Annotated in this window: 35 protein-coding genes, 1 other RNA gene and 1 pseudogene; 23 read left to right on the top strand and 14 right to left on the bottom strand. The window is 65.9% G+C overall.

Annotated elements, in window-relative coordinates:
• Positions 1 to 215: 215 nt before the first annotated feature.
• Together M3I56_RS34130 and clpB are read left to right on the top strand one after the other, a co-directional pair.
• The gene (locus M3I56_RS34130; RefSeq protein ID WP_254357748.1) at positions 216 to 716 is read left to right on the top strand and encodes an Rrf2 family transcriptional regulator; all 501 of its coding nucleotides are present in this window, start codon (positions 216 to 218) and stop codon (positions 714 to 716) included.
• A 233-nt stretch (positions 717 to 949) separates the two neighbouring features.
• A complete protein-coding gene (gene clpB / locus M3I56_RS34125; RefSeq protein WP_254357747.1) occupies positions 950 to 3,547 on the top strand; it encodes an ATP-dependent chaperone ClpB in 2,598 nt (865 codons plus the stop codon).
• Positions 3,548 to 3,658: 111 nt separating this feature from the next.
• Here the strand turns inward: clpB and M3I56_RS34120 are convergent, their stop codons facing one another.
• The 3 genes from M3I56_RS34120 to M3I56_RS34110 all read right to left on the bottom strand — a co-directional run bounded on the left by M3I56_RS34120 (position 3,659) and on the right by M3I56_RS34110 (position 7,043).
• Positions 3,659 to 4,099: a YidB family protein gene (locus M3I56_RS34120; RefSeq protein ID WP_069267517.1), complete on the bottom strand. Its 441-nt coding sequence runs from the start codon at positions 4,097 to 4,099 to the stop codon at positions 3,659 to 3,661.
• Between the two features lie 125 nt (positions 4,100 to 4,224).
• On the bottom strand, positions 4,225 to 4,815 hold the full coding sequence (locus M3I56_RS34115; RefSeq protein ID WP_254357746.1) for a helix-hairpin-helix domain-containing protein: 591 nt from the start codon (positions 4,813 to 4,815) through the stop codon (positions 4,225 to 4,227).
• Between the two features lie 218 nt (positions 4,816 to 5,033).
• The gene (locus M3I56_RS34110) at positions 5,034 to 7,043 is read right to left on the bottom strand and encodes a sigma-54-dependent Fis family transcriptional regulator (RefSeq protein WP_254357745.1); all 2,010 of its coding nucleotides are present in this window, start codon (positions 7,041 to 7,043) and stop codon (positions 5,034 to 5,036) included.
• Between the two features lie 476 nt (positions 7,044 to 7,519).
• Between M3I56_RS34110 and M3I56_RS34105 the strand changes: the two genes are divergently transcribed.
• The 6 genes from M3I56_RS34105 to lipA all read left to right on the top strand — a co-directional run bounded on the left by M3I56_RS34105 (position 7,520) and on the right by lipA (position 13,635).
• Positions 7,520 to 8,587: an NAD(+)/NADH kinase gene (locus tag M3I56_RS34105; protein ID WP_254357744.1), complete on the top strand. Its 1,068-nt coding sequence runs from the start codon at positions 7,520 to 7,522 to the stop codon at positions 8,585 to 8,587.
• Positions 8,588 to 8,636: 49 nt separating this feature from the next.
• A complete protein-coding gene (locus M3I56_RS34100) occupies positions 8,637 to 9,413 on the top strand; it encodes an SDR family NAD(P)-dependent oxidoreductase (protein WP_254357743.1) in 777 nt (258 codons plus the stop codon).
• 66 nt (positions 9,414 to 9,479) lie between these two features.
• Positions 9,480 to 10,457, top strand: coding sequence for a thiamine pyrophosphate-dependent dehydrogenase E1 component subunit alpha (locus tag M3I56_RS34095; protein ID WP_254357742.1), 978 nt, complete (start codon positions 9,480 to 9,482; stop codon positions 10,455 to 10,457).
• Positions 10,458 to 10,503: 46 nt separating this feature from the next.
• Positions 10,504 to 11,508 (top strand): alpha-ketoacid dehydrogenase subunit beta, encoded by a 1,005-nt coding sequence (locus tag M3I56_RS34090; protein WP_254357740.1) that lies wholly within the window; start codon positions 10,504 to 10,506, stop codon positions 11,506 to 11,508.
• 4 nt (positions 11,509 to 11,512) lie between these two features.
• On the top strand, positions 11,513 to 12,634 hold the full coding sequence (locus tag M3I56_RS34085; protein WP_254357739.1) for an acetoin dehydrogenase dihydrolipoyllysine-residue acetyltransferase subunit: 1,122 nt from the start codon (positions 11,513 to 11,515) through the stop codon (positions 12,632 to 12,634).
• 2 nt (positions 12,635 to 12,636) lie between these two features.
• Positions 12,637 to 13,635 carry a lipoyl synthase gene (gene lipA, locus M3I56_RS34080; protein ID WP_254357738.1) on the top strand — a complete coding sequence of 333 codons (999 nt, stop codon included), beginning with the start codon at positions 12,637 to 12,639 and terminating at the stop codon, positions 13,633 to 13,635.
• 44 nt (positions 13,636 to 13,679) lie between these two features.
• On the opposite strand, the gene M3I56_RS34075 is transcribed toward lipA, so the two are convergent.
• The 8 genes from M3I56_RS34075 to trxA all read right to left on the bottom strand — a co-directional run bounded on the left by M3I56_RS34075 (position 13,680) and on the right by trxA (position 22,567).
• Positions 13,680 to 15,047 (bottom strand): MATE family efflux transporter, encoded by a 1,368-nt coding sequence (locus M3I56_RS34075; protein ID WP_254357735.1) that lies wholly within the window; start codon positions 15,045 to 15,047, stop codon positions 13,680 to 13,682.
• Positions 15,048 to 15,054: 7 nt separating this feature from the next.
• Entirely contained in the window at positions 15,055 to 16,809 is a 1,755-nt protein-coding gene (locus tag M3I56_RS34070; protein WP_254357734.1) for a glycosyltransferase family 39 protein, read from the bottom strand.
• A gap of 321 nt (positions 16,810 to 17,130) precedes the next feature.
• The gene (locus M3I56_RS34065; RefSeq protein WP_133184305.1) at positions 17,131 to 17,394 is read right to left on the bottom strand and encodes a type B 50S ribosomal protein L31; all 264 of its coding nucleotides are present in this window, start codon (positions 17,392 to 17,394) and stop codon (positions 17,131 to 17,133) included.
• Positions 17,395 to 17,552: 158 nt separating this feature from the next.
• Positions 17,553 to 18,389 (bottom strand): M90 family metallopeptidase, encoded by an 837-nt coding sequence (locus M3I56_RS34060; protein ID WP_254357733.1) that lies wholly within the window; start codon positions 18,387 to 18,389, stop codon positions 17,553 to 17,555.
• Between the two features lie 35 nt (positions 18,390 to 18,424).
• Positions 18,425 to 19,981 carry an MFS transporter gene (locus M3I56_RS34055; RefSeq protein WP_254357732.1) on the bottom strand — a complete coding sequence of 519 codons (1,557 nt, stop codon included), beginning with the start codon at positions 19,979 to 19,981 and terminating at the stop codon, positions 18,425 to 18,427.
• The gene (locus M3I56_RS34050; RefSeq protein WP_254357731.1) at positions 19,978 to 20,511 is read right to left on the bottom strand and encodes a MerR family transcriptional regulator; all 534 of its coding nucleotides are present in this window, start codon (positions 20,509 to 20,511) and stop codon (positions 19,978 to 19,980) included. Before M3I56_RS34050 ends, M3I56_RS34055 begins: the two co-directional genes overlap by 4 nt.
• A 162-nt stretch (positions 20,512 to 20,673) precedes the next feature.
• A complete protein-coding gene (rho, locus tag M3I56_RS34045; RefSeq protein ID WP_027818379.1) occupies positions 20,674 to 21,936 on the bottom strand; it encodes a transcription termination factor Rho in 1,263 nt (420 codons plus the stop codon).
• Positions 21,937 to 22,240: 304 nt separating this feature from the next.
• Positions 22,241 to 22,567 (bottom strand): thioredoxin TrxA, encoded by a 327-nt coding sequence (gene trxA, locus M3I56_RS34040; RefSeq protein ID WP_027797264.1) that lies wholly within the window; start codon positions 22,565 to 22,567, stop codon positions 22,241 to 22,243.
• Between the two features lie 455 nt (positions 22,568 to 23,022).
• On the opposite strand from trxA, the gene ffs reads away from it, so the two are divergent.
• The 5 genes from ffs (at position 23,023) to M3I56_RS34015 (ending at position 28,249) form a co-directional block, all read left to right on the top strand.
• An RNA gene (ffs, locus tag M3I56_RS34035) (signal recognition particle sRNA small type) lies at positions 23,023 to 23,121 on the top strand.
• Positions 23,122 to 23,341: 220 nt separating this feature from the next.
• On the top strand, positions 23,342 to 25,720 hold the full coding sequence (gene dnaX, locus M3I56_RS34030) for a DNA polymerase III subunit gamma/tau (RefSeq protein ID WP_254357730.1): 2,379 nt from the start codon (positions 23,342 to 23,344) through the stop codon (positions 25,718 to 25,720).
• 82 nt (positions 25,721 to 25,802) lie between these two features.
• Positions 25,803 to 26,129, top strand: coding sequence for a YbaB/EbfC family nucleoid-associated protein (locus M3I56_RS34025; protein WP_028204938.1), 327 nt, complete (start codon positions 25,803 to 25,805; stop codon positions 26,127 to 26,129).
• Positions 26,130 to 26,310: 181 nt separating this feature from the next.
• Positions 26,311 to 26,907 (top strand): recombination mediator RecR, encoded by a 597-nt coding sequence (gene recR / locus M3I56_RS34020; RefSeq protein WP_028204939.1) that lies wholly within the window; start codon positions 26,311 to 26,313, stop codon positions 26,905 to 26,907.
• A 70-nt stretch (positions 26,908 to 26,977) separates the two neighbouring features.
• A complete protein-coding gene (locus M3I56_RS34015) occupies positions 26,978 to 28,249 on the top strand; it encodes a CaiB/BaiF CoA-transferase family protein (RefSeq protein WP_254357729.1) in 1,272 nt (423 codons plus the stop codon).
• An 86-nt stretch (positions 28,250 to 28,335) separates the two neighbouring features.
• Here the strand turns inward: M3I56_RS34015 and M3I56_RS34010 are convergent, their stop codons facing one another.
• Positions 28,336 to 29,307 carry an NADPH:quinone oxidoreductase family protein gene (locus M3I56_RS34010; RefSeq protein ID WP_254357728.1) on the bottom strand — a complete coding sequence of 324 codons (972 nt, stop codon included), beginning with the start codon at positions 29,305 to 29,307 and terminating at the stop codon, positions 28,336 to 28,338.
• A gap of 269 nt (positions 29,308 to 29,576) precedes the next feature.
• Between M3I56_RS34010 and surE the strand changes: the two genes are divergently transcribed.
• The 5 genes from surE to M3I56_RS33985 are packed head-to-tail and all read left to right on the top strand — an operon-like array spanning position 29,577 to position 34,259.
• Positions 29,577 to 30,338 (top strand): 5'/3'-nucleotidase SurE, encoded by a 762-nt coding sequence (gene surE, locus M3I56_RS34005; protein ID WP_028204942.1) that lies wholly within the window; start codon positions 29,577 to 29,579, stop codon positions 30,336 to 30,338.
• Positions 30,335 to 31,411 (top strand): protein-L-isoaspartate(D-aspartate) O-methyltransferase, encoded by a 1,077-nt coding sequence (locus tag M3I56_RS34000; RefSeq protein ID WP_254357727.1) that lies wholly within the window; start codon positions 30,335 to 30,337, stop codon positions 31,409 to 31,411. The genes surE and M3I56_RS34000 overlap by 4 nt, the downstream gene beginning before the upstream one ends.
• Before the next feature lie 5 nt (positions 31,412 to 31,416).
• Positions 31,417 to 32,340 (top strand): peptidoglycan DD-metalloendopeptidase family protein, encoded by a 924-nt coding sequence (locus tag M3I56_RS33995; RefSeq protein ID WP_254342091.1) that lies wholly within the window; start codon positions 31,417 to 31,419, stop codon positions 32,338 to 32,340.
• 13 nt (positions 32,341 to 32,353) lie between these two features.
• Positions 32,354 to 33,460 carry an RNA polymerase sigma factor RpoS gene (rpoS, locus tag M3I56_RS33990; RefSeq protein WP_254342090.1) on the top strand — a complete coding sequence of 369 codons (1,107 nt, stop codon included), beginning with the start codon at positions 32,354 to 32,356 and terminating at the stop codon, positions 33,458 to 33,460.
• A 19-nt stretch (positions 33,461 to 33,479) separates the two neighbouring features.
• A complete protein-coding gene (locus tag M3I56_RS33985) occupies positions 33,480 to 34,259 on the top strand; it encodes a 3'-5' exonuclease (protein ID WP_254357726.1) in 780 nt (259 codons plus the stop codon).
• A 15-nt stretch (positions 34,260 to 34,274) separates the two neighbouring features.
• Here M3I56_RS33985 and M3I56_RS33980 read toward each other — a convergent pair whose 3' ends face one another.
• Positions 34,275 to 35,156 (bottom strand): endonuclease/exonuclease/phosphatase family protein, encoded by an 882-nt coding sequence (locus M3I56_RS33980; RefSeq protein WP_254357725.1) that lies wholly within the window; start codon positions 35,154 to 35,156, stop codon positions 34,275 to 34,277.
• A 278-nt stretch (positions 35,157 to 35,434) separates the two neighbouring features.
• On the opposite strand from M3I56_RS33980, the gene rlmD reads away from it, so the two are divergent.
• Positions 35,435 to 36,853, top strand: a complete 1,419-nt coding sequence (gene rlmD / locus M3I56_RS33975; RefSeq protein WP_302057112.1) for a 23S rRNA (uracil(1939)-C(5))-methyltransferase RlmD — start codon at positions 35,435 to 35,437, stop codon at positions 36,851 to 36,853.
• A 115-nt stretch (positions 36,854 to 36,968) separates the two neighbouring features.
• On the opposite strand, the gene M3I56_RS33970 is transcribed toward rlmD, so the two are convergent.
• Positions 36,969 to 37,808, bottom strand: coding sequence for an outer membrane protein assembly factor BamD (locus M3I56_RS33970; RefSeq protein WP_375541839.1), 840 nt, complete (start codon positions 37,806 to 37,808; stop codon positions 36,969 to 36,971).
• Between the two features lie 98 nt (positions 37,809 to 37,906).
• Between M3I56_RS33970 and M3I56_RS33965 the strand changes: the two genes are divergently transcribed.
• The 4 genes and pseudogenes from M3I56_RS33965 to M3I56_RS33950 form a co-directional block, all read left to right on the top strand.
• On the top strand, positions 37,907 to 39,154 hold the full coding sequence (locus M3I56_RS33965) for an RluA family pseudouridine synthase (RefSeq protein WP_254357723.1): 1,248 nt from the start codon (positions 37,907 to 37,909) through the stop codon (positions 39,152 to 39,154).
• Positions 39,154 to 40,020 carry a peptidoglycan editing factor PgeF gene (gene pgeF / locus M3I56_RS33960; protein ID WP_254357749.1) on the top strand — a complete coding sequence of 289 codons (867 nt, stop codon included), beginning with the start codon at positions 39,154 to 39,156 and terminating at the stop codon, positions 40,018 to 40,020. The genes M3I56_RS33965 and pgeF overlap by 1 nt, the downstream gene beginning before the upstream one ends.
• A 510-nt stretch (positions 40,021 to 40,530) precedes the next feature.
• Positions 40,531 to 42,429 carry a class I poly(R)-hydroxyalkanoic acid synthase gene (phaC, locus tag M3I56_RS33955; RefSeq protein WP_254357722.1) on the top strand — a complete coding sequence of 633 codons (1,899 nt, stop codon included), beginning with the start codon at positions 40,531 to 40,533 and terminating at the stop codon, positions 42,427 to 42,429.
• 90 nt (positions 42,430 to 42,519) lie between these two features.
• A pseudogene (locus M3I56_RS33950) lies at positions 42,520 to 42,768 on the top strand (acetyl-CoA C-acetyltransferase); the annotation flags it as partial.

Raw genomic sequence — 42,768 nt, 5'->3', positions numbered from 1 at the left:
GTCATTGGGGGCCTGGGTGATACCTGGAGTGCCTGGAGTGTAGTCGGCGGCGGGGCGCCGGCCCGATGCGGCAATGGGCCGCATGCAAGCTGCCAGGCACTGCGAAGCGTCCATCGAAGTGCCAATCATACCCAGTCCGGGAAAAACCTGCATGCTACCTGCATGTTATTGTATGGGTTTCTGTCACCCGCACCACCTCTGTCATTGCGACCGCCATGAGACTGACCGACTACACCGACTATTCGTTGCGCGTGATGCTGTATCTCGCGCTGCGTCGCGACAGCCTGGCCACGATCCAGGAGATTTCGGACGCCTACGGCGTGTCGAAGAATCATCTGATGAAAGTCGTGCAGCGCCTTGGCGAGCTTGGCTGGGTCGACACTGTTCGCGGGCGCAATGGGGGCTTGCGGCTCGCGCCGGCTTCACTCGATCTGAGCGTTGGCGCAGTGGTCCGTGAGACCGAGAGCGACTTTTCGCTCGTCGGCTGCTTTCCGGACGAGCATGGCGACCGGCGTAGCTGCGTCATCGAGCCGCAGTGCCGGCTCAAGCACGCACTGGCCGCGGCGCGCGATGCGTTTCTCGCGGAACTCGACCGCCATACCATCGGCGAGCTGGCGCAGCCGGCAGACGAACTGACCGGGCTGCTTGGCCTCGCGCCGATCCAGTTCATGCCGCACGCGCAGGCGGCTCGACTCGCGCCTTCGCGCGAGCATTGAAGGGCGCGTCAGCGTCATCTTCGTTTTTTCTTCTCTTTCGTGCTGCGGCACGCTGCCTCGTGCGGCTGCCTCGCATTCTTTCCCCGTTTTGTCACGCCTCGGCAGGGCTTGCCGACGGCCGCTGCCCGTGCTCGAATCCAAAAAATCGGAAAAAATGACGCCAGAGCGCTTGAAACCGGCGTGTCCCCCCTCAAATTTGGTGACAGTCTAGAAATCTGGAGGTCTCGCATCCAATGAGAATCGACAAACTCACCACCAAGTTCCAGGAAGCCATCGCCGACGCGCAAAGCCTCGCGGTGGGCCACGATAACCAGTACATCGAACCCGTTCACCTGCTGGCTGCGCTCGTCGCGCAGCAGGACGGCTCCGCGCGCTCGCTCATGTCGCGTGCGGGCGTGCAGGTCCAGGCGCTGCAGAACACGCTGAACGACGCCATCAATCGCTTGCCGCAGGTGCGGGGCACCGACGGCAACGTGCAGATCGGCCGCGAGCTCACGGGTCTGCTCAATCAGGCCGACAAGGAAGCGCAGAAGCTCAACGACACGTATATCGCGAGCGAGATGTTCCTGCTCGCCGTTTCCGAAGACAAGGGCGAAGCGGGTCGCCTCGCGCGCCAGCACGGCTTGACGCGCAAGGCGCTCGAAGCCGCGATCGTCGCGGTGCGCGGCGGCGCGCAGGTGCACAGCCAGGACGCCGAGAGCCAGCGTGAAGCGCTCAAGAAGTACACCGTCGATCTGACCGAGCGCGCGCGCTCGGGCAAGCTCGACCCCGTGATCGGCCGCGATGACGAAATCCGCCGCTCGATCCAGATCCTGCAACGCCGCACCAAGAACAATCCGGTGCTGATCGGCGAGCCGGGCGTGGGCAAGACGGCCATCGTCGAAGGCCTCGCGCAGCGCATCGTCAACGGCGAAGTGCCCGAGACGCTCAAGGGCAAGCGTGTGCTCTCGCTCGACATGGCCGCACTGCTCGCGGGCGCGAAATATCGCGGCGAGTTCGAGGAGCGCCTGAAGGCCGTGCTCAGCGACATCGCCAAGGACGAAGGGCAGACCATCGTCTTCATCGACGAAATTCACACGATGGTCGGCGCGGGCAAGGCCGAAGGCGCGATGGACGCGGGCAACATGCTCAAGCCGGCGCTTTCGCGCGGCGAGCTGCACTGCATCGGCGCGACCACGCTCGACGAATATCGCAAGTACATCGAAAAGGACGCCGCGCTCGAACGCCGCTTCCAGAAGGTGCTCGTCGATGAACCGTCGGTCGAGGCGACCATCGCGATCCTGCGCGGCCTGAAGGAGAAGTACGAGCTGCACCACGGCGTGGAAATCACCGACCCGGCGATCGTCGCGGCGGCGGAGCTGTCGCATCGCTACATCACCGACCGTTTCCTGCCGGACAAGGCCATCGACCTGATCGACGAAGCGGCTTCGAAGATCAAGATGGAAATCGATTCGAAGCCCGAAGCAATGGACAAGCTCGATCGCCGCTTGATCCAGCTGAAGATCGAGCGCGAGGCCGTCAAGAAGGAGAAGGACGAAGCGTCGCAAAAGCGTCTGCAGTTGATCGAGGAAGAGATCGACCGGCTGAGCCTCGAATATAAGGACCTCGAAGAAATCTGGACCACCGAGAAAGCCGCAGTGCAGGGCGGCGCGCAGATCAAGGAAGAGATCGACCGCGTGCGCGCGGACATCAATCGCTTCCAGCGCGAAGGCAAGCTCGAGAAGGTTGCGGAACTCCAGTACGGCAAGTTGCCGGAACTCGAAGCGCAGCTCAAGCAGGTGACGCTAGCCGAGGCGAACGAGCAGAACAACCCCACACGTTTGCGCTTGCTGCGCACGCTCGTGGGCGCCGAAGAAATCGCGGAAGTCGTGTCGCGTTCGACCGGCATTCCCGTTTCGCGCATGATGCAGGGCGAGCGCGAAAAGCTGCTGCAGATCGAAGATAAGCTGCATGAGCGCGTGGTGGGCCAGGACGAGGCCATTACCGCTGTTGCCGACGCGATTCGCCGCTCGCGTGCCGGTCTCTCGGACCCGAACCGGCCGTATGGCTCGTTCCTGTTCCTCGGGCCGACGGGTGTGGGCAAGACCGAGCTGTGCAAGGCGCTGGCGGGCTTCCTGTTCGATTCGGAAGATCATCTCATCCGCATCGACATGAGCGAGTTCATGGAGAAGCACAGCGTGGCGCGTTTGATCGGCGCGCCGCCGGGATACGTGGGCTATGAAGAGGGCGGCTATCTGACCGAGGCCGTGCGTCGCAAGCCGTATAGCGTGATCCTGCTCGACGAAGTCGAAAAGGCGCACCCGGACGTGTTCAACGTGCTGCTGCAGGTGCTCGACGACGGCCGCATGACCGATGGCCAGGGCCGCACCGTCGACTTCAAGAACACCGTGATCGTGATGACGTCGAACCTCGGTTCGCACCTCATTCAGGCGATGGCGGGCGAGCCGCAGGAAGCGGTGAAGGACGCCGTGTGGAACGAAGTGAAGCAGCAGTTCCGCCCCGAGTTCCTGAACCGGATCGACGAGGTCGTGGTGTTCCATGCGCTTGATCGCTCGAATATCGAGTCGATTGCGAAGATCCAGCTGCAGCGTCTGCGCGAGCGTCTGGAGAAGCTCGAGATGGAACTCATGGTGTCGGACGAGGCGCTGGGCCAGATCGCCGAGGTCGGTTACGACCCGCTGTTCGGTGCACGGCCGCTCAAGCGCGCGATTCAGCAGGAGATCGAGAACCCGGTCGCCAAGCTGATCCTCGCGGGCAAGTTCGGACCGAAGGATGTGATTCCGGTCGGCGTGCACGACGGCAAGTTCGTGTTCGAGCGCGTGGTGCACTAAGGCGAGCAGCGAGCCTCGGATGAGACACGTGCCGGCAGGCGCGCGCTAAGCCGAAACGAAAAGGGCAGCGGAGTGATCCGATGCCCTTTTTTCATTCCCGCAACGAAGCGCTTATGCCTGCTTGTTGCCGCCGCCGAGCAGCGACGCAAGTCCGCCAAGCGTGCCGAGCACACTCTCGGTGTTGATCTGTCCGCCTTGCGGCACTTCGCCAGTCGGCGTGCCTGCGTTGACCACGTGCGGCAGCACCTGGGCGAGCAGCCCGCTCACCTGGTCGGGCTGCATGCCGACCTTCTGGGCGAGACCCGAGACGACGTCCGAGCCGAGCACGTTGTGCAGTTGATCCGCCGAAACAGGCTGGTTCTCGCCGTTGCCGACCCACGACTGCACGATGTCGCCGAGGCCGCCTTGCTGGAACTTCTCGATAAGGCCGTTCAGCCCGCCGGGCTGGTTGTTGACGAACTCCATCGCCGCGGCGAGGAGCTGGGCCTGGCCGCCGCCTTGCTGTTGCGACTGCGAACCGAGCAGGGAACCGAGGGTATCTAGCAGACTCATGACGATCTCTCTGAGTGATGGCCGCGTCGGAAGACGCGACCGGTAAGTCGGACGGCGCACGCGAAGGCGGCGCCGCGTTTTCGAGGTCCGGTGCCCGGCTTGCGCGCGCCGGACGATGGCGGCAATCAGGCGCCGGAAGCGGCCGAGGCGGGAGCCGCCTTGTCCTTCTTCGACTTCCTGGGCTTTTTCGCCTTCGTATCGGATGCCGTGGCCGGCGCAGCCGCTGCGGAGCCCGCTTCGGGCGCGCTTGCAGCCGCGGCTGCCTTGTCCTTCTTGCTCTTGTGCTTCGACTTGCCCGCGGCCGTCTCCGACGCGGCTTGCGCGGTGGTCGCGGCCGCCGGCGTCTGCGCCGTCATCGGATTGGCCGTGGTCGCAGCGGGCGCGGCGCTCGTGGCAGCGGCGTTCTTGCCGCTCTTCGCGCTAGCCGCCTTGCCCGCCGGCGGCGCCGAGGAGCCGTTGATCGTGAGCCCCGCCGCCTCGAGGTTCTGCACCGACTTCGGGCCAATGCCCTTGACGCGGCTCGCAAGGTCGTCGGCGTCCTTGAACGGGCCGTTCTTCGTGCGTTCGTCGATGATCGCCTTGGCGTGGACGGGGCCGATGCCCTTGACCGATTCGAGCGCGGTTTCGTCGGCGGTGTTCACTTCCACGGCTGCGGCGAGCACGGCGGACAGCGACAGGCCGATGGCGAGGAACAGCATCAGCAGCTTCTTGAGCATGGCAATCACTCCATTGAGGGCATTTCAGTTAGCCGGGAACGGACGACGCATCCAGCGGAGGGGGCTGCGGTACAAGAATAGGCCAGATGGCGTATCCGTGGATCGCGAGCGCTCGATTTATACCGGTCGATGTGTGGCAAGTAAATCGCGCCGCACAATATTTAATACTTCTGTGCAATCTGGCGACGCGAAACGCGCGGCTGTCGGCGCAATCCGGCTCAAGCGCGATGCGGCCCGACGATGCCGAGCTTTGCAATGCGCCGGTAGAGCGTCGCGCGCGAGACGCCTAGCGCCTGCGCGGCGGCGTTCGGACGCCAGCGGTGCGCCGTGAGCGCGGCGACGATGCGTGCGCGCTCATCTTCGTCGCAGAGTGGCGACGTTGGCGGGATGCCGGCTGGGGAGCCGGACGCGGCAGGCGGTGCGAGTTGCGGCAGGCTCGCCGCGAGGTCGGCGCTCAGGTGCCGCGCTTCGACCCGCACGGTGTCGCATACGGCGCATGCGTAGCGCATCGCATTGCGCAGCTGCCGCAGGTTGCCGGGCCACGCAAACGCCGCGAGCCGCTGCGCGAGCGTGGCGTCGAGCGCGAGCGGGCGGCCTGCGGCTTGCGCTTCTTCCGCGAATACCATGTCGATGAGCATCGCGATGTCGCGCCGCTCGCGCAGCGGCGGCAACGTGAGTACCGCACCGCTCAAGCGATAGTAGAGATCGTCGCGGAATGCTCCCGCGCTGGCCATTTGCGCGAGGTCCCGGTGCGTTGCGCAGACCACGTCGATGTCGACGCGCACCGGCGTTTCGCTCCCAAGCGGCAGGACTTCGCCCTCGGCCAGCACGCGCAAAAGGCGGGTCTGCAGCGCGAGCGGCATGTCGCCGATCTCGTCGAGAAAGAGCGTGCCGCCGTCGGCCATTGCGAGCTTGCCGCGCGCGCCGTGGCGGCGCGCGCCCGTGAATGCGCCCGGCGCATAGCCGAACAGTTCGCTCTCGATCAGCGACTCGGGCAGCGCCCCGCAATTCACCGCGATGAATGGGCGATTGCGTCGCGCGCTGGCGTCGTGAATGGCGCGCGCGAACACTTCCTTGCCGGCGCCGGTTTCGCCGAGCAGCAGGATCGGCAGGCGCTTGCCCGCCACACGCTGCGCGATGCGCGCGTTCTCGGCCACTCGCGCGTCGGCGCTGCGCAGGAAGGGGCCGAGCGCGCTGCGATCGTATTCGTGCGCGTCGGCGGCGTCGCGCCGCAGCGGCATGGCGCCAGGCGCCGCGCGGCCGCCGCTGTGGCCGCTCCGTACGCTGTGTCCGCAGTAACCGTTCGCCCCGAGCGGCGCGCGAATGCGCGCATACAGCATCGCGCCGTTCGCACGCAGGCGCAGCGCCGCGATGGTTTCGATGCGCCCGATGTCACGCAACTGCACGTGCGACGAATCGAAGATCTCGTCGATATGACGCGGGCCGTCCAGGCACGGCATGCATTCGCGCGCGCGCCGGTTCGCGGCGACCACGTTGCCGTTCTCGTCGAAGGCGATCAGCAGTTCGGGCTGCGCTTCCACGTAATTGCGATTCTGGTGACCGAAGAGTATCCAGCACGACGCGAGGCGATGCAGGAAATAGCCGTCTTCAATCAGCGTGGCGCTCTGGCGCACGAGCTGGTTCACGATGCGCTGGCTCTCGCGATTGTCGGGCGACTGCACGGCCGACGCATCGAGTACGCCGATCAGCTCGCCGCCCGGCGCGAAGATCGGCGCGGCGCTGCACGTGAGCGTGGTGAACGCGGCGCGGAAATGGTCGGTCTTGTGCACCGTGATGGGCGCGAGATCGGTGAGCACGTTCGCGATGCCGCAGGTGCCTTCCTCGCTCTCGGACCAGCACGAGCCGATATAGAGCCCCGCGTGCTTGAAGTCGTTGCGGCGCTCGCGGTCGAGGCGGTAGTCGATGGTCACGCCGTGCGCGTCGGTCAGCATCACGCAGTAATCGGCTTCGCGCACCATATCGTGCAGCCGCGTGAGGCATTGGCCCGAGGCGCGCAGAAAGGACTCCTCGCGATCGCGGATCTCGCGCAGCTCAGCGGCGCTCAGCACGCGCGGGCCGATCACGGAGCCGGGGTCGAGCTGATAGCGCTCGAACGAGCGCTGCCATGACGAGACGAGGCGCGGCGAATCGGACGGCGCGGGCAGCCGGCCTTCTACGGCGCCACGCACGCGCTCGGCGTGCCGGGTAGACGCAAGGGCGTAGGGCATGAGCGGTTCCAGACGGTGGCTCGCGGTGAGCGTCGGGGTAACGTCGGGTTACGTCGGACCGGAAAGCGTTCGGCGGGAGTCTTTTGTAGCACATCCTTTGCGCGCGATCACACCGCAGCGCAGCATGCGAGCCGCTGAGACGAACGTCTCAGCGGCTCGTGTCTCGCATTTCGGTGCGGCGGATGGGAGCGTTCAGTCGCTGCTCAGGCAGGCCACGCGGGGCTGTGCGCGTTTTCCTTCACGCGGACGGTTGATGGTGCGACCGGTGCGTCGCTCATGCGAGACGACGGCTGAGATGCCGCGCGCGACGCAGATCGTGCCGGCGCCACGGCGTGCATTTGCCGCACAACCCCGCCACGCGGCCTTCCGCGCGGACGCGACGCGTCGTCGACGTCATTGGCATGACGCTTGCAGAGTCTGCTGGCAAAAGCGGCGCACGGCAATTTACGGTGCGACGCCGACCGGAGACAAGACCCGTGACGACGCCCGTGACCGTAGGCGTGATCGCGAACCCCGCATCGGGTCGCGACATCCGCCGTCTCACTTCGCATGCATCCGTCTTTCCCACGGCCGAGAAGGCGAATATGGTTGTGCGCCTGCTCGCGGGCCTGGGCGCGCTGGGCGTGGCGCGCGTGCTGACGTTGCGCGACAACACCGGCGTGGCCGCGCTGCTCCTGCGCGCGATCGAGACGCACGCGGCGATTGCTGCGCACGAGCTCTGGCCCGAGGTCATGTTCGTCGATCTGCCGGTGAGCGAAAGCGTTGCCGATACGCACGCCGGCGTCGGTCACATGGTGCGTGAGGAGGTCGCGCTGATCGCGGTGCTGGGCGGCGACGGCACCCATCGCGCCGTTGCGGCGCATTGCGGCGCGACGCCGCTGCTCGCGCTCTCTACCGGCACCAACAACGCCTTTCCCGAACTGCGCGAGGCCACCGTGGCGGGCCTCGCGGGCGCGCTCGTCGCGACCGGCGCGGTGCCGGCCGAGTCGGCGCTCTCGCGCAACAAGCGGCTCGTCGCGCGCTGCGTAGAAGGGCCGTCGCGCGGGCGCGAGGAAATCGCGCTGGTCGACATTTGTGTGGCGCGTCAGCCGTTCATCGGTGCGCGTGCGATTTCTGAAAGTTCGGATATCGAATCACTTTATCTGACCTTTGCGCCCCCCGATGGTATCGGTCTCTCGTCGATCGGCGGGGCGTGGGCGCCGGTCGGGCGCGACGCGGCACACGGCCTGCATATGACGTTCGCTCAGGCGGGCGCGCCTGAGGGCAGCGGCGCGGGCGTGCCGTTGCTCGCGCCGATCGCGCCGGGCCGGGTCGAGCGTCTGACGATGCGCACCTGCCAGCGCCTCGAAGTCGGCGTGGCGCTGCCGCTCGAAGCGGACCACGGCACGCTCGCGTTCGACGGCGAGCGTGAGATCGAACCGGCGCGCGGCGACCGCTATGAAGTGACGCTCGACTGGCACGGTCCGCTGACAGTCGATGTCGCGCGCACGCTGCGTTACGCGGCGTCGCATCAGTTGTTGCGCGAGGCCGCCGCGCGCGCGTAGCGATCTGGCTTGCTTCCTCCACGCTTAACCGAAACAAGGAGACATTGGCATGGACACACCCCTGAAAGGCCAGGTCGCGATCGTGACCGGCGGCGCGCGCGGCATCGGCCGCGGCATTGCGCTCACGCTCGCGCAGGCCGGCGCGGACGTGCTGCTCGCGGATCTGCTCGAAGAACCCCTTGCAGCGACTACGGAAGAGATACGGGCGTTAGGCAGACGCGCCTCCTTTGCCAAGGTCGACGTCACCCAGGCCGTCCAGCTCGAAGGGATGGTCTCGCAGGCGCTCTCGGAATTCGGTGGCCTCGATATTCTCGTAAACTGCGCCGGCGTGATTTCCATTAGTCCGGTATCCGAATTAACGGAGCGGGACTGGGACTTTGTAATGGGCGTCAACGCGAAAGGCGTCTTCCTCGGCTGCAAGGCCGCATTGCCACATTTCCGTACGCAAAAGCGCGGGCGGATCATCAACGTTGCCTCGATCGCGGGCAAGGAAGGGTTCCCGAATCTCGCGCACTACAGCGCCTCTAAATTCGCGGTGGTCGGCTTCACCAACGCGCTCGCCAAGGAAGTCGCGCGCGAGGGCATCACCGTGAATGCGATTTGCCCTGGCATCGTGCGCACTTATATGTGGGACCGGCTCTCCGACGAATGGAAGACAGAAGGCGAGAGCGTCGAGGAGTCCTGGCAGCGCCATCAACTCACGCTGATCCCGCAGGGCCGCGCGCAAACGCCTGAAGACATGGGGCGGCTCGCCCTGTTCTTCGCGACGATGGACAACGTCACGGGCCAGTCGGTGAACGTCGACGGCGGTTTCACTTTTCATTAGGAGCAGGGCATTTCCCGCAGCAGGCTAATCGAGAGCGGTACAGCGTCTTACACCCAGGAGACAACCATGTCAGTTCAGTTGAACAAGGAGCAGTTGCTCACCGCGTATCGCTCGATGCGCACGATCCGCGAGTTCGAGGAACGGCTGCACGTCGAGTTCGCGACCGGCGAGATTCCGGGTTTCGTGCACCTGTACGCGGGCGAGGAGGCCTCCGCGGTCGGCACGATGAGCCATCTGAGCGATGCCGACTACGTCGCCACCACGCACCGCGGCCACGGCCACTGCATCGCCAAGGGCGTGGACGTGCGCGAGATGATGGCCGAGATCTATGGCCGGGCCACGGGTTCGTGCCGTGGCAAGGGCGGCTCGATGCATATCGCCGACCTGTCGAAAGGCATGCTGGGCGCGAACGGCATCGTGGGCGCGGGTGGTCCGCTTACGTGCGGGGCCGCGCTCGCCGCCAAACAGAAGAAGACGGGCGGCGTGGGCGTGTGCTTCTTCGGTGACGGCGCGTCGAACCAGGGGGTGATCTTCGAGTCGATGAATCTCGCCTCCGTGTGGCGCTTGCCGGTAATCTTCGTCGCGGAAAACAACGGCTACGCCGAGGCGACGTCGTCCACATGGTCGGTCGCGGCCGACAACATCGCCGATCGCGCGAACGGCTTCGGCATGCCGGGCGTGATCGTCGACGGCTTCGACTTTTTCGCCGTGCACGAGGCGCTGGGCGAAGCCATTGCACGCGCACGCAGCGGCGGCGGCCCGACGCTCGTGGAAATGAAACTATCGCGCTATTTCGGCCACTTCGAAGGCGACGCGCAAACCTACCGCGCCCCTGGTGAGGTGCAGAAGTTGCGCGAAGAAAAGGACTGTCTGAAGCGCTTCGAGGAGCGCGTGGTGCGCGCCGAACTCGCGAGCAGCGACGATTTGCGCAAGGTGGACGCCGAAGTGATGCAGCTGATCGACGATGCCGTGACGCAGGCCAAGGCCGCGCCGCTGCCGCCGGCCGAGGCGCTGCTCACGGACGTGTACGTGTCGTATCCTTAAGCGCTGCGCACTCAGGTCATCAGGATTCCAGATCAAGGAGACGGAAATGGCACGGAAAATCACCTATTCGCAGGCCATCAACGAAGCGCTTGCCCAGGAGATGGGCCGCGACGAGAGCGTGATCGTGATGGGCGAGGACAACGCGGGCGGCGCGGGCGCGCCTGGCGAGCAGGACGCGTGGGGCGGCGTGCTCGGCGTGACGAAGGGCCTTTACGGCAAGTTCCCCGGGCGCGTGCTCGATACGCCGCTCTCGGAAGGCGGCTTTATCGGCACGGCAGTGGGCGCCGCGGCGTGCGGCATGCGGCCGGTCGCGGAACTGATGTTCATCGATTTCATGGGCGTGTGCTTCGACCAGATCTTCAACCAGGCGGCGAAGTTCCGCTACATGTTCGGCGGCAAGGCGGTCACGCCGGTCGTGATTCGCACCATGTATGGCGCAGGCTTGCGCGCGGCCGCGCAGCACTCGCAGATGCTCACCTCGCTCTTCACGCATATTCCGGGGCTGAAGGTCGTGTGCCCGGCCACGCCCTATGACGCCAAGGGCCTCATGATCGAGGCGATTCGCGACAACGACCCTGTGATCTTCTGCGAGCACAAGCTGCTCTACACGATGGAAGGCGACGTTCCGGAGGAATCCTATTCGATTCCGTTCGGCGAGGCCAACATCGTGCGCGATGGCGACGACGTCACGATCGTCACGTATGGACGCATGGTGCACTACGCGCTCGATGCGGCGCAGAAGCTCGCGAAAGACGGCATCGAGGCGGATGTGGTCGACCTGCGCACGACCTCGCCGCTCGACGAGGAAACGATCCTCGAAAGCGCGCGCCGCACGGGCCGGGTCGTGGTCGTGGACGAAGCCAATCCGCGCTGTTCGATCGCGACCGATATTGCTGCACTCGTTGGCCAGAAGGCGTTCAGGGAACTGAAGGCCCCCGTCGGCATGGTCACCGCACCGCATACGCCGGTGCCGTTCGCGGCATCGCTCGAAGACCTCTACATCCCGTCGGCGGAGAAGATCGCCGAAGCCGCACGCGCAGCAAGGAGCTGAAGTCATGCCGATTCACATGATCACGATGCCCAAATGGGGCCTGTCGATGGAGCAGGGCCAGGTGAACGGCTGGCTCAAGTCGCCCGGCGACAAGGTCACCAAGGGCGATGAGTTGCTCGACGTGGAGTCCGACAAGATCGCGTCGGGCGTCGAGTGCGCGTTCGAGGGCGTGTTGCGGCGGCAGATCGCGCAGGAGGGCGACACGCTGCCGGTGGGCGCGCTGTTGGGCGTGGTCGCCGATGCCGAAGCGGCCGACGCGGATATCGATGCCGCGGTGGCCGAGTTTCAGCGCGACTTCGTGCCTGCGCAGGCAGGCGACGCCGACGCGGGACCGCAGCCGGAAAAGTCGCAGATTGGCGGCCGGACCGTGCGCTACCTGAAGCAGGGCGAAGGCGAGCGCGTGCCTGTCGTACTGATCCACGGCTTCGGCGGCGATCTCAACAACTGGCTCTTCAACCACACCGATCTCGCGGCAGAGCGCACCGTCTGGGCGCTCGATCTGCCGGGTCACGGCGAGTCGGGCAAGGCGCTCGAGAGCGGCAGCCTCGACGAGCTTGCGCAAAGCGTGATCGCGTTCCTCGACGCGCAGAAGATCGACCGTGCGCATCTCGTCGGGCACTCGCTGGGCGGCGCGGTGGCCATGGCGGTGGCCGAACAGGCGCCCGGGCGCGTGGCTTCCCTTGCGCTGATCTCGAGTGCGGGGCTTGGCAGCGAGATCGATGGGGCGTATATCGAGGGCTTCGTCGCGGCGGGCAATCGCAATGCGCTCAAGCCGCACGTGACGAAGCTGTTCGCCGATCCCGCGCTGGTCACGCGCCAGCTCGTCGAGGACCTCGTGAAGTACAAGCGGCTCGAAGGCGTGCAGGCTGCGCTCGGCAAGATTGCGGGGCAGGCGTTCGACGGCGGCGCGCAGCGGCGCGTGTTCCGCGAGCGTGTAGCATCACTCGCGCCGCGTGCGCTCGTGATCTGGGGCGAGGCTGACCAGATCATTCCGGCGCGCCATGCGCAGGGGTTGCCGTCGCAGGTGCGCGTGGAGGTGATTGCGGGCAAGGGGCACATGGTGCAGATGGAGGCGGCGCAGGAGGTCAATCGCCTGCTCAAGGCCTTTTTCGACGAAGGAGCCTGAGCATGGAGGTCGCCACGTCTCGAACGCCCCGTTCGTCGAGTACGGCGCTGGGTCAGGAGGGCCTGCGCAGCCGCGAGAAGCTTGCGCGGATTCCGGTGAAGATCGTGCCGCCTGCCGGCGCCGACGCGGTCTTGCCGAAGCCGCCCTGGCTGCGCGCGCGTCCGCTCATGAGCGAAACCGTAGCGGGCGTGGCGGCCGTATTGCGCGAGCATCGGCTTCATTCGGTATGCGAAGAAGCGATGTGCCCGAACATCGGTGAATGTTTTGCGCAGCGCACCGCGACCTTCATGATCATGGGCGGGCTTTGCACGCGGCGCTGTCCGTTCTGCGATGTCGCTCATGGGCGACCCGCAGCGCTCGACGAGGACGAGCCCGCGCACCTTGCGGCAGCGGTCGCGGCGCTGGGCTTGCGTCACGTCGTCATCACCTCGGTCGATCGCGACGACTTGCGCGACGGCGGCGCGACGCACTTCGCGCGTTGCATCGCGCAGGTACGCGAGCGCGTGCCGGGGATCGGCGTCGAGGTACTGACGCCCGATTTTCGCGGCCGTATCGCGCGCGCGCTCGAGGCGCTTTCGCACGCGTGGCCCGACGTGTTCAATCACAACATCGAGACCGTGCCCTCGCTGTATCGCGCGGCGCGGCCGGGCGCGGACTATCGCGGCTCGCTCGACCTGCTTGCGCGCGCGAAAGCGGCCAACGGTGCGCTCGTCACGAAGTCGGGGCTGATGGTGGGTCTGGGCGAAACCGATGAGGAGTTGCTCGCGACGATGCGCGACTTGCGCGCGCATCGCGTAGAAGTGCTGACGATCGGGCAGTATCTCGCGCCGTCGCGCTTTCATCTGCCGGTGAAGCGCTACATGCATCCCGACGCGTTCGCCGCGTTGCGCACGGCGGGGCTGGCAATAGGATTTAGCGAGGTCGTGGCCGGGCCGCTGGTCCGCTCGTCGTATCACGCGGCGCAGACCGTGGAGGCGGCGCGGCAGGCCGATGCGGGGTGATCTGTGTTTGCAACTAACCGCCTAGCATCTCCGTTGCCAACGGGCTAGGCACTTTCCCGCGCAAACCGCGTGCTCACCCGTGAGAGATAAAACAGGAGTCCTGCACCGGCAATCAGGAGGCTCGCCATGTTGGCGAGCCAGAACCCGCGCGCGCCCGTCGCCCAGGCGGGCATCGTGCCGGTCACGTCGAAGCCGAGCGCGAAGCCGCCGCCCAGCCCCACGCCCCAGAGCGCGAGCGCATAGATGATGGTCGGCACGACCGCGACCTTGTAGGCGCGCAGCGCGAAGGCGGTGGTGATCTGCAGGGCGTCGAACACGTGATAGCAGGTGACGATGGCGACGAGCGGCATGGCCGCGACCGCCACGGCAGGGTCCGGCGTATAGCCGCCGATGATGAGCGGCCGCAGCACGAACACGATCGCGCCGTAGCAGCAGGCAATCGCCACGGCCGTCGCCACGCCGTGCCGCGCGAGCGTGCGCGCTTCGGCCGGGCGATTGCCGCCCAGCGCCTGGGCGACGAGCGTCGAGGTCGCCACGCCGATCGAAAGCGGCGTCATGTAGAGCACGGCACCGATGTTGCCGGCGATCTGATGTCCGGCGAGCGTGGTCGTGCCCATGCGTGCGATGAAGATCGCCATGAACGTGTACGACGTCACTTCGATGAGGTACGAAAGCCCCATCGGAATGCCGAGCTTGAGCAGTTCGGCCTGGCGTTTCCACTCGGGCCAGCAGAAGTGCCTGAAGATTTCGAACGGCGCGAACACGTCCACTCGCGTGAGCGCGACGGCCGCGCACAAGGCGAGCGTCCAGTTGATCGAGGTGCTCGCGAGCGCGCAGCCCGGGCCGCCGAGCGCCGGTACGCCGAGGCCGCCGAAGATGAGCCACGTGTTGAGCGGCACCTTGAGCACGAGCGCGCCGACCTGCAGGAACATCACGAGGCGCGGGCGCCCCACGGCATTGGCGAGCGAGCTGTAGATGCGAAAGGCCAGCGCCGCGGGCAGCCCGAACGAGAGCAGCTGCAGATAGCCGACGGTGCGCTCGCGCAGCGCCTCGGGCGCGTGCGCGAGGTCGAGCAGCGGGCCGGGAAAGTAGAGGATCGCGAAGCCGATCACCATCAGCACGAGCGCGAGCCAGAACGCCTGGCGCACTTCGAGGCCGATTTCCGTGTCCTTGCGCGCGCCATAGAGCTGCGCCGCAACGGGCTGCAGCGCGCTGAGAATGCCCGTGAGGGCGATATACACCGAAATGTAGATCGACGAACCCAGTCCGAGCGCCGCGAGATCGAGCGCCGAGTAGCGGCCGACCATCGCAGTGTCGATCACGCCGAACGCGATGATCGCGAGCTGCCCGACCAGCACCGGCCACGCGAGCGCGGCGATGCGCCGGACGTCGCCCGCGAAAGTCGTCGTCACCGGGGCCTCAGTCCGGACGCTTGCGCCAGACATGTTTCTTGAGCGGCGGCGTCGGACGGTCGATGCGCACGTACAGGCGGAAGCGCTCGTCGCGGTCGGCGGCGCGGCGGCCTTCCCACACGAGCTTCCATACGTAGTCCGGCATCGAACTCGGCTCGCCGTAGTCCTGTGTGTCCTGGCGCAGGATCACGTCGCAGTCCTCGTTGAACGCGAAGTGCATCCTGCCGAAGTACGCGAAGGTGGCTATCTGCGCGTCGCCGAGGCGGACGGGCGAGATGCACTGATAGTCGGCGGGCAGGTGCGCGGCGATCTGCTCGGCCACGTCCTTGTAGGTCCGGCTGTAGTTGACGACCGGCAGCCACAGCGTCATGAGCAGCACCCACATGAGCGTGGTGCCGCCGCTCGAGAGTACGACGCTGCGCCACAGCACCTTCGGATGGCGCGCCACGCGCCAGCGCACGAGCACCATCCAGCATACGGTGACGGCCACCGCGCACACGAACGAAAGAATCTTGAACTGCGGTACGAAACCGGGCGCGAGGCGCGCGAGGTTGCGCGCGAGCGGCGCCGGGAAACCGGTCATGCCCGCGAGCCACACGAGCCACACGAAGGTGCTGAGAATCGTGAAACTCAGCACCGCGAACCAGTCGATCGCGTTGATCGCGCCGCGCTTGAGCGTAGGCAGCGCGAAGGTCGCGAGCACCGCCAGCGCGGGCAGCACGAGCATGAAGAGCCGGTTCGATGCGTGGCTCTGCACGACCACGAGGATGAGCAGCGGCACGATCACCGACAGCGGAATCGCGATGTGCGGCTTGCGGCGCAGTCCGGCCCAGCTCACGAAGGCCCAGATCGCGAGGGGCCACGCGGGCCAGGTGAAGAGCGGCAGGTTCTTGGCGGCGTAGCGCAGCATGTAACCAGGCGGGCCGGCGAAAGCGTTGACGTTGGTGTGCGCCCACTGATTGAGGAACCAGACGGCGTCATCGGGATACAGGTGCAGCGCCAGCAGCGGCCATGAGGCCGAGACCACGAGCGCCACGGGCAGGCCCGCCACGAGCAGCCAGCGCGAGCGCGTTTCGGGGGCGATGGCGAGCATGGCGAGCGTGCCGATGAGGAGCGCGCCTACGAGCACGGGGCCGCTCGACAGCATCACGATGCCGAGCGCGAGGCCCCACCAGAGGGCGCCCTGGACCGGCTTGTCGATGGCGCGCACGACGCCGTACAGCAGCATGGCGATGCCCACGAACTGCATGAGCTGTGGCGTGGTTTCGTGGCCGCGCTCGGCGAGGCCGAAGCAGCCCAGCAGAACGAGCAGGGCGCCGTCGCCGAGGGTGCGGCCGTAGTCGCGCGGCTCGGGCTCGCCGCCGAATGCGTACTTGAACGGCTGCACTTCGGGGCGGCGGCCGAGCAGATACGCGCTGTACCAGACGAACGCGCATGCGAGACAGAACAGCACGCCCGTGGCGATGCGCGACGCGTTGCTGGCGTCGACCCACGGCGCGAAGAGACGGATGCAGGCGGCGCCCAGCCAGTAGCCGAGCGGACCGTTTTCGGTCACGTACTTGCCGACGAGATTGGGCAGCAGCCAGTCGTGCGAGGTGCCGCCCGCCATCGTCCACATCACCCCGAAGCCAGCCGCATCCTCGTTTTTCCACGGGTCGCGGCCAAAGAGGCCGAACGCCGCGAAGACGATACAGATGGTCAGCAACAGCCAGCGCGGCAGGGCGCTGGTGGCGGAGGCGGTCAGTCGAATGGCTGGCTTCATGCAGTACGAAGGGAGACGGATAAACCGGGCGTGTTCGAGCGGGTGGCTCACACGCGGAGGTCAAGCGGGCATGCGCGACAGACGGGACACCCGGCCGTGCGCCGCGGAGCAATCCGGCATTCTAGCCGGGCCGGCGACCGCGCGTCACGGCGATAGCCGCGGGTTAATCCACGGAAACATCCGAAAAGGGGCGGTAAGTCGCACCCGCCTCGCCGCCCGGACGGCGCAACGGTGGCGCAGGCAACAAAAAAGGGCAGCGTATGCTGCCCTTTTTGTGCACGTTCAATGCGGGACCGGCCAAAAGCCGGCGCGGCGAGGTGCTTACTTGCCGGCCTTGCCCGAGGCGCGTGCGCCGAACTTCTTGTTGAACTTCTCGACACGGCCTGCCGTGTCCATGATCTTTTGCGTGCCCGTGTAGAACGGATGCGATTCCGACGACACTTCGATCTTGGCGAGCGGGTAGGTCTTGCCGTTGAATTCGGCGGTTTCGCGCGTCTGGATGGTCGAGCGGGTCACGAACTTGAAGTCGTTCGAAACGTCGATGAACAGGACTTCGCGGTAATTCGGGTGAATGCCTTCTTTCATGGTTATTCCTTAAATCTGGCGGTAGCCAACCCGCGTGCCTGCAACACCATGTTGCCGACTTTGCTCGCGCGAGCCACTTACACAAGGGTCGAAAAACCGCGATTATGCCAGATAATCAGCCGGTTGGCGAATTTTTGAGGCTCCCGCGCGGCAGGTTTTCAGGCCGGCTGGCCGGTCAGGGCGCCCACGCGCGCCGGGTCCTGGCGGTAATAGCGCGCGAGCAGCCGGTAAAGCTCGGGATATTCAGCCTCGAAGGCCTTCGGCTTGACGTAAAGGGCTTCGCTGCACACCGCGAAGAACTCCGAGGGGTGGTCGGTGGCATAGGGATCGATCAGCGAGTCGCGCTCGAAACGCGCCCAGCGGCGCTCCGGCACGGCGTCCACCTTGTCGCAGAACTGGTCGTAGGCGTTGTCGAACACGTCGGCCCACGCCTGCGCGTCGAGCGGGGCATGCCAGCGCCGAAAAAGGGGCGGATGGCCGTCGGCCTCGCCGTTGAGCATATCGATCTTGTGCGCGAATTCGTGGATCACGACGTTGTACGCGTCGCTGCCATCGGTCATCTGCGCGTCTTCCCACGAGAGGATCACGGGACCGCCTTCCCAGGCCTCGCCGCTCGCGTCGTGTTCCACCTCGTGGACCACGCCGTCCTCGTCCTCCACGGTTTTGCGGATCACGAATTCGCCCGGATAGACGACCACACCTACCCAACCCTTGTAGAGGTCGAGTGAAAGATTGAGCACCGGCAGCGACGCCTGCGCGGCGATCGCCACGGTCATCGGGTCGGTCAATTCTAGATCGTGCGCCGTGGAGAACTCCTTTTGCGCGATGAAAAGGCTCGTCAGCTCGCGCAGGCGCACGAGGTCGGCGGCGTCGAGGTGCTTGAGAAACGGCAAGCCCGCGAGCGTGGTCTGCCAAAGCGCATCGTCGATCGCGTAGGTGCGCAGCGCCTTGTCGCGGCGGCGCGCGTCGAACCAGTGAGAGAGTTTCGAAAGCATCGCTGGGTATGGTTTCCCGTGCGTCTGGATGTCGTTCAGTCGATCTGCTTTTGCCACGCGGCGAAGATCCCGCCGCACACCGCCACGCCGATCAGGAAGTAAAACCCGTCGAGCGAACTCAGAAAGCTCGCCTGCTGCGCGACCATGCGGCTCACCTGCGCGAGGGCGAGTCCGTGCGCTTCGCTCGCGGACCGGCCCATGAGCTCGAACGAATGCGTCAGCGCGGCGTAGGTGCTCTGGAACGCCGGGTTGAACGGATTCACGAACTCGGCGAGCCGCGTCTGGTGCAGCGCGAGCCGGTGCTGCTCGACGATGATAACCGTGGCCGTTGCGAACGATATCGTCAACTGCCGGACGATGTTTTTCAAGCGGTAACCGTGCGTGAATTCTTCGATCGCGAAGATGCGGAACGTGAGATTGGCGACGGGCAGCACGATAAAGAGCAGCAGCAGGCCACGCAGCAGTAGCGGCGGGATGAGCCAGGCTTCGCTTGCTTGCGGCGTGAGCCGCGTCATCCAGAACGAGATGAACGCCGAGAGCACGAAGCCGGGCACGATGATCCACTTCTTGTGCGTAATGAGCTTTGCGTAGCGGAAATAGAAAAAGAGCGCGCCGGCCGAGATGAGCGACGTGATACCGGTGAGGCGGCCGGCGTTTTCGACAGGGTAGTTGAAACCGCCTTCGAGCAGCCGCGAGACCAGGTAGCTGAGCGCCGTGCTCAGGTAGTAGTAGACCATGTAGAGCAGCAGGCCCACCTGGAACGGCTTCTCGCGCAGCGCGTGCAGGCGCATGAGCGGCTTGGGATGATGCCACTGATGCCAGCCGAACCAGGCGAGCGCCGTGATCCCGACGAGCGTGAGCAGAATGATTTCCGGCGACGCGCTGAACAGTTCGAAGCGTACCTGCTGCATGGCGATTTGCAGCGCGCCCTGCGCAAACGCGAAGATGATGTACGGCCAGAAGTGTGCTTCGCCGCGCTCCTCGGGCAGCAAGTGGCCCGTATCGGGCAGTGCGAGCAGGGCCAGCACGGCATAGAGGACGCCCGCTGGCGCGGAAAACGCGAACAGGGCGCGCCAGTCGAAATGCGCGACGAGCTGGCCGCCCACGAGCGGCGCCAGCGCGCTGGAGAGCACGATGAGAATGAGGAACGCGCGCGTCGCGACGGGACGCTGCTGCGGCGTGAAGCTGATCTGGATGAGGATGCGGCAGGTACCCATCATCGGGCCGATGAAGTAGCCCTGGAAGCCGCGCGCGAAGGCAAGCTCGATCGACGATTCGCACAGTGCCGCCGCGATCGCGCCGACGGCATAGAGCAGCAGGCAGCTACCCACGTAGCGGCGGTAGCCCATGCGCTCCACCCACCATTGCTGCTGCAGGATGCCCAGAACGGCGCACACGGCGTAGGCGCTCGACGACCAGACGAGTTCGTCGGGCGACGCGTTGATGCCGCCCGCGATATGGCTCGTGAAGAACGAGAAGATCGCGTTGTCGTAGTAGTCGAGCCCCGTCGCGAGGGCGAGCACCCACGGGAAAAAGTCGCCGCGCAGGCGCGCCGCGCTGAAGATCGGCTCGCGGGGCTGGGCCGTGCTCATGCCGATTCGTCGTCCTCGCGTGCTTTGCTCGCAGGCTCTGCCAGCTTGCCCGCCTTGCGGCGCCGCGTAGCGGCGAGGCGCTGCTCGATCAGCTGGTCGGACGGCTCTCCTGCGAGGCGCCGCTGCAGGTAGTCGAGGTCGTCGGCAAGCTCCGCGCGCACCGTCTGCGCTTCTTTCAACTCGCGGCGCACGGCCGCGATACGCGTGTCGAGCGTCTCGATCTGCTGCGCGAGCGCGTCGGCGATCTGCTGGAGCGACTCCTGCGAATAGCGCCGGCGCCCTTCGCCGACCTGCTCGAGCGGCCGCTTGAGCATTTCGGTGATGCCGTGCAGCGAAAAGCCGAGCGCGCGCAGTCGCAGGATGCGCGAGAACTGCTCGAGATCGTGCTCGTCGTAGAGGCGGTAGCGGCCTTCGCTGCGGGAGGGGCTGACGAGCCCACGCTCTTCGTAATACTTGAGCGTGCGCGGCGTGACATGCAGGCGCTCGGCGGCGTCGCGCACCGTGAGCAGCGCCGGGGAATCCTTGGGCATAGGGAACTCTTTTTTCGCCGTCGGGCGATCAAGACATGCGGCGCATTATAGTTCAACGTGAACGTTCACGTACAGGTTGCGGCGCGCAACGATCCGCTGCCGGAAAAGAAAAACGCCCGCGAATTCGCGGGCGTTTTGTGGTGAATCTAGCGGGCGAGGGCCTTAGCCGCCGCGGCGCATCATGTCGAAGAACTCGGAGTTGTTCTTCGTCTGGCGAATCTTGTCGAGCAGGAATTCCATGGCCTCGACTTCGTCCATGTCGTGGATGAACTTGCGCAGCACCCAGATCTTTTGAAGGATGTCCGGCTTGATCAGCAGCTCTTCGCGGCGCGTGCCCGACTTGTTCAGGTTGATCGACGGGTAGACGCGCTTTTCCGCGAGACGGCGCTCGAGGTGCACTTCCATGTTGCCGGTGCCCTTGAACTCTTCGTAGATCACGTCGTCCATGCGGCTGCCGGTTTCGATCAGCGCCGTGCCGATGATGGTGAGCGAGCCGCCTTCTTCGATATTGCGTGCGGCGCCGAAGAAGCGCTTCGGACGTTGCAGCGCGTTGGCGTCCACACCGCCCGTGAGCACCTTGCCCGATGCAGGCACAACGGTGTTGTAGGCGCGCGCGAGACGCGTGATCGAGTCGAGCAGAATCACGACGTCGTGCTTCATTTCGACGAGTCGCTTGGCCTTCTCGATCACCATTTCGGCGACCTGCACGTGACGCGCAGCCGGTTCGTCGAAGGTCGAGGCGATCACTTCACCTGCCACCGAACGCTGCATTTCGGTCACTTCTTCAGGGCGCTCGTCGATCAGCAGCACGAACAGGACCACGTCGGGGTGGTTCTGCTTGATGGCGTGCGCGATGTGCTGGAGCATCACGGTCTTGCCGGACTTGGGCGAAGCGACCAGCAGGCCGCGCTGACCCTTGCCGATGGGCGCGATCATGTCGATGATGCGGCCCGTCACGTTCTCCTCACCGCGCATTTCGCGCTCGAGCAGCAGCACCTTGTTCGGGTGCAGCGGCGTGAGGTTCTCGAACATGATCTTGTGCTTCGAGGCCTCCGGCGGCTGGCCGTTGACCTTGTCCACCTTCACGAGCGCGAAGTAGCGTTCGCCGTCCTTCGGCGTGCGCACTTCACCTTCGATCGTGTCGCCGGTGTGCAGGTTGAAGCGGCGGATCTGCGACGGGCTGATATAGATATCGTCCGTGCTGGCGAGATACGAGGTTTCTGGCGAGCGCAGGAAGCCGAAGCCGTCGGGGAGCACTTCGAGCGTGCCGTCACCGAAGATCGTTTCGCCCGTCTTGGCGCGCTTTTTGAGAATCGCGAACATGAGTTCCTGCTTGCGCAGGCGGTTCGCATTTTCGATCTCGAGGCCATTGGCCATCTCGATCAATTCGGACACGTGCAGAGACTTGAGCTCGGAAAGATGCATACGGAGAACCCGTCGGGGAGGAGTGCGACGAAAAGAATGGGGGAAAAGAAGCGAGCGGAACCGCTCAAGGACTTTTGGTTGAAACTTTGCTTCAAGCTTGCTTGAAACTTTTATAAGGGCGCCGGTAGACGCTTTATAGATTCTAGCATAGCACACGCCAGAAACCGCCAGTGACGACCGACAGCAAGTTTCGGCGTGTTTTTATGGTGCGTGTTGTCGCGCGACAACACGCACCCTTGCATGGCTCATCCCTTGCTGGCCGGGCGATGCGCCCGGGCGGGAAGGGGGACGGCCCGCGAGGACGTTACAGGTGGCTGTCCAGGAACGCGGTGAGCTGCGACTTCGACAGCGCGCCGACCTTCTGCGCCGCCACGGCGCCGTTCTTGAAGAGGATCAGCGTGGGGATGCCGCGCACGCCGAACTTCACCGGCGTCGACTGGTGCTCGTCGACGTTGATCTTCGCGATCTGAAGGCGGTCGCCATAATCTTTCGCGACTTCATCGAGAATCGGCGCGATCATCTTGCACGGACCACACCACTCCGCCCAGAAGTCCAGCAGCACGGGCTTGTCGGATTTCACGACGTCCTGTTCGAACGATGCGTCGCTGATATGCTTGATTTGTTCGCTCATTGTATGAATACCTCTTTCGATTCGAGGCTGAGTAAATTGCTCGCCACGATACACCAAAACTGAAAATTCATCCGGGGCCGCCTTGGCGGCCAGACCGAACCCGAGTCATACGTCCGAATCACACGCCATTCGCACGCAAACCGCGTGGCCCAGCCGATTGCCGACGCCAGTGTAGCCTAAATCCCTATGCGTTGCCGACGGTGATAGTACTCATGCCGCAAGCAGGGTTTCCGTCCTCCAGACCACATTCGGCGGGATATTCGGGCGGTGGCGCGGGTAATTTCGTGGGGCCTTTCCGTGCGATACCTCGTGCTCCTGCACGCTATCTGGAGGCGGCGCGGGTCATTGCAAGAGGGCGGCTACCCATGGCACGCAACGATGTCTGGAGCGGTTCGGCGCGTTTTTTCGCACCGCAGCAGTCGCATTGGCGCGCGACCGATGCTAGAATGCGCCGTGACGGGCCTCCTCGCATGGAGGGGCGGTCAACCTGGTCAGGTCGGGAACGAAGCAGCCACAGCCGTTTTCCGCCAGTGCCGAGGGTCAGGCTCGTCACCTTCCTCTTTTTTCTTCCGTTTTTCCCCAGATACGAGATTGACGCCGCGCCATTGATTGCGCGACGCGGCTCTTCGTTCGTCGTATTTGCCACGTCTGTATCGCCACTGTTTCCGTCGGCTGCAATCGCTGGCTCGCGCCATTGCGCGGCGGCCGCGAACCGTGCATTGGGCCGCCTTTCGATTCCTCTGGACGCGCGGGCGTTGCTGATACAATTTCCCGATGACCTATCAAGTTCTCGCACGCAAGTGGCGACCGAAGGATTTCGCTTCGCTCGTCGGACAGGAGCACGTGGTGCGCGCGCTCACGCATGCACTCGACGGCGGCCGCCTGCATCACGCGTACCTCTTCACAGGCACGCGCGGCGTGGGCAAGACGACGCTGTCGCGTATCTTCGCCAAGGCGCTCAACTGTGAGACCGGCGTGACGTCGAAGCCCTGCGGCGTGTGCCGCGCGTGCCGGGAAATCGACGAAGGGCGCTTCGTCGATTACGTGGAAATGGATGCGGCGAGCAATCGCGGCGTGGACGAAATGGCCGCGCTGCTCGAGCGTGCGGTTTACGCGCCGGTCGATGCGCGCTTCAAGGTCTACATGATCGACGAAGTGCACATGCTCACGAACCACGCCTTCAACGCGATGCTGAAGACGCTGGAAGAGCCGCCGCCGCATGTGAAGTTCATCCTCGCGACGACGGACCCGCAGAAGATTCCGGTCACGGTGCTCTCGCGTTGCCTGCAGTTCAATTTGAAGCAGATGCCGGCGGGCAACATCGTCGAGCATCTCACGCATATTCTCGGTGAGGAGAAGGTCGAGTTCGAGGCGCAGGCGCTGCGCCTGCTCGCGCGCGCCGCCGACGGCTCGATGCGCGACGCGCTTTCGCTCACCGACCAGGCCATTGCTTATTCAGCCAACCAGGTCACCGAGGAAGCGGTGCGCGGCATGCTCGGCGCGCTCGATCAAAGCTATCTGATCCGCCTGATCGACGCGCTCGTGGCCGGCCACGGCGCGAACGTGCTGGCCATCGCAGACGAAATGGCGCTGCGCAGCCTGTCGTTCTCCACGGCGCTGCAGGACCTCGCGAGTCTGTTCCATCGCATTGGCTGGGCGCAGTTCGCGCCTTCTTCGGTGCTCGACGAGTGGCCCGAAGCCGACGACATTCGCCGTTTTGCAGAAGCAGTGAGCCCGGAGCAGGTCCAGCTTTTCTATCAGATCGCGACTCTCGGCCGCAGCGAACTTGGCCTGGCGCCCGACGAATACGCTGGTTTCACGATGACGCTGCTGCGCATGCTCGCGTTCGAGCCTTCCGTGAGCGCGGGCAGCGTGGGCAGTGCGCCGGCGTCGAAGCCCGCTGCGGCGGCCATGGGCATGCGTGCGGCGGCTCCGGTAGCGGCGTCGGCGCGCAGTGCGGCGCCTGCCGTTGCGCAGCCGGTCGTGCCGAAGCCGGCAGCGCTGGTGCCGCAGCCGATAGAAGCCGCACCGGCGAAGTTGCCCGTTACCGAGCCGCAAGCGAGTGCGCCTGCGCCGCTCGCGACGCCTGCAGCCGAAGCGCGCGTCGTCCCGCCCTGGGAAGACGCGGGCGAGCCCGCGCCGAATCTGGGCGCCGCGCCGCAAGCTGCGCCTGTGGCCCCGGTCGAGCCGGCGGCGGCCGCTCCCGCTGCGCCAGAAGAGACGCAGCCTGTGCAGAGCGTGGCCGCCGCGCCCACGCCGCAATTCGAATCTCGCGAGGAACCCGCCGCCGCCGCGTCCGCGCGCGGTGGCGCAAGCGCTGCGCTCGACGTGCTGCGCAGCAAGGGCATGCGTGCTGCCACGGGCCGAGGTCCGGCTGCCGCTGCCGGCGTGGCCGCTCCTGCGCCCGCGCCGAAGGCCGCACCGCGCATGGAAGTGAAGGTGCCGACGCCCGATCCGGCTCGCCGCGCCGCGGCCGCGCAGGAAGCGCAGGCGCGCCTGCCGGCACGCAACGCAAATGCGCAGCAGGACGCCTCGGGCGCGCCGCCGTGGGACGATATCCCGCCCGACGACTACGTGCCGCTCGGCGCCGATGATGCGTACTTCGCGCCGCCCGACGACGGCTTCGTGGCCGTCTATGACAGCGAGCCGTCGGCACCGCGCGCTGCCGCTTCGGTGCCGACGCCATCGCCGGCCGTGGTCGACGTAAGCAAGCTGCCGCCTGGAATTGCGCTCGATCCGATCGGCTTCACGGGCGACTGGCCCGCGCTCGCCGCCACGCTTTCGCTCAAGGGCATCTCGTACCAGCTCGCATTCAACAGCGAGCTGACGGCGCTCGAAGGTACGCTGCTCAAATTGAGCGTGCCGGTGCCGCAGTACGCCGAAGCCTCGCAGGTGGCGAAGCTCAAGACCGCGCTCGCCGAGCGTCTTGGCAAGGCCGTTGAAGTGAGCGTAGAAGTCGGCCCCGCGCGGCGCACGGCGGCCGCGCTCGACGCCGCCGAACGCGTCCAGCGTCAACGCGAAGCCGAGCGCGAGATCGGCGCCGACCCCTTCGTGCAGCAACTGATTCGCGACTTCGGCGCGAGCATCGTGCCGGGCTCGATCCGGCCGGTTGCGCCGGAAGCCGCATCGGGCGGCACTCAGGCCGCCCACTGAATTGCGCCGCGCGGCGCGGCATGCGTCGCGCGCTTTTGAGCGCATCGATTCGAACGACTACGATCCAGAAGGAGCAGTGACTATGTTGAAAGGCCAACTCGCAGGGCTCATGAAGCAAGCCCAGCAGATGCAGGAAAACATGAAGAAGATGCAGGAGCAGCTTGCCCAGATCGAAGTCGAGGGTCAGGCTGGCGCCGGTCTCGTCAAGGTCACGATGACCTGCCGCAACGACGTGCGCCGCGTGTCGATCGATCCGAGCCTGCTTGCTGACGACAAGGACATGCTCGAAGACCTCGTGGCCGCAGCGTTCAACGACGCGGTGCGCAAGGCCGAAGCCACGTCGCAGGAAAAGATGGGCGGCATGACCGCCGGCCTGCCGCTGCCGCCGGGCTTCAAGATGCCGTTCTAAGGAACGTGGCGAGCGCCGCGTCTGCTTCTGGCAGGCCGGCGCGCGCGCGTCCCGCGTGCCGCGGCAGGCAAGGCTGCGCGGGCGTCATGGCGTCGAAAGCAGCAAGCAGCATCAAGCAGCAGGAAGCACCCCGAAGCCGGTTCCGCTTCAAACTCCGTCGCGCGTCTCGCGCTGAATCCGCATGAAACAACCTTCCGCTCTCGCCGCTCTCGTCGAGGCGCTGCGCGTGTTGCCCGGTGTCGGGCCGAAGTCGGCGCAACGCATGGCCTATCACCTGATGCAGCACGACCGCGACGGCGCCGAAAAGCTCGGCAACGCGCTCCTGTTCGCGACCGGGAATCTGAAGCACTGTGAGAAGTGCAATACCTTCACCGAAGCTCAGGTGTGCGAAACGTGCCTCGACGAGGAGCGTGACCCTACGCTGCTGTGCGTCGTCGAAACGCCGGCCGACCAGATCATGCTCGAACAGACCATGACGTACCGCGGCTTGTATTTCGTTCTGATGGGGCATCTGAGTCCGCTCGACGGCATCGGTCCGAAAGAGATCCATTTCGACCGGCTCGTGAAGCGCGCGTCGGACGGCGTCGTCAAGGAAGTGGTGCTCGCCACCAATTTCACGAACGAGGGCGAGGCGACGGCCCATTATCTCGGCCAGACGCTCAAGGCGCGCGGACTCGCCGTCACGCGCCTCGCACGCGGCGTGCCGGTGGGCGGCGAACTCGAATACGTCGACGCGGGCACCATCGCGCGCGCCATGCTCGACCGGCGCTCGATGTAGCGTCCCGCCAGGCTTCGATCGCGGCGTACCGATATGACGCCGCTCGCCGAACAGAACGAAAGGAGACACCATGAGCGCAGCCGCCGCTTCCCCCGATTCCCAATCGAATGCATCCGCAGCGAAAGGCACGGGCCCGCTCGCGGGCGTCAAAGTCCTCGAACTCGGCACGCTGATCGCCGGCCCGTTCGCGGCCCGCGTTCTCGGCGAATTCGGCGCCGAAGTCATCAAGATCGAAGACCCCAAGGGCGGCGATCCGCTGCGCAAATGGCGCAAGCTCTACCCGGAAGCGGGCGGCACGTCGCTCTGGTGGGCCGTGCAGGCGCGCAACAAGAAGTCCGTCACGGTGAATCTCAAAGCCGAAGAGGGCAAGGAGATCGTGCGGCGGCTCGCGAAGGAAGCCGACATCGTCATCGAGAATTTTCGGCCAGGCCTGCTCGAAAAGCTCGGCCTCGGCTACGACGTGCTCTCGAAGGAGAATCCCGGCCTCGTGATGGTGCGGCTCTCGGGCTACGGCCAGACCGGCCCGTATCGCGACCGTCCGGGCTTCGGCGCGATTGCCGAATCGATGGGCGGCCTGCGCCATATTACCGGCTATCCCGATCTGCCGCCGCCGCGCATCGGCATTTCGATCGGCGACTCGATTGCCGCGCTGCATGGCGTGATCGGCGCGATGATGGCGCTTCATCATCGCAACATGAACGGCGGCAGCGGCCAGATCGTCGATGTCGCGCTCTATGAGGCCGTGTTCAACATGATGGAGAGCGTGGTGCCCGAGTACGGCGTGTACGGCATGGTGCGCGAGCGCACCGGCGCGTCGCTGCCGGGCATCGTGCCGTCGAATACGTATCCGTGCCGGGACGGCAGCATCGTGATCGGCGGCAACAGCGATCCGATCTTCAAGCGCCTGATGATGGCCATCGACCGCGCGGACCTCGCGAATGATCCGCAACTCGCCCACAACGACGGCCGCGTGCCGCGCACGGCGGAGATCGACGGCGCAATCGCGGCGTGGCTCTCCACGCGCACCATCAACGAAGCGCTCGACGTGCTCAATGCCGCCGACGTGCCGGTGGGCCGCATCTACAGCGTGGCCGACATGTTCGCCGATCCGCAGTTCGCGGCGCGCCAGATGATCCAGCAGTTCCGCTGGCAAGCGCCGGATGCGAAGGAAGGCGAGGGCGTGGACATCGCGCTGCCCGCGGTCACGCCCAAGCTCTCGGTGACGCCCGGCGATACGCGCTGGCTTGGCCCCGCGCTTGGCGAACATACCGATGAAGTCCTGAAGACGCTGGGCTATGACGCGGACCACATTGCACGGTTGCGCGAGCAACACATAGTCTAAGGCGGTGTGCATCATGCAAAACGGCTCGCCGGATGTTCACCGGCGAGCCGTTTTCGTTTTGCGTCGTCCTGCGTGACAGGAAACGTTCAGGGCTCGATCACGATCTTGCCGGTCACCTTGCGAGAGGCCATGTTCTTGAGCGCCTCCGCTGTGTCGGCGAGCTTATAGCGCTTCGAGACGTACGGCTTGAGTTTGCCTTCGCCGATCCAGCCCACCATCTGTGCAAACGCTGCCGCATTGTGCTGCGGCTCGCGACGCGCGAAATCGCCCCAGAACACGCCGACGAGGCTCGCGCCCTTGAGCAGCGCGAGATTGAGCGGCAGCCTGGGAATCTCGCCATTCGCGAAGCCCACCACGAGATAGCGTCCGCGCCAGCCGATGCTGCGGAACGCCGGTTCCGCATACTCGCCGCCCACCGGGTCGTAGATCACGTCGGGGCCCTTGCCGTCGGTGAGCGCCTTGACGCGCTCGCGCAAATCCTCGGTGCTGTAGTTGATGGTGGCGTCCGCACCGAACCGGCGACAGACTTCGAGCTTCTCCTCGCTCGAGGCGGCCGCGATCACGCGCGCGCCGAGCACCTTGCCGATTTCGACAGCCGCGAGGCCCACGCCGCCCGCCGCGCCGAGCACGAGCATCGTTTCGCCTGCGCGCAGCGCGGCGCGATCAACCACAGCGTGATGCGACGTGCCATACGCCAGCGTGAAGGCGGCGGCCGTCGCGAAATCGGCGGCCTCGGGCAGCGCCACGCACGCCGATGCGTCCGCAAGCGCCTGCTCGGCGAAGGCGCCAGTGCCCACATACGCCACTACGCGCGTACCGGGCGCGAGCTTCACGCCTTCGCCCGCAGCGCGCACGACGCCCGCGAGTTCGGCGCCAGGCGTGAAGGGCAGCGGCGGCTTCATCTGATACTTGTTCTCGATGATGAGCACGTCGGGAAAGTTGACGGCCGCGGCCTTCACGTCGATCACGACCTGACCCGGGCCCGGCACGAGGTCGGGCGAGTCTTCGAGCGTGAGCGAGTCGGGCGGCCCGTACTGGTTGCAGCGGATTGCGCGCATCGTGTCTCCTGTCTTTTCCGGTTCGGTTGCTTGCAGTGGCGTCGGTCATGCATTCGCTACAGCGGTACAGTGTACGGCAATCCGCCGTAATGCGAACGATCGTGCGATTCATTTCGCGTCGATGACAGGTGCCTTTCGAGCCGTGCCGTGGATGCGAATACGCCCCGGACCGGCGCGTGATTTCGACGTGCAGCCCAGTGGCAGACACGCACTGCCGCAAGGGCCGGGCTGTCGTTCGCGTGCCTTCTTTCCTCGGTTACAATCGCTCGATGCGAATACTACTCAGCAACGACGACGGTTATCTCGCCCCCGGCCTTGCGGCGCTTTATGAAGCGCTCAAGCCGCTCGGCGAAGTCACGGTCATGGCGCCCGAGCAGAACTGCAGCGCCGCATCGAACTCGCTTACGCTGTGGCGCCCGCTGTCGGTGTTGCGATCGGCGAGCACCGGCTTCTATTACGTGAACGGCACGCCCACCGACTCGGTGCACATCGCGCTCACGGGCATGCTCGACCAGCAGCCCGACCTCGTGGTCTCCGGCATCAACAACGGCCAGAACATGGGCGAGGACACGCTGTACTCGGGCACGGTGGCCGCAGCCACCGAAGGCATCATGTTCGGCCTGCCGGCGATTGCGTTTTCGCTCGTCGATAAAGACTGGGTGCATCTCGATTCCGCCGCGCGCGTCGCGGCCGAGATCGTTGCGCATTACCTCGCGAACCCGTTGCCGGGTCATCCGCTGCTGAACGTCAACATCCCGAACCTGCCGTACGACGAGCTTGGTGACTGGCGCGTGACACGCCTCGGCAAGCGTCATCCTTCGCAGCCCGTGATCCGCCAGACCAACCCGCGCGGCGAGCCGATCTACTGGATCGGGCCGTCGGGCAGCGCACGCGACGCGAGCGAGGGCACGGACTTCCACGCGGTAGCGAACGGCCATGTGTCGATCACCCCGCTGCAACTCGATCTCACCCATACGCAAATGTTGTCCGCGACGCACGACTGGGCGCGCAAGGGCGGCAGCGCTTCATGACGGGCGAGCGCACGAAGCGTTTTCCGCTCGGGCTTGCGGATCTCGTACGCGAGCCGCGCCGGCGCGACGCGCGCCCGGGCGATGCACGCACATCGCTCGCGGGCGCGGGCAACAGCGGCCCGTCGAAAGCGGGCGTCGGCGCGCTCGCGAAGCCCGTCGCGAAGGTGGGTAATCCGGCCGTTGCGAAGTCCACCGCGAGCACGCCGTTCAAGGCGCCGCCTGCGAAGCCGCTCAATGCGAAGCCGGTCAATGCGAAGCCGGTGAGCGCGAAGCCGGCGAGTTCGATCAAGCCTGCGCATCCTGCCGGCAACGCAGCCGCGCCGCGCGCCGCCATGCCGGGCGGCGTGAGTGTGCCGCGCGCCGCGGTGGCCGTCACGGGCGCGCCCGCCGTTGCGCTCAACGGCGCGCATGCGCTGACTTCGGAACGCGTACGCGAACGCATGGTCGAACGCCTGCGTGCGAACGGCATTGCCGATGCGCGCGTGCTCCAGGCGCTCGCGGCCGTGCCGCGCCACATGTTCATCGACCCGGGTCTCGCTACCCAGGCCTACGAAGATGCGGCGTTGCCGATCGGTCATCACCAGACCATCTCGAAGCCTTCCGTGGTCGCGCGCATGCTCGAGCTCGCTGGCGCGGGCCGCGTGCTGGAGCGCGTCCTGGAAATCGGCACCGGCTGCGGCTATCAGGCAGCGGTGTTGAGCCAGATCGCGCGCGACGTGTATTCCATTGAACGCATCAAGCCGTTATACGAGCGCGCGAAGACGAATCTTCGTCCGCTGCGTATCCCGAATATCCGCTTGCACTACGGCGACGGACGGCTCGGGTTGCCGTCGGCGGCGCCGTTCGACGCGATCGTAATCGCCGCTGCTGGCTTCGACGTGCCGCAGGCGCTGCTCGAGCAACTCGCCATCGGCGGGCGGCTCGTGGCGCCGGTAGCGGTGTCCGGCACGCAGAGTGCCGCCGGCGAAGCGACGCAGGTCCTCACGCTCGTCGAGCGTACGGGGCCGGCGCAGTGGCGGGAGTCACGGCTGGATCGCGTTTTCTTTGTCCCCTTAAAATCTGGAGTGATCTGAATCCGATGAGTATGTTGCGCGCGATCAAAAGAAACCGCCTGAATGTCGACCTGTCCGAAGCCACGCTGATTGCAGCCCAGCGCGGCGCGGCGGTCGCCGCGCTCTGTCTTCTGGCCGCATGCGCCACGCGACTCGATCAGGCGCCTGTGGTGGACCGCACCGCGCCGCTCGGCACGGCGGCCGCGCAGCCTCCGGTGCCGCTCGGGCCGCCGCCTCCGGGATATTACCGGGTGAAGCCGGGCGACACTGTCTATAGGATTGCGCTCGAAAACGGCCAGAATTATCGCGACATCGCGACGTGGAACAATCTCACCAACCCGAACCAGATCGAGGTGGACCAGTTGTTGCGCGTCGTGCCGCCGGGTGCGAATCCCTCGGCGTACACGCCGGGTGTCGTGACCGCGCCGGTGCCGGGCGTGGGTGCCGCGCCGGGCGCTCCGGCAGCGGGGTCGCCGGCGCAGCCGCCGATCTACGGTTCGGGTGCGAACGCTGCGGCGCCGACAGCCGCCGTGCCGCCGCAGCCGGGTGCAAGCGGCGGCGACATGGCCGCCGCGCCGGGCGGCAACATCGCGCTTGCGTGGCCGGTGCGTGGTCCGGTGCTCAACGGCTTCGACGATACGAAGAACAAGGGCATCAATATTGGCGGTGCGCCGGGCGATCCTGTCAAGGCAGCCGGCGATGGACGCGTGGTTTATGCCGGAAATGGGCTGCGCGGTTACGGCAATCTCATTATCATCAAGCATGACGCGACGTTTTTGACCGCGTATGCACACAACCGGACTTTGATGGTAAAAGAAGGGGATGCGGTCACCAAAGGTCAGAAGATCGCCGAAATGGGCAATACCGACTCGGACCGGGTGATGCTGCATTTCGAAGTACGCCGTCAGGGTAAGCCCGTCGACCCACTGAAGTACTTGCCGCCGCAATAAAAGCGAGCCGACCATGCCGAAATCGAAGCGCCGTCTGCAGCAATCCGAGTCTGACAGCCAAGCCGCCCAGGTTTCGGTGGAGGACGGCGCGCAGGCGGGCGACGACGACGCGTCGCCCGACCTCGACGGCGGCCGCGACTACGAAGAGCGCGAGGAGCGTGAAGAGCGCGATTCCCCGGCCGATGAAGGCGGCTCGGGCGAGGGCGCCGAAACCGCCGAGGCCGCGCCCGACGCCGACGATTTCCGCGCCATGCTGCAGGCCGAACTCACGGCCGACACCATCCAGCATTATCTGAACCGGATCAGCGTGAAGCCGCTCCTCACTGTCGAGGAGGAGCAGCGCTACTCGCGGCTCGCCAAGGCCGGCGAGTTCGAAGCGCGTCAGGTCATGATCGAGCGCAATCTGCGCCTCGTCGTCAGCATTGCGAAGGGTTACCTCAATCGCGGCGTGCCGCTGCTCGACCTGATCGAGGAGGGCAACCTCGGCCTCATGCACGCGATCGAGAAGTTCGATCCCACGCGCGGCTTCCGTTTCTCGACTTATGCGACGTGGTGGATCCGCCAGAGCATCGAGCGCGCGATCATGAACCAGGCGCGCACCGTGCGTTTGCCGGTGCATGTGATCCGCGAGCTCAACCAGGTGCTGCGCGCGAAGCGACATCTGGAGAAGAATTCGCTCAACGCCGATTCGGCCTCCGAGCGCCGCGACGCGAGCATCGACGACATCGCGTATCTCACCGGCAAGACCACCGAGGAAGTCACCGACATTCTCGCGCTCAACGAACACACGGCCTCGCTCGACGCGCCGCTCGACCTCGACCCGGCCAGCAGCCTGCTCGACCTGCTCTCGGACGACCAGAGCCAGTCGCCCGACGCCGAAGTGCAGCATCGCGAGCTGGAAACGCTTACACGCGCGTGGCTTGGCCGGTTATCCGATAAGCATCGCCACGTCATCGAACGGCGCTTCGGGCTGAACCATATCGAGCCCGCCACGCTCGAAGAGCTGGCCGACGAAATGGGCCTCACCCGCGAGCGCGTGCGGCAGATCCAGCAGGAAGCGCTGGTGCGCCTCAAGCGCTTTTTCGCTTCGAACGGCGTGCGCAAGGACGCCGTTCTCTAAACTCTCGCAGTCCATCTGAATGACAGTTCCTGTACTCGTATTCGACATCGAGACGATTCCCGATGTCGACGGCATTCGCCGTCTCGACGATCTGCCCGCCACGCTCACCGACACCGAAGTCGCCGAGCACGCCTTCGCCGCGCGCCGCGAGAAGACCGGCGGCGATTTCCTGCCGCATCACCTGCAGCGCGTCGCCGCGATCTCGTGCGTGTTTCGCGACGGCCAGGGCTTTCGCGTGCGCTCGCTCGGCACGCCCGAAGACGGCGAGGCGCGCCTGATCGATTCGTTCTACCGCACGATCGAGAAGTATTCGCCGCAGCTCGTTTCGTGGAACGGCGGCGGCTTCGACTTGCCGGTGCTGCACTATCGGGCGCTCGTGCACGGCATTCGCGCGGTGCGCTACTGGGAAACGGGTGAAGAGGACCGCGAGTTCAAGTGGAACAATTACCTTAGCCGCTACCACACGCGTCACACCGACCTGATGGATGTGCTCGCGATGTATCAGCCGCGCGCGAACGCGCCGCTCGACGCGCTCGCGAAGCTCTGCGGTTTTCCGGGCAAGCTCGGCATGGATGGCGGCCAGGTGTGGACCGCGTTTCAGGAAGGCCGCATCGAGGAGATCCGCAACTACTGCGAAACCGACGTGGTCAACACGTATCTCCTTTATTGCCGGTTTCAGATGATGCGCGGCGGTTTCACGGAGCGCGAATATGCCGATGAGATCGAGTTCGTGAAGCAGTCGCTCGCCGCGGAAGCCGCACCGCATTGGGGCGAGTATCTCAAGGCGTTCGCTAGCTAGGCACGGCGAAATCTCTCAGCCCAGTTCGAGCACGATCGGCTGATGATCCGAAGCCTGGATCGCGCCGTCTATCTCGCAGCTTCGCAAGCGTGGGCGCAAATCCTCCGTGACAAAGACGAAGTCGCACGCGAGCGGGCCATCCGACCATTGCTGCGTGTCGTAGACGCCGGCCGTCGGCGGTGGTGTCGCGCCTGCATGCAGCGCGGTCCACGCGTCGACGAAGGCGGGGCTGCCCGCGAGCGGTTCGAGCATGCGTGTGTACGCCTCGCTGCCCCACGCGCTGTTGAAGTCGCCGCAGACGATCGCGGATAGCGGGCGCGCGGTGCGGGCGAACGGGCCGACATCGTTTTCGGCGGGTGCGGGATGCGCCGCATGATCGGCGGCTTCCTGCTGCAGGCGCCGCAACTCGTCCACTTGCGCGAGCCGCTGGCGCAGCGAATAGAACTCCAGATGCGTGACCAGCACGCGCAGCGCGCCGCCCGGCGCGTCGAGCACGGCTTCGAGCGCCACGCGTTGCATCGAGGGTGCGGTGGAATCGGCGGGCCACGGCAGGGCGTGGCGAAACACCTGCGCGAGGGGCAAGCGCGTGGCGAGCGCGTTGCCGAACTGGCGGCGCGGCATCTGCGCCGTGTCTTGACTGGAGGCTTGGCCGTCACGCGGCGCAGGCAAGTCGGCCCCGATTGCCTCGATGATCGTGTAGCCGGGCAGCAGCGAGTGCAGTTCGGCGAACTGATCGTCGCCGGGACCACCCGGCAGCGCCCGGAAGCCGCGCGTGATCTCCTGCAGGCATAGCACGTCGAAGTCGGCGAGGCGCTGCGCCTCGCGCACCGTGCGCGCGAGATCGACGACGCCAGAAGCGTCGCGCCCCCACTGCACATTCCAGCTCACCAGTTTCATCGGCACGCTCCTCGCATGGTGCGGCGGCGGTTCCCGCACGCACGTTTAACCCTAGCCTGGTTTCTCGTGGCGTGTTGTATGACAAATGCGAAAGCAGCGGCGCAGACGGGGCGCAGCGCGCATGATCGGACCCGTACGAAAATTGCAGCGACGGAGCGCGGGCGCAGACTTCGACTACAATCTCGCCTTCGCCCACAATTCACTCATCGTCAGTCAGGAATCCGCTGGTGTCTCAAGCTGCCCCCGACCCTCAAGCCGAGCCTGCCCAGGCCGCGCCCATGCCGTCCACGCCCCCGAAAAAGCGCAGCAAGCGCGATCGCCGCGCCGAAAAGCGCGCCGCCATCGAAGCTTCGGTCGCTCGTGCCCCCATTCTCGAGATCGAGTCGCTCGACATGGAGGCCCGCGGCGTTGGCAGGACCGTGACCGAGACGGGCGAGCCCGGCAAGGTGATCTTCGTCGAGGGCGCGTTGCCGGGCGAGCGCGTGACCTACCTCAGCTACCGCAAGAAGCCCACGTTCGAACAGGCGCAGGTAGTCGACGTGCTGCGCGAGAGCGCGATTCGCACGAAGCCGCAATGCGCGTTCTTCGGCACCTGCGGCGGCTGCTCGATGCAGCACCTCGACGTGCGTGCGCAAATCGCCGTCAAGCAGCGCGTGCTCGAAGACAACCTCATGCATCTCTCAAAAGTGCGTTCGGAGACGATGTTCCGGCCGATTCACGGGCCGTCGTGGGGCTACCGCTATCGTGCGCGCCTCACGGTGCGCAATGTGCCGAAGAAGGGCGGGGTGCTGGTGGGCTTCCACGAGAGGAAGAGCAGCTACGTGGCCGACATGACGAGTTGCGAAGTGCTGCCGCCGAACGTCTCGGCAATGCTCGTGCCGCTGCGCCATCTGGTGGCCGCGCTGTCGATTCGCGATCGCATGCCGCAGATCGAACTCGCCGTGGGTTCGAGCGTGACGGCGCTCGTGCTGCGCATTCTCGAGCCGCTCACGGCCGCCGACGAAGACTTGCTGCGCGCGTTCGCGGACGAGCACAACGTCCAGTTCTGGCTGCAGCCGAAGGGCCCGGACACGGTGTTCCCGTTCTATCCGCTCGACAAGGAACTGGACTACACACTGCCCGAATACGGCATTCGCATGCCGTTCAAGCCGACGGACTTCACCCAGGTCAATCACCAGATCAACCGCGTGCTAGTGGGCCGCGCGCTGCGCCTGCTCGCGCCGGAGGCGGGCGACCGCGTGCTCGATCTGTTCTGCGGCATCGGCAACTTCACGCTACCGCTCGCGCGTGTCGCGCGCGAAGTGGTGGGGATCGAAGGCAGCGATACGCTGACGGCCCGCGCGCTGGAAAATGCGCGCGCCAACGGCGTGGACGGCCACACCTCGTTTGCGTGCCGCAACCTGTTCGAAGTCACCGCCGACGACATTCGCGCACTCGGCCACTTCGACAAGTTCCTCGTCGACCCGCCGCGCGAAGGCGCGTTCGCCATTTCCCAGGCGCTCGCGCAAATCGCGCAGAGCGGCCATGGCCCGCTGCCCAGGCGCATTGTCTATGTGTCGTGCAGTCCCGGGACGCTGGCGCGCGATGCGGGGGTGCTCGTCAACGAGGCCGGCTACCGCCTCAAGGGCGCGGGCGTGGTCAACATGTTCCCGCACACGTCGCACGTGGAATCGATTGCGCTGTTCGAGCGCGATTGAGCAAACCCGCAGCCGCGCAGGCGCGTAGCCTGCGCTGCCGCCGAAGCCAAAAAAAACGCCACGGGAAACCGTGGCGTTTTGCTTTGCCGCGTGCCTCAGGCGAGAGGCGCGGCGATCACCAGATCTGCCACCAGGACTTGTCTTCCTTGCCGGGGCGAGCGTGACCGGTGATGTACGGGCTGTCCGGGAAGGTGCCGGCGAGCACGCGGCGCGTGTCTTCGGCAAGCTGCGGCTGATCGAGCTTCTGGTACGACAGGATCATGATGTGCAGCGCGTCTTCGATTGCCGGCGCGCTCTTGTAGTCCTGAATCGCGAGCTGCGCGCGGTTGATGGCCGCCACATAGGCGCCGCGGCGATAGTAGTAGTCGGCGGCGTGCACTTCGTGCGAGGCGAGTGCGTTCACGATGTAGCGCATGCGCTGGGCGGCGTCCGGGGCGTACTTGCTCTGCGGATACTTGTCGACCACCACCTTGAAGGCGTCATACGACTCACGCAGCGACTTCGGGTCGCGCTCGCTCATGTCCTGGCCCGAGAAGCGGCCGAACAGACCCAGGTCGTCGTTGAAGTGGATCATGCCCTTGAGGTAGTACGCGTAGGCAACGTCCGGGTGATCCGGGTGCAGCTGGATGAAGCGGTTGATCGCCTGGTCGGCGGCGTCGTTCTCATTGTCCTTCCAGCTGCAGTAGGCCACGTTGATCTGCGCCTGCTGGGCGAAGTGGCCAAACGGGTCGCGGCCCTGGAGTGCTTCAAAATATTTCGCGCACTTGCCCCAGTCGCCGCCGGCGAGCGCGTCCTGGGCCTCCGTATATAATTTGTTGTTGTTCCATGCCGCCGTTTCGTCGGTCTTTTCTGGCAGGCCGTGGCAGGCCGCGACCACGGCGAGCGCCGCGCCGCAAGCAGCAAGTCGAATGATGTTGCCAATCTTGCCGAGCGTGTTGGCTCGCGTCGCGCGCATTGCGTTTCGGGCCACCGCGTGTTGGGCCAGTTTCGTAATCGTGTTCAAGGCTCGCATTTATCCAGTCCAGCTTCAGGTCCACAGGTGACCCAGACTCAATGACCCGTACAGTTATTCCGGGGGCCGGCGCTCCCGGCGCCCAAAACAGCATCAGAGATTATAGCCTGGGCGATGCGCCCGATGACGCAGCCGCCGGTGAGGCGCTCGACGACGAACTTGCGGGCGAAGACGCCGGCGGCGCCCCGCGCGCGCGCGGCGGCGAAGCACCGCGCTCGGTTCAGGTGCCCGATGAGCTCGCAGGCGAGCGCCTCGACAAGGTGCTCGCCAAAGTATTTCCGGAATTTTCACGCAGCCGTTTGCAGGGCTGGATCGAGGAGCAGCGCGTGCGCGTGGACGGCAAGCCGGCCAAGGTGCGCCAGCCGGTGCCGCTCGGCGCGACCATCGAACTCGTGCCGGACCTCCTGCCCGAGCAGCTCGCGTTCACGCCCGAGCCGGTGCCGCTCGATATCGTCTACGAGGACGACGCCATCGTCGTCATCAACAAGCCCGCCGGGCTCGTCGTGCATCCGGCCGCGGGCAACTGGAGCGGCACGCTTCTCAACGGCCTCCTGCATCGCTATGGCGACGCGGCGGCGGGTCTGCCGCGCGCGGGGATCGTCCATCGGCTCGACAAGGACACGTCCGGGCTGATGGTCGTCGCGCGCACGCTCCAGGCGCAGACCGACCTCGTGCGCCAGTTGCAGGCGCGCACGGTCAAGCGCCGCTATCTCGCGCTCGTGTGGGGCAACATGGCCGACGAAGGCACCATCGACGCGCCCATCGGCCGCGACCCGCGCGAGCGCACACGCATGGCGGTGGTGAAGGGCGCTTCGGGCAAGCCTGCGCGCACGCACTTCCGGCGCATCGACAAAACACTCTGGCACAACCAGCCCGTGAGCGCCATTCATTGCGACCTGGAAACAGGGCGCACACACCAGATTCGTGTGCACTGCGCGCACATCGGCCATCCGCTGCTGGGCGATCCGGTGTACGGCCACGCGCGCGGCAAGCGCTCGGTCGCGGCGCTGCCCGACGGCTTCGCGCGCCAGGCGCTGCACGCGTGGCGACTCGGCCTCGTTCATCCGGTCACGGGCCGCGCGATGCAATGGCGCGCCGAAGTGCCCGACGACCTGGACGCGCTGATCGAGGCGCTCGGCTTCGGCGGCAAGGAAGACGAGGACGAAGTGGGCTTCGATGAAGACATGTTCGACAGCGCCTACACCGACGAAGGCTACGTGATTGGCAGCGACGAGGAAGATTACGAAGACGACGAAGACGACGAGCAAGACGAGGACAAGCACGCATGATGACCTGCCCGGAACTGACATCCGACGATTTGCTGCATCCCGACTGGCAGGTTTCGCCGCGCGTGCGCGCGCTGGTGACGACGCGCGACGGCGGCGTGAGCGAGCCGCCATTCGGGCGCTGGCAGGCGGCGCAGGGCGGTGAGGGCGTGGATCTCCCCGGCGGCCTGAATCTTGGCCGCGGCTCCGGTGACGATCTCGCGCACGTCGAGGCGAACCGCGCACGGCTCTTCACGCATGCGGGCGTGCCGGCCGCGTGGCTCAAGCAGGTCCACGGCCCCGTCGTGGTCGACGCCGCGCCTGCGCTCGCCGCTGCGCGCGCAGGCGCCCCGCTCGAAGCCGATGCGAGCGTGACCGCCGAGCCCGGCATCGCCTGCACGGTGATGGTGGCCGACTGCATGCCGGTCTTGCTGTGCGACGGCGAGGGCCGCGCCGTGGGCGCCGCGCACGCGGGCTGGCGCGGGCTGGCCGCGGGCGTCATCGAGCGCACGGCCGAGCGCGTCGCGGCGCTCGCGGGCTGTGGGACGGCCGACCTGCATGCGTACCTCGGCCCCGCGATCGGGTCCACGGCTTTCGAGGTCGGCGCCGACGTGCGCGACGCGTTCATGACCCATGTGGAGCAGGTCGATGCGGCACGACGCGATGCCCACCGGGCCGCCACCGCGGCGGCCTTCGTGGCGCGCCCCCAGGCGAGCGGCAAATACCTCGCCGATCTCACCGCACTGGCGCGGCTGCGGCTCGATACGCTCGGCGTGCGCCACGTGAGCGGCGGCGACCTGTGCACGGTCACGCTGCGCGAGCGCTTCTACTCGTATCGGCGCGATCGCGTCACCGGCCGCATGGCCGCGCTGATCTGGCTCAATCCCTGACGCTGCCGCGACGAGCCGCCGCCGTGATGCAGCGCGGCGGCGCGTGGCGAGCCAGACGATTTTTTGTTGCGCTGCAGCTATTCCCGCAACGCACTGTACGCCACTCCCGGCGCATTAGCTCCCCGATTGCCGCATTGCACTGCAAGCGCTTGCCGCCACGGCGGATTTTTGTGCGCCAGACCGCACAGCAATGTGTCGCGGCAGTTAAACAATTGATTACATCGGGAAAACGATAATTAAAAAAATATCGCAGCGCGGCAAAATCGGGCACAAGCATTGACACGCTTTGCAATGGGGAGCAAGAATGTCCTTCACCCACGGGACAGGTCGTGACGAGCGCCGCAACGGCGCCCGTATGCGTACCACCTGCCTCTCAACCAGTCCTTCGGGACACATCGGTCAAAAGCAGGCATGACGGCATCTCAACGTTCCAAGACTGCCCCGGGCACGGGCGCCTCAACTGATGGTGCAACGCGCGGCAATCCGCCTTTTGCTCCCGACGCAGCCGGCATGCAGCAGTATCTCGACGCGTGGACGAACGCCTGGAAGAACGCCCTGAATGCTGCGCAGCAAACGGGCGGCGCGGCGCAGCAAGCGCCCTTCGCGGGACTCGCGGCCAACTGGTGGCCGCCGGCGGGCAACGGTGTTCCGGGCAATCCCTTTGCCGCGGGCAATCCTTTCGCTGCGGGCAATCCTTTTGCAGCCGGCAATCCGTTCGCTGCCGGCAGTGCTTTCGGTGCAGCCAATCCATTCGGTGCAGCCAATCCATTCGGTGGCGCGAACCCGTTCGAAGGTTTCAAGCTTCCCACGGCGTTGATCGAACCCACGCGGCTGCAGCATCTGCAAGCGGAATATTCGCGCGACGCGCTCGACTTGCTGCGTCAGGCCACAGACACCACGCCCAGGGCGCCCGAACTCAAGGACCGGCGCTTCAGCTCCGACGCCTGGAAGGCCACGCCCGCGTATGCGTTCACGGCGGCGTGGTATCTGCTCAACGCGCGCTACCTGCATGAACTCGTCGACGCGATCGATACCGATGCGAAAACGCGCGAGCGCATTCGCTTCGCCGTGCAGCAGTGGACCGCGGCGGCCTCGCCCAGCAACTTCCTCGCACTCAATCCCGACGCGCAGAGCGCCTTGCTCGAGACCCACGGCGAGAGCCTGCGCCAGGGCGTGATGAACCTGCTCGGCGACATGTCGCGCGGCAAGATCTCGCAGACCGACGAATCGCGCTTCGTGGTGGGCCGCAATCTCGCGACCACCGAAGGTTCGGTCGTGTTCGAGAACGCGCTGTTCCAGCTGATCCAGTACAAGCCGCGCACGGCTACCGTGCGCGAGCGGCCGCTTCTGATCGTGCCGCCGTGCATCAACAAGTATTACATTCTCGACCTGCAGCCCGAGAACTCGCTCGTCGCTTATGCGCTGGAGCAGGGGCAGCAGGTGTTCCTCGTCTCGTGGCATAACGGCGACGCGTCGATCGCGGACCGCTCCTGGGACGACTACATCGAAGAAGGCGTGCTCACGGCCATCGAGACGACGCGCAGCATCAGCGAGCGCGAGCAGATCAACACGCTCGGTTTTTGCGTGGGCGGCACGCTGCTTGCCACGGCGCTGTCCGTCGCGGCGGCGCGCGGCGAACATCCCGCCGCGTCGATGACGCTGCTCACCGCGATGCTCGATTTCGGCGACACGGGCGTGCTCGATGTGTTCGTCGACGAAGCCCACGTGCAGATGCGCGAGCAGACCATCGGCGGCAAGAACGGCGGCACGCCGGGGCTCATGCGCGGTGTCGAGTTCGCGAACACGTTCTCGTTCCTGCGGCCCAACGACCTGGTCTGGAACTACGTCGTCGACAATTATCTGAAGGGCCGTACGCCCGCGCCGTTCGACCTGCTGTTCTGGAACAGCGACTCGACGAGCCTGCCGGGGCCAATGTACGCGTGGTACCTGCGCAATACGTACCTGGAAAACAAGCTGCGTGAGCCGGGCGCGCTCACGGTGTGCGGCGAGGAAGTGGATCTTTCGCACATCGACGTGCCCACCTTCATCTACGGCTCGCGCGACGATCACATCGTGCCCTGGCGCACGGCGTATGCGTCGGTGCCGTTGCTGTCCGGGCCGCTGAAATTCGTGCTTGGTGCTTCGGGCCATATCGCGGGCGTGATCAACCCGGCGTCGAAGAACAAGCGCAGCTTCTGGAGCATCGAGGCCGACGCGAAACATCTGCCGGAAGAGGCCGACGACTGGTTTGCTGCTGCCGAGGAAAAACCCGGCAGCTGGTGGCCGACCTGGGCCGAATGGCTCGATCAGTACGGCGGCAAGAAGGTGAAGCCGCGTGCGCAAGCCGGCTCGGCGGAATTCCCCGAGATCGAGCCGGCGCCGGGGCGTTATGTGCAGCAGCGCGATTGAGGCAATTGAAACGCTTGCTGCGGAATTCGGATTAACAACTTGACGGGCGGGGCGCATGGCGCGCCATCGAGCCGCCCGGAGGATCTGGAAATGACTGACATTGTGATCGTTTCGGCCGCACGTACGGCAGTAGGCAAATTCGGCGGTTCGCTCGCGAAGGTGGCGGCGCCCGACCTGGGCGCGATCGTCATCAAGGCCGCGCTCGAGCGCGCGGGCGTTACGCCCGAGCAGGTGAGCGACGTGATCATGGGTCAGGTGCTCACGGCCGGTTCGGGCCAGAACGTGGCGCGCCAGGCATCGATCAAGGCGGGCCTGCCCACGGCCGTTCCCGCCATGACG

The sequence above is a fragment of the Paraburkholderia sp. CNPSo 3281 genome (assembly GCF_024206515.1).
In the GTDB taxonomy this organism is placed as follows: Bacteria; Pseudomonadota; Gammaproteobacteria; order Burkholderiales; family Burkholderiaceae; genus Paraburkholderia; species Paraburkholderia nodosa.
The sequence above is the reverse complement of the archived record's forward strand: the minus strand, read 5'-3'. Positions and strand labels throughout refer to the sequence as shown.

Excerpts from the sequence above, each read along its gene's own strand:
- M3I56_RS34085 (WP_254357739.1), top strand. The coding sequence starts at position 11,513 with ATGCCGATTCACATGATCACGATGCCCAAATGGGGCCTGTCGATGGAG.
- M3I56_RS34130 (WP_254357748.1), top strand. The coding sequence starts at position 216 with ATGAGACTGACCGACTACACCGACTATTCGTTGCGCGTGATGCTGTAT.
- lipA (WP_254357738.1), top strand. The coding sequence starts at position 12,637 with ATGGAGGTCGCCACGTCTCGAACGCCCCGTTCGTCGAGTACGGCGCTG.
- dnaX (WP_254357730.1), top strand. The coding sequence starts at position 23,342 with ATGACCTATCAAGTTCTCGCACGCAAGTGGCGACCGAAGGATTTCGCT.
- rho (WP_027818379.1), bottom strand. The coding sequence starts at position 21,936 with ATGCATCTTTCCGAGCTCAAGTCTCTGCACGTGTCCGAATTGATCGAG.
- surE (WP_028204942.1), top strand. The coding sequence starts at position 29,577 with ATGCGAATACTACTCAGCAACGACGACGGTTATCTCGCCCCCGGCCTT.
- M3I56_RS34050 (WP_254357731.1), bottom strand. The coding sequence starts at position 20,511 with ATGCCCAAGGATTCCCCGGCGCTGCTCACGGTGCGCGACGCCGCCGAG.
- phaC (WP_254357722.1), top strand. The coding sequence starts at position 40,531 with ATGCAGCAGTATCTCGACGCGTGGACGAACGCCTGGAAGAACGCCCTG.
- M3I56_RS34090 (WP_254357740.1), top strand. The coding sequence starts at position 10,504 with ATGGCACGGAAAATCACCTATTCGCAGGCCATCAACGAAGCGCTTGCC.
- M3I56_RS34060 (WP_254357733.1), bottom strand. The coding sequence starts at position 18,389 with ATGCTTTCGAAACTCTCTCACTGGTTCGACGCGCGCCGCCGCGACAAG.
- M3I56_RS34100 (WP_254357743.1), top strand. The coding sequence starts at position 8,637 with ATGGACACACCCCTGAAAGGCCAGGTCGCGATCGTGACCGGCGGCGCG.
- M3I56_RS34095 (WP_254357742.1), top strand. The coding sequence starts at position 9,480 with ATGTCAGTTCAGTTGAACAAGGAGCAGTTGCTCACCGCGTATCGCTCG.
- M3I56_RS34065 (WP_133184305.1), bottom strand. The coding sequence starts at position 17,394 with ATGAAAGAAGGCATTCACCCGAATTACCGCGAAGTCCTGTTCATCGAC.
- M3I56_RS34120 (WP_069267517.1), bottom strand. The coding sequence starts at position 4,099 with ATGAGTCTGCTAGATACCCTCGGTTCCCTGCTCGGTTCGCAGTCGCAA.
- M3I56_RS34115 (WP_254357746.1), bottom strand. The coding sequence starts at position 4,815 with ATGCTCAAGAAGCTGCTGATGCTGTTCCTCGCCATCGGCCTGTCGCTG.
- M3I56_RS33970 (WP_375541839.1), bottom strand. The coding sequence starts at position 37,808 with ATGCGCGCGACGCGAGCCAACACGCTCGGCAAGATTGGCAACATCATT.
- M3I56_RS33965 (WP_254357723.1), top strand. The coding sequence starts at position 37,907 with ATGACCCGTACAGTTATTCCGGGGGCCGGCGCTCCCGGCGCCCAAAAC.
- M3I56_RS34025 (WP_028204938.1), top strand. The coding sequence starts at position 25,803 with ATGTTGAAAGGCCAACTCGCAGGGCTCATGAAGCAAGCCCAGCAGATG.
- M3I56_RS33995 (WP_254342091.1), top strand. The coding sequence starts at position 31,417 with ATGAGTATGTTGCGCGCGATCAAAAGAAACCGCCTGAATGTCGACCTG.
- trxA (WP_027797264.1), bottom strand. The coding sequence starts at position 22,567 with ATGAGCGAACAAATCAAGCATATCAGCGACGCATCGTTCGAACAGGAC.
- M3I56_RS34070 (WP_254357734.1), bottom strand. The coding sequence starts at position 16,809 with ATGAAGCCAGCCATTCGACTGACCGCCTCCGCCACCAGCGCCCTGCCG.
- M3I56_RS34000 (WP_254357727.1), top strand. The coding sequence starts at position 30,335 with ATGACGGGCGAGCGCACGAAGCGTTTTCCGCTCGGGCTTGCGGATCTC.
- M3I56_RS33980 (WP_254357725.1), bottom strand. The coding sequence starts at position 35,156 with ATGAAACTGGTGAGCTGGAATGTGCAGTGGGGGCGCGACGCTTCTGGC.
- M3I56_RS34010 (WP_254357728.1), bottom strand. The coding sequence starts at position 29,307 with ATGCGCGCAATCCGCTGCAACCAGTACGGGCCGCCCGACTCGCTCACG.
- clpB (WP_254357747.1), top strand. The coding sequence starts at position 950 with ATGAGAATCGACAAACTCACCACCAAGTTCCAGGAAGCCATCGCCGAC.
- rlmD (WP_302057112.1), top strand. The coding sequence starts at position 35,435 with ATGCCGTCCACGCCCCCGAAAAAGCGCAGCAAGCGCGATCGCCGCGCC.
- M3I56_RS34015 (WP_254357729.1), top strand. The coding sequence starts at position 26,978 with ATGAGCGCAGCCGCCGCTTCCCCCGATTCCCAATCGAATGCATCCGCA.
- pgeF (WP_254357749.1), top strand. The coding sequence starts at position 39,154 with ATGACCTGCCCGGAACTGACATCCGACGATTTGCTGCATCCCGACTGG.
- M3I56_RS34110 (WP_254357745.1), bottom strand. The coding sequence starts at position 7,043 with ATGCCCTACGCCCTTGCGTCTACCCGGCACGCCGAGCGCGTGCGTGGC.
- recR (WP_028204939.1), top strand. The coding sequence starts at position 26,311 with ATGAAACAACCTTCCGCTCTCGCCGCTCTCGTCGAGGCGCTGCGCGTG.
- rpoS (WP_254342090.1), top strand. The coding sequence starts at position 32,354 with ATGCCGAAATCGAAGCGCCGTCTGCAGCAATCCGAGTCTGACAGCCAA.
- M3I56_RS34055 (WP_254357732.1), bottom strand. The coding sequence starts at position 19,981 with ATGAGCACGGCCCAGCCCCGCGAGCCGATCTTCAGCGCGGCGCGCCTG.
- M3I56_RS33985 (WP_254357726.1), top strand. The coding sequence starts at position 33,480 with ATGACAGTTCCTGTACTCGTATTCGACATCGAGACGATTCCCGATGTC.